Origin of the sequence: Roseovarius sp. D0-M9 (genome assembly GCF_037083805.1) — a bacterium.
In the GTDB taxonomy this organism is placed as follows: Bacteria; Pseudomonadota; Alphaproteobacteria; order Rhodobacterales; family Rhodobacteraceae; genus Roseovarius.
This window is the reverse complement of the sequence record NZ_JBAPKZ010000012.1, coordinates 1-55,595: the sequence shown is the minus strand read 5'-3', so window position 1 is coordinate 55,595 and position 55,595 is coordinate 1. Positions and strand designations below refer to the sequence as shown.

Sequence of the window (55,595 nt, the reverse complement as noted above, 5' to 3'; positions counted from 1 at the left end):
AGCGGACTTGCGTGACACCAGCAGCACCTCGGCCACGATATGACCCGCCTCGGCCACGAGGCCGCGACCCGGCTCGGCCATGATGTAGGGCACCGCACCAAAGCGCTCGGCCACGGCGGCCATCACGGCGGCGGCATAGGTCTGCGCGCCCATGACCTCATCCTCGTAGGTCGCCGGGAAACCGCCGCCAAGGTTCAGCACGCGCAGGTCATGCCCCGCCGCGCGGCCCGCGTCCCACAGCGCCGCGATCTGGTCGAGTACCGGGTTCCACGAGGCCGGATTGCGCGTCTGGCTGCCCACATGAAACGACAGGCCTGCCACGTCGACGCCCTGCTGGCGCGCATAGTCCATCAACGGCAGCATGGCCGAGCGGGCACAGCCGAACTTGCGGCTGAGCGGCCAATCGGCATCCGAGTTCTCGACGATGACGCGCAGATAGACGCGCCCGCCCGGCGCATGCGCCGCCAGCTTGTCGATCTCGGCCTCGCTATCGGCAGCGAACAGCGTCACGCCTTGTGAATGTGCGAAGGCGATGTCGCCGGGCTTCTTGATGGTGTTGCCAAAGGAGATATCCGCGCCGGCCGCACCCTGGCTAAGGCACAGCTCGATCTCGCCCCGGCTGGCGGCGTCAAAGCGCGCGCCCTTCAGCACGAGGGCACGGATGATCTCGGGCGCAGGGTTCGCCTTGACCGCGTAATGAATGCGCGCATCGCCAAGGCCGGCAACCAGCGCGTCATACTGCGCGCTGACGCGGTCGCGGCTGACCACCAGCGTCGGGCGATCAAAGCTGCGCGCGGCAATATAGGCAGCCGCAGGATCGGCGATCTGAGCGGCAGGCACGGCAGAAGTGTCGGCGCGCAGGGCGCCGGGGTACATAGCGGTCATGGTCATCTCCAAAAGGATAGCCCCGAGCTGTGCAGGGGGATCGTCAGTCAGAGACGTTACCGTCGCTACATAAACGCGGGGTCTGCCAAGAGATGGCTGACCGGCCAGAGGCGCGTGCGTTGGCGTCTTGAATTTGCGTTTATAGCAGTCTGGAAATCACGCAAGTGATATTTTTCGTCCGGGCAAAAATAATCCCGGCACGCGGTCTCGCGGCCGGGATACTGCCCCATTGGCGCGGGGCGCCTCAGCTCAGCGCTTGCCGTCCTCGTCCTCGTCGTCGTCACCCTCATCTTCCCCTTCGGGCAGGTTGAAGAGGCTATCGGCATCATACTGCTTGTCGGTGACCTCGGGATCGGCCTCGCCCAGCGTGAAGGTCTCGAGCCCCTCGATGGCGGTCGGCATCTTCTGCTCGTCCTCATCGCCCAGGCTCTGCTCGGTGCTCAGCAGCTTTCGGCGATCCTCGTCACTCAGCGACTGGCCCTCACGGGCCTTCTTGGCGGCGGCCTTCTGCACGGCGGCGTCCAGCTCGGATTGCTTGCACAGGCCCAGCGCCACAGGATCGATCGGCTGGATGTTGGCGATGTTCCAATGGGTGCGCTCGCGGATGGCCTGGATCGTCGGCTTGGTCGTGCCCACCAGCTTCGAGATCTGGCTGTCGGCCAGCTCGGGGTGAAACTTGACCAGCCACAGGATCGACGCAGGCCGGTCCTGACGCTTGCTGAGCGGTGTGTAGCGCGGGCCGCGGCGCTTTTCCTCGCCTTCGGCTGAGGCGTTGTATTTCAGCGTCAGCTTGTGCAGCGGATTCTTTTCCGCCGCGTCAATCTCGTCTTGGGTCAGCTGGTTGTTGGCAACCGGGTCGAACCCTTTCACGCCTGCGGCAACGTCGCCATCGGCGATGCCCTGCACCTCAAGCTCGTGCATCTCGGTAAAATCCGCGATCTGCTTGAAGCTGAGCGTGGTATTGTCCACCAGCCAGACGGCGGTGGCCTTGGCCATGAGAGGTTTCGCCATGTCAAATCTCCTGAATCTGTCCGTCCCGTGCGCATGCCTTCCTCGTCTCCTGTCTCCAGGAGGCTTCGGGTAAGGTCCGAAGCGGGTCGCCATTGTCGGGAAACTTGGGTGCCCGTATAATCGCCTCGTTGCCGTTTGGAAAGACCGAAATATGCGCGCCCTGATGATCCTGCTGCTGGCCAGCGCTCTCACAGCCACCTCCGCACGGGCCGAAGGCGAAAAGGCGGGCGCATTCGACTACTACGTCCTGGCGCTCAGCTGGACGCCGACATGGTGCGCAATCACCGGCGACGCGCGCAGCGCGCCGGAATGCGAGGACAGCGCCAATACCGGCTGGACGCTGCACGGCCTTTGGCCGCAATACCATCGCGGCTGGCCCAGCTTTTGCCCGACGGCGCAGCGCCCGCCCTCGCGCCAGATGACCGAGACAATGAGCGACATCATGGGCAGCGGCGGTCTTGCCTGGTATCAATGGAAGAAACACGGCCGCTGCACCGGCCTCAGTGCATCCGACTACTTCGCCCTGACGCGCGAGGCATGGGGCCGCGTCACCCGCCCGGAAATCTTTACCAAGCTGACCCGCCCCGTCACCCTGCCCGCCCGCGTCGTCGAAGAGGCATTCCTCAAGGAAAACCCCGCGCTAGAGCCCGACATGCTGACGATCACCTGCCGGGACGGCCGCATTCATGAGGCGCGCCTGTGCCTCTCGCGCACGCTTGATCCGGTGCCCTGCGGCCAGGATGTGGTCCGCGATTGCCGTCTCAAGAATGCGCTTCTGGACCCGGTAAGATAGACCGCCGCCAGGCGCAGCGCGCGTTCCAGATTATGTGCCCCGCGCTTCGCCAAAAGCTGTGATACACAGCTTCACGGTATAACGCTTTGATATCAATACAAAATTAGTGGCACCTCGGGATACATCCGCCCCTTTGCATTTCTTCTTGCTCAAAATATCCCCGCCGGAGGCCGGAAAATACCTAGAATTTCCCGATCACGCCGCTTCATGCGCGAGGATCGCGGCCTCAGGCGCGCTCAGACTGCGGCGGGCGAAACCGCCATAGGTGTGCGGCTCGAACTCAAGCGAGGGATACCGGGCCAGAAGGCGCAGACGGTCGGCCTGCCCCAGCGTCGAGAGCGCCGCACTGGCGGGGTGGAAGCTTTCGGTCTCGACGCCGTTTGCCCATAGGATCTGATGGCTTGGCAGAAGCAGATGAATGTATGTCACCTCGCGCAGGGCCAGATCGACGCTGATCGTGTTCGCATTGACCAGATCCTTTGCGGCAATCAGCACCTCGGGCGTGTTGAAGAGCGCGCGCGCCGTATCCCCTTCGATCAGCATGCGATGCTCGGGGGAAACCAGCAGATCCTCGTCCGGGCGCCTCCCGCCATTTGCATGCCCCAAGGCGCCAGCGCGGATGCGAATGGGCCGCAGGCGCGGCATGGCATAAAGGCGTGCGCCCGTCATGTGGCGGCTGCCGATCCATTCGATCTGCTCGGCGCCGTTGTCCTTGGTCTGCACGCGGTCCCCCTCGCGTAGATCCTCGACCAGTCGGGGGCCGTCCGGCGTGTCGATGCGTGTTCCGGGCGTAAAGCAGATGACACCGCCCGTTGCAGGCCCGGTCGAGGCGGTCTGCGCCCCTTCGAGCGTGTGATGCACGACCCACATGTCGGTGTTCTGGGGCGGTAAAATGTCGATGAACATCAGCAGGGGCGGCGCGCCGCCACCCAATTCGATCACGCTGACAGTGTAACTTTGAGCGCCGTTGGTGACGACAAAACTGCTGTCGGGCAGCGTGTCGTCCACCTCTACCGCGCTCAGATCGCGCGTGCCGCCAATGGCCGCGCCCACGAGCCGGCGCACCATGCGCGCCGCGCTCTTGCGATTAACCCCATATCCGTCCGTATTTTCCAGTCGCAACAATTCGGGCGGCCCATCGACGCGCACGGGGTTTCCGTGCCAACGCCATGCTGCGCCGACTGTAATCTGCTCGACCGCGTCCGGCACAAAGCCGTCCACTTCCGTCTGCGACCAGGAAATGACGAACGTGCCACGAAAGCCCGTTCCCATACCCGTATATCCTGCCTCGATCTTCTTTTATTATTAACGGCAGGTTATCAAACGAAGCTCATCCTGGAAAGCGGCGTCAAGACAAAGCTGTCAGAAATTGAAATGTAGTCGCAAGGATCCCACAATCTGGCCCTCGTCCTGCCCCTTGAACTCGCGATCAAGCCAGGTAAGGCCATAGAATGCGCGATGGCCCGAGGGGGCGGCATAGTGAACGCCCGCGCGCACGCGATTGCGCGCATCGCTGAGGCGATAGCCCCTGCTGGAGGGCAGATAGACGCTGTCTTCGACGTAGGCGGTATCGGCGCCAAAGGTGAAGGCATAGCCAGCCAGATCGTTCTGCACCGTGCGATAGCGATGGCCCGTCACGGTCTCGCGCACTCTCATAGTGCCGTCCAGCGCGCCGCCGAACGTCACGTCGGCGCCGACACGCACCAGTGTCTCGTCGCCCGCCCGCGCCTCGGCAAAGGGGCGCAGGTTCAGCGCACCGAATTGGGCGCTCCGGCCCACCTCGATCACGGCCGTCGGGCGTATGTCGTCGCCGATCTGGGTGCGCCGAACGCCGGCGCCGAGGCCCTGACCGCCCAGATTGTCGTGAAACGCCTTTTGAAATCCGTCGAGGCCCGTCTGCGGCCCGACAAAGACCAGATCACCGCCCAGCGAAATTTCACTGCCAAGGGCGGTGTAATGCGTGTGAAGCCCCAGCGCGATCGATCCGGCATAGGGCCGGTCGCCCGGAGTGGGTGCATTCAGATCCTCAGGCGCCAGAATTTGCGCGTTGAAGCGCAGCTCAAGCAGCTGGCCAAAATCATCCGGCAGCGCGCCATCCCAGGCAGGGCCCCAGACGCGGCTGGACGCGACCGATCCGGTGCGCCAGCGGTCATGGCCATCACCGACATAATCGTTGGTCACAAGGCGACCATAACCCAGCTTTGCGCGGCCTTCGGACAAGGCGGGGGCGGCAATACCAAGGACGAGGGCGAATGCCAGACTGGCGGCGGCGATGGGGCGCATCAATAATTCCTGCAATGTTGGCCCCCCGGCCCGTCCAATTAGCCGATCAAATATGGCGCAGACCAGACCGCATAGCGCAATTTCGGTGTCCATGCGCCAGTTTTGACCGGATCGGGGCATTTTGGCATCGGTTGCGGCCTCACGGGCGCCCTTAGAGACGGCGCATCCAGAGTTGCAACTCGTGGTCCGTCTCGCCCGCCTCTGCGATATCCTTCCACGCAAAGCGGGCGATGGCGCCGGGCAGCGGGGCATATCCGCGCGCGCGCCAAAAGGCATCGAGCGGGCGGTAACCCTCTGGGCGCATGGGATGACCCTCGGGCCGCAGGACGCTGCAAAAGGCAGAAGCCTCATAGCCAAGGACGCGCGCATGCTCTTCGCGCGCATCGAAGAACACATGCCCGATTCCGCGCCCACGATAGTCGGGCAAAAGCACGGATTCGGCACAATAGAAGGTCTTGGCGGGGTCCAGAGCCGCGCCCTGACCTGCCAGTGCCGCCGCGAAATCGTCCGCGTGATCCAGCATTGGTGTGCCGGTCGCGGCGCCGATCAGGCGCGCGCCATCATAGGCGCCAACCAGAATGGCGCCCGGACTGTCGCGGTAGGTCTGCAAATAGCTGCGCTCATACGCGGCATCACCATCATAAAGGTAGGGATATGCGCGAAAGACCTCGATCCTCAGCGCCGCCACACCGTCCAGCGCCGCATCCAGTGCGGCGCCCGTCAGCGGCCTGACATCGATCCCCGATGGCGCACCGCCGGTCATCACGAGACCTGATTGCGCCAGTCGGCCAGATTGTAATAGGTCGTGAGGCGCGTGATCAGCCCTCCCTCAAGCGTAAAGAACGAGCCGGCAGGCAGCGTGTAGGTCTGGCCCTCGGCCTCGGGCAGGCCATCGTCGGTTTTCAGGTAGGTGCCGTTGACGATGTATTCGGCGGCAGCGCGCGTGCCGTCCTCGGTGATGAAAAGCGTCATGTCGGTCAGCTCTTCGCGGTAGCATTCCTCCATATGCTCGCAAAAGTCGCGGAACATGTCCTTGCCCCGGCGCACACCGCCCTCGTTGACGTGATGGGTCACATCATCGGACAGGCAGGCCAGCATGCCCTCGGTGTCGCCAATGTTGAACGCGTCGAAATAGCTGCGGATTGTGTCGATCATAATCGGTCTCTCATGCCTCGTTGTTGCGGGGATCGCCCCAGCGTTCGGTCATATGCGCCAGAATCTGGTCGCGCGATTGGCGGTAAGCGGCCAATTTGGCCTCGCGCGTCTCGCCCAGACCGGTGGGGTCCATGATGGGCCAGTACAGCACGTCGAGGTGATAGAGCCGCGTCAAATCCAGCGCCCGGCGCTGGCTGGCCGGGCTGAGCGCGATGATCAGATCGAACGACCCCAGATCGTCACCCCATTCGGCCATCTCGTCGAAACTGCGCGCGCGGTGGCGCGACAACTCGACACCGATCTCTTCGCAAACGGCGATGGAAAAGCCGTCGATGTCCTGATCGCTCTTGACGCCCGCTGACTGTACGTAAGTGCCGGTGCCATAGAGCTTCTTCATGATGCCCTCGGCCATGGGCGAGCGGACGGCATTGTAATCGCAGCAAAAGAGCACCGATTGGGGTAGGTCCGCCTCCATCTGCTAGCTGCCGAAATGCAGCACGCAAATCAGCGTGAAGAGACGCCGTGCCGTGTCACTGTCGATATCGGCCTTGCCCTCCAGCCGCTCTTCAAGGATGCGCGCACCCTCGTTGTGGATGCCGCGCCGCGCCATGTCGATGGTCTCGATCTGGCTGGGGGGCATGTTCTTCACGGCATCGAAGTAGCTCTCGCAGATGGCGTAGTAGTCCTTGACCACCTGCCGAAACGGGCTGAGCGAAAGGTGGAATTCGGCCGCCGGCGCCTCGTCTTCGGAGCGGACGGAAAAAACCAGACGCTTCTCGCGGATCGACAGGCCGACGCGATACGGCCCCTTGGGCACATCACGGCCGTCGCGGGCCGGAAGCGCAAAGCTGTTCTCCTCCATCAGGTCGAACATGGCGACCTTGCGCTCTTGTTCGATCTCTGGCGTGGGGGCAGGCAGGTTGGCGTCGTCGAGGTCGATGTGGCTGATGCGGCTCATGGGCGGTCTTTCGCGCAGGTAAAGTGCGACAGCAGTAGCGCGCGGGCGGCTGCGGGGCAATAGCAGGGCTGGGCGGCGCGCGGCGCTATTCGTTCAGCTTGTCGAGGCGCGCGCGCACCGACAGGCCGTGCGCCTCGAGGCTTTCGGAATGCGCCAGCGTTTCTGCGGCGGGGCCAACCGCGCGCAGGGCGCCGGGTGTCATGCGCGCCAGCGTGGTGCGCTTGAGAAAATCGAGTACACCCAGCCCCGACGAGAACCGCGCCGAGCGCGCGGTGGGCAGCACATGGTTCGGTCCGCCCACGTAATCGCCGATGGCCTCGGGCGTCCACTGCCCAAGGAAAATGGCGCCCGCATGGGTGATCCGCGCGCTGAGCGCATCGACATCCGCAACGCAAAGCTCAAGGTGTTCGGGCGCGATCCGGTTCGAGAGCTGCGCCGCGACATCCAGATCCGGCACGGTAATGATGGCGCCAAAGTCACGCCAGCTTGCCCCCGCGATCGCGCGCCGCTCCAGCGTCTGGAGGCGCGCGTCGATGGCCTGTGCCACCTTGCGGCCAAATTCTGCGTCGGTCGTGATGAGGATGGATTGCGCGCTTTCGTCATGCTCGGCCTGGCTGAGCATGTCGAGCGCGATCCAGTCCGGCTCGTTCTCGGCATCGGCGATGACCAGAATTTCGGACGGCCCGGCAATCATGTCGATCCCGACCTTGCCGAAAACGCGCCGTTTGGCGGCGGCGACATAGGCATTGCCGGGGCCGGTAATCTTGTCGACGGGGGCAACCGTCCGGGTTCCGTAGGCCAGCGCGGCAATGGCCTGCGCGCCGCCAATGCGGTAGATCTCATCGACACCGGCAATCTGCGCAGCGGCCAGAACGGCGGGATTAAGCGCGCCATCAGGCGTCGGCACGACCATGGCGAGGCGCCCGACCCCGGCAACCTTGGCCGGAATCGCATTCATCAGGACCGAGCTGGGATAGGTCGCAATGCCGCCCGGCACATATAGGCCAGCGGCATCCACAGGTGTCCACCGCCAGCCCAGCGTCGCCCCCGCCGCATCGGTCCAGCTGTCGTCCTGGGGCATCTGGCGCTGGTGGTAGGCGCGAATGCGGTCAGCCGCGATTTCGAGCGCGCGGCGTACGTCATGTGTCACCTGCCCAGCCGCATCCGCCACCTCATCGGCGCTCAGGCGCATGGTCTGGGGCGTCAGCGCGATGCGATCAAAGCGCTCGGTCAACTCGATCACCGCCGCATCGCCCCGCGCGCGCACATCGCTGATGATGGCGGCGACGGTATCGTCCACATCCGGGCTGTCCTCGCGCTTGGCATTGAGAAGCGCGGCAAAATCCGTCTCGAAATCGGGGCTGTCGTGGTCGATGAAACGGGGCATGTCTGGTCCTACTCGGCGGCAATCGGGACGGAAGGGCGGGGCTTAGTCCGGGTGGTGCGGCGCCTTGCCCGAAGGGGCAACATAGGGCCGCGTCACATCCTTCAAGGTCACATCCAGTGCCTCGACCTCCAGCCGGATCGCGCCGTCCCCGGCCAGCGTCAAGAGGACATGGCCCGCCGCATCCTCTCCCGGCTCGAAGGTCACCGTGAGCAACGACAGGATCACATCGGGATCCTCGCGGTCGATGCCCTGGCTTGCCACGCCCAGAACGCCGTTGACCACCAGCAGTGACTGGACCCGCTCGGGCACGCGGCGCGTGGCCCCCGCATCCTCCCAGCGAAAACGATTGAGCAGCAGGGCAAAGCGGCGCGCGCCCTTTTGCCACTTCATCTCGGTGATGGGGAATATCGCATCCTGTGCCAGCCCCGAGATGACCTGAAGGTCGTCCAGATCCAGCGCGCCAAGGTTCAGCGCCGCCTCGCGCGCGTCCTCGAATTTGGCGTCCTTGCCCTCGCTCATTGTCCTGTCACCCTTTCGATACGGGCGCCAACGGCGCTCAGTTTGTCCTCGACATGCTCATATCCGCGATCGAGGTGATAGACGCGGTTGACGATCGTCTCGCCCTCCGCCGCCAGCCCGGCCAGGATCAGTGACACCGACGCGCGCAGATCGGTCGCCATGACAGGCGCGCCCTTGAGCCGGCCAACGCCTTTGACCGTTGCCTTGCCCCCAAGCACCTCGATATCCGCGCCCATGCGGATCAATTCGGGCGCATGCATGAAGCGATTTTCGAAAATATTCTCTTCCAGCACCGAGGTGCCGTTGGCGGTGCACATCAGCGCCATGAACTGCGCCTGCAAATCCGTGGGAAAGCCGGGAAAGGGCTCGGTCGCGACATCGACGGCGCGAATGTCGCCCTGCCCGCGTGCGACGGTCAGACCCTCTTTCGTCTCGCTCACGGTCAGACCCGCCGCATCCAGTTTTTCGCAGAAGGCGGCCAGCAGGTCGATCCGCCCGCCAAGGCATGTCACCTCGCCGCCGCAGATGGCGGGGGCCAGCATGTATGTGCCGAGTTCGATCCGGTCGGTCACGACAGGATGCGTCGCCCCGTGCAAACGCTCGACACCCTCGATGGTGATGGTGCTCGTGCCCTCACCCTCGATCTGCGCGCCCATCCGGCGCAGGCAGGTGGCAAGGTCGACGATCTCGGGCTCGCGCGCGGCGTTTTTGAGCACCGTGGTGCCCTTGGCCAGCGTCGCGGCCATCAGCGCGTTTTCCGTCGCGCCGACCGACACGAGGGGAAATTCATAAATGCCGCCCTTCAGACCGCCGGGCGCGGTGGCATGCACATACCCCTCCCTCAGGTCCAGCTGAGCACCCATCGCCTCGAGCGCGCGCAGGTGCAGATCGACGGGCCGCGCCCCGATCGCACAGCCCCCCGGCAACGACACCTCGGCATGCCCAAAACGTGCCAACAGGGGCCCCAGCACCAGAATCGACGCGCGCATCTTGCGCACGATGTCATATTCGGCCCGCTGACTGGTCAGCGCATGGGACGACATGGCGATCACCTGGCCGCCCTGAAGCGTCGAAACCTCAGCCCCGAGCGAGCCCAAAAGCTGCGACATCGTGCGAATATCGCTCAAGCGCGGCGCATTGGTCAGCGTCAGCGGCTCATCGCTGAGCAGCGTCGCGGGCATCAGCGTCAGGCACGCATTCTTGGCCCCTGCGATGGGGATCGTGCCACTCAGGGCGCCATTGCCCGTCACAATAATGCTGTCCATTCGCCTCTAGCCTTCCTGCTCGCTGTCCTTGCCGGACATGCTATCATCATTCTGCGCCGCGCCTGCACCATCTGGCATATCATCGGCCCTGCGCCCACGCGATTGCGCCTTACGCCGCGCCAGATTGGCCTTCAGCGCCTGTTTCAGCCGAGCCTCACGAATTTCGGCCTCGCTGCGCTGCTTTTTGGGGGTATCCTTGCTGCTCATGCGCTGTCTTTACATGAGGTGCCCCGGCGGGTCCAGATTAGGGTTGCAAGGCCCGCGATTAGCGTCTAATCAGCGCCCGATTGCTGTGGTAGCTCAGTGGCAGAGCACACCCTTGGTAAGGGTGAGGTCGAGAGTTCAATCCTCTCTCACAGCACCATCTCCACATTGTTGATGTATGAAGAACCCTTGCATTGTTGATGTATGAAGAACCCTTGCGTTGACAAGGCCAGCCACGCCGCGGCGTGAGACAATCGGGGGCAAACGCGATGGCGCGACGGCGCGCCCTTCCCTATCGGGGCGGAAGGCAAGCCGCACCGCCGATGCCCAATCCAGTTCAGTATCGGAAAATCCGATATCCGAACATCTCATTTTACAGCTTTTCACACTTGGGTCCGTTCACTAGCCTGATCATTACGGCGCGCGTCCTTGGGGCGAGCCGACCATGACGAAAGGCAGAATGATCATGCCGCACTCAGGCGAAATCCGATTTGCAGACACCGTTGAAGACGCGGCCGGCCTGTTGGCTGCTGATCCCGAACTTGTGCCCATGGCTGGGGCAACCTGGGAGATGCGCGCCGACCTGCGCCGCGAGGCCCGGCCCGGGCGTTACCTTGCACTCTCCCGTATAGACGCTCTTGGGCAGATCGCGCTGAGCGACGAGGACATATCCATCGGGGCAATGGCCACGCACGCGCAGATCGCGACCGCATTGACGGGCGAGGCGCAGATGCGCGGCCTGGCCATGGCTGCGGGCTTATCGGCCAATCCGGGCGTGCGGAGGCTTGCCACGCTTGGCGGAAACATCTGCGCGGATGGCTTCGCGGCTGCCGATCTCGTGCCTGCACTGATGGCCCTGGATGCAGAGGTCGAACTGATCCGAGGCGGCCAGACGCAGCGCTTGCCTCTGGCCGAGTTCGTCGCCATGCGCAAGGACACGCCGCGCGCTCTGCTGACACGCGTCATCATCCGCCGCGCGCAGGGCACCGGCGCGCACGCGCGCCTGACAATGCGCGCGGCGGGTGATTATCCCGTGGGCATCGTCAGCGTCTGGATGCCCGATGACGGGCAATCTGCACGGATTGCCATCGGCGCGGTCGAGGCCGCGCCGCGCCGGTGGACCGCGCTCGAGCAGGCTCTGATCCGCGAAATCACCAATGCCCCGCCGGATCCTCTGCGCGCTGAGGAGCTTGCCAAGGCGCATCTGGACGAGATCGCGGCCCGCGACGCCGTGGATGCCAAAGGCGCCTATCGGTTGCGCGTGCTGCCCCATCTGGTGGGCCGCGCGATGGCGGAACTGGCACAGCAGCAAAGGGGAAACGCATGACCATCCGCATGACAATAAATGGCGAAGAGCGCGTCTATCATGGCGACCCGCAGGACAGCTTGCTGACCGCTCTGCGCGCCAGCTATCGTCTGACAGGCGCCAAGGACGTGTGCGGCGAGGGGTTCTGCGGCGCTTGCACCGTTCATGTGAATGGCGAGGCCGTGCCCGCCTGCCTGCGCCCTGTCGGCCTCTTGAACGGGGCCGAGATCCTCACCATCGAGGGCCTTGCGCCGCAAGACACGCCCAGCGCCCTTCAGGCCGCCTTTACCGAGCATGACGTGGTGCAATGCGGCATGTGCTTTCCGGGGATGGTCATGAGCCTGACAGCATTTCTACGCGAAAACCCGGCCCCCAAGAGGGCCGAGGTCAAGACCGCCCTGGTGGGCAATGTTTGCCGCTGCACCGGCTATGAAAGGATCATCGACGCCGTCATGTCGTTGCAGAACACGGAGGGCGCGCAATGACCGAAGAGATGCACAAGGCCGTCATGGATTACCCCCGCCGGGATGCGACCGACAAGTTGCGTGGCCGCACGAAATACACTGTCGACATGGCCGGCCAGGAGGTGCTGCACGCGGTCCTCGTCCGGTCGGACGTGGCGGCCGGCCGGATCGAGCGGCTGGACACAGCCGCCGCCCGCGCCATGCCGGGCGTGCGCGCGATCGCGACGGCGGCGGATGCGCCGGGCCTTCACGGTCTGGGCATTGCTGATCATCCGATCTTTGCGCGCGACGTGGTCCGCTATCATGGTGAGCCTTTGGCGGCAATCGCTGCAGATACGCTCGCCCAGGCGCAGGCGGCTGCAAAGGTGATCGAGGTCGAGATCGCGCCCATTGCCGCCTTGCTGACGATGGCCGATGCATTGGCCCCCGGCGCGCGCGACATCCATGCGGAGTGGCAGGACTACGAGGTGCTGGTGCCCGGCGCCAACCGCGGCGGCAACGTCGCCTGGGAGGCAGGCGTGACGCGCGGCGATACCGCGGCAGAATTTGCCCGCGACGACGTGACCATCGTCGAGGGGTGCTACCGCGTTGGCAGGCAGAACCACGTCTCGTTCGAGCCACGCGCGGTGATCGCCAGCTATGAGGACGGGCGGCACCACATCGTCACATCCACGCAGGCACCATGGACCGTGCGCGCCGTCACGGCCACTGCACTGGGCATCCCTCCCTCGCAGGTCCGGGTGACCGTGCCGCCCGTCGGCGGCGGCTTTGGCCTGAAGTTCGACTGCTCGGTCGAGCCCTACGCCGCAATTCTTGCCCAGAAATCCGGCCAGGTCGTCAGCCTCATACTCAGCCGCGAGGAAGAGATGCTGACGTGCCTTTGCCGCGAAAATGCGGAAATCCACCTGCGCTCGGCCGTCACCAAGGACGGCGAGATCGTCGCGCGCGAGGGCACCGTCCTGATGGATTGCGGTGCCTACGGCGGCGAACAGGTGTTCCTGACCACCATGACGGCGCACACGCTGGGCGGCAACTATCGGCTGGGCACGGCCCGCTTGATGACCAAGGCTGTCTATACGAACACGCCGCCCAACGGCGCCTTTCGCGCCTGCAACGGCGTCTATAACACCTTCGCGCTGGAGCGGCACACGGACGAGATCTGCGCCGCCATCGGCATGGACCCACTGGAATTCCGCAAGCGCCATGTCGTCGGCGACGGCGCGCTGGGGGCGACGGGCCAGATATTCGAGGGTGACGTTTTGCGCCCCATGCTGGAGCGCATGGAGGCAAAGAACACCGAATTGCCACTCGATCAGGCCGAGCCAGAGCGCTTTGCCTATGGCCGCGCAACGACCGTGGGCACGTGGTTCATCTTTGTCGGTCCATCTGCGGCGACGGTCAATCTCAACGCCGATGGCAGTGCGACGCTCGTCACGGCGGGGGTCGAAATCGGGTCCGGCACCATGATGCAATCCCTGCCCCAGATGGCAGCGGCCGAGCTGGGCATTCATCCCGACCAGGTGATCGTCAAGGCGGCCGATACCGATGCGTCGGGCCGCGATCTGGGCGTTGGCGGCGGGCGCACGACCGTCTCGATCGGTGCGGCCAGCGCCGCCGCCTGCGCCGAGGTGCGCAGCAAGCTGCTGGATGTCGCCAGCGAAATGCTGCAAACGCCTGCGGCCAAGCTGGTGCTGGCGAATGGGCGCATCGAGATTGCCGGCCGCCCCGGCACGGGCACGACCATCCAGACCGTCATCGCCGAGGCCGAGCCGCGCCACGGCCCGGTATCGGGCAGCGGCGCGTTTACCGCGCTGGGCACCCCCGCGATGCCCGGCTGCGCCGCCGGGCACTTCATTGATGCAATCGACATTCCCGTCTTTGCTGTTCACAGCTGCGACGTGGCGGTCGACCGGGCCACCGGCCATGTGCATGTGCTGGACTACCGCGTGGTGCAGGACGTCGGGCGCGCAATCAATCCGCGTGCCATTATCAGCCAGGTGCAGGGCGGCGTCGTGCAGGGTCTGGGCTATGCGCTGCATGAAGAGGTCACGATCGGCCCCGAAGGGCGGATCGACCAGAACGGGTTCGAAACCTACAAGATCCCGCTTTCGGGCGACTCGCTTCCAATCACGCTCGACATGTTCGAAGGCGCGCCATCCATCGGCCCCCTTGGCACCAAGGGGGCGGGCGAGGTGCCAATCCTCAATGTCGGCGCGACAATCGCCTGCGCCGTAGCCAATGCCACGGGCAAGCAAGTGAACGAGCTGCCGCTGACCCCGCCGCGCGTACTCGACATCATGGACGCGCAGAGCGCTGCGCTTAGCCTGCCTCATCTGGAGGGATAGACACCTGACATCCGGCCCTGATGTGCGTGTCACGGGCAGGTCGCGCTTTGGCGTGGGAGAATAAATCCCAATCGCGATGCACGAAATCTGTTGTGCAAAAAGACGTCAGCCCGGCGGCGACCACGGCGATGACACCCGATGCACCGATGCTCTGCTCGGCCACGATACAGGCCAGTTACGGCAGCGAAATCGAGATCGAGATCTGTGCCAGTTCGTGCCTGTTGAACAGCGCCATGACCCAGACCGCAACCCGTGCGGCAAGCCATTCCGTGAACGCAACCCCCCGGCAATCAGGACAGGAAAGGATCACCGGGCGCGCGGGGCAATAGTGAAGTTTGCGAATTTTGGGCCGCCGCGTTGCATGACGTTGCAGCAGGTGAAACCGCTCATCCGAGACGTGTATCGACAAAACCGAGCCAATCCGGCGATCTGCCTCGATATGTGTTGACGGCTGCAGACTTTGCCCCCGTTTTGTGGGGGCGCTGACTTTATCGCGCCTTCGGGAACCGGGATGCCGGCTCGCAGCCACAGCGCCTTCGGCTCATCGCCAAAGCCACTCCTGCACCGCGATCACCACCGCCAGAAGAATGAGCAGAAGCGCCAGATAGCGTTGCCTTTTGAGGTAATTCTCGGCGGTGCCCGCCGCCTCGGCGACGGTGCCCAATGCAGAGCGCAAGCCGTCTTCTGCTGCATTCCGGCCCGCGTCCAGCCTTCGCGTGGTCGATGTGGCAAAGTGCGGCAGGTAAGCGCGCGGGCGCACTGCCAAGCGCACGAGCCATGCGGTAAATTGACTGGCTCCGGCCCTGATCGGCGCACCGTAGCGCGCCCAGATCACGGCGGCGACCACACCCGCGATGATCGGCCAACTCGACGACCATATGGATCCGGGTTTGAGCGGATAGCCGGGCTCGAGCCCTGACCAGTCGGGTCCAAGAAGCCAGGGTGCGGCCAGCGCCCCGAGGCCAAGTGCCAGCGTCGGAAGCTCGAGAAACATGTTGGGCCGGCCCTTGCCCGACTTCGCATTGCCCAGTTGCCACAGGAACCACGCCAGAACCAGCGTCGTGGTGATCGCGGTCAGCGTCAGGGCCGTCTCGGCCATGCCCTCCAGCCCGGACTTTGCTGCCAGCTTGGTCAGATTGCCGCCTGTCAGGGGCGCACCCGACACGGACAGCGCCACCAGCGCGACGAGAAGCACCATCGCGCGGCGCCACCCGCCCGCGCAGGCGGCGACAAGACCGACCGAGAGGAAAAGCGCGCCCTTTGCCAGCCCATGGTGGAGCGCATAGAGCGTGACCCGGTCAAAGTCCGGCCCGTCCGAGGCGGATATGGCAGCGGCGATGAGGGCGATCACGAGGCTCATCTGGCTGATCGTGGAATAGGCGAGGATCGCCTTGGGATCGCTTCGGAGAAGACCGAGCAGCGCAGCTCCGAACGCGCCTGCAAAGCCCAGCCACATGAGCCAGTCGGCAAAGTCCATCTTGGCGGGCAGGAACAGCATCAGGCCGATGATCCCCGCCTTGACGATCGCGCCCGACAGCACGGCAGAGGCCGGGGTGGGCGCCGCAGGATGCGCCAGCGGCAGCCAGAAATGCAGCGGCATGAGACCCGCCTTGATGCCAAAGCCCACGATCAGCAGCGCCGCCGCCAGCCCGCCCAGCGGAATATCCCCCAGCGCCATGCGGATATCGCCGATATCGAGGCTATCGGCGGCCTCCATCCCGAGAACGAAGGCTGCCAGCAGGCACACCTCGCCGATGATGACCAGCGCGATATAGACGCGCCCCGCCCGCAGCGCCTCGCGCGTGGCGTCGTGGACGATCAGGACGTAGGAGGCCAGCGACACGGTCGCGAAGGCGACATAGAAGGTCACGACATCCGCCGCGAGGAATACGCCCAGATTGCCCGCGAGTGTAAGGCACCAGAACCCGGTGAAAACCGCAGGTCGCTGCGTCTTGTCCATATAGCTTTGCGCATAGAGCCCTGCGGCGAGCCACAGCGCAGCCGTCATCGCGGTAAAAATCGCAGTGATCGGCGTCACCCGCAACTCGACCCCAAGCAGCAGGAAGGGCACCGAAGTGTCGCCCTGCGCCCCGATCAGCCCCAGCCAGAGCGCCGGCAAAGGCGCAAGGGGCAGCAGCCGGATCGCATGCCGCCGCATGGGCGGCAGGGCCGCGATGCAGCCCAGCACCATCGGCAGGACAAGCGCCAGAAGAGGCAGTGGTGCGCCGATGCTCCACATCATTGCAGATATCCCCGCTCGGCAATCAGGGTGGCCCAGCCCAGCGGGCTGAACTCCGAGCCTGCCATCACGCCCACGGTGAGAAAACTCAGCGCCGCGACGATTGCCGGAGCTGTCAGCATGGGCGATGGCGCGATCCGCCCCGCCGACTCCGGCGCCGGTCGGAACCAGAGACGATAGACCAGCGGCAGAAAGTAGCCCGCGTTCAGCAACGTCGAGGCGATCAGCACCCCGACGGCCCAAGGGGCGCCCGATTGCAAGGCGCCGACGCCGAGGTAGATCTTGGTGACAAAGCCCGCTGTCGGCGGCAGGCCGATCATGCCCAGCGCGCCCAAGGTAAAGCAGGTCGCGGTCCAGGGCATCCGGCCGCCCAGCCCGTCAAGCTGGTCAACGCGGGTGACGCCCGCCCTTTCGTCGAAGGCGCCGGCGCAGAAAAAGAGCGTGATCTTCATCAGGCCCTGATGCACCAGATGGGCCAGCCCGCCGATCACCGCATAAGGCCCGCCCAGCGCGATGCCCATGATGATATACGAGACCTGGCTGACGGTGGAATAGGCCAGACGCTTCTTGATGTTCTCCTGCCCCAGCGCCCGGATCGAGCCCCAGAGGATCGTCGCCGCCGCCAGAACGGCGAGCGGCGTGGCCACGCCAAGGCTGTGCACCCGGTCGAGGCCGAAGACGTCGAAGATCACACGCATGATGCCGAACGCGCCCGCCTTGACCACGGCGACGGCGTGCAAAAGCGCGCTGACCGGTGCGGGCGCCGCCATCGCCAGAGGCAGCCAGCCGTGCAACGGGATCAGCGCCGTCTTGGCGCCAAGCCCGACGATGAAAAGCGCAAAGAGGATCCGCTGGCTGGTGTCGTCCAGCGTCGAAAAATCGACTGTATCGGTGAATTCCACCGGCCCCACGGCGCTTTCCAGCCAGACGATGGCGACAAGCAGAACCGCGCTCGCCGGCATCGCATAAGCAAGATAGGCGCGCCCCGCCGCCAGCGATTTTTCGTCGCGCTTGTGAACGACGAGCGGCCAGGTCGAGAGCGTCAGCAGTTCGAAAAAGATGAAAAACGAAATCAGCGTGCCGGAAAGGGCGATGCCCGTCGTCGCCGCGACGCAAAGGCTGAAAAAGCCGAAAAACCGTGAAAGCTCCGGCTTTTTGCCGAAATACGCGATGGCGTAGATCGTGGTCAGGAACCACAGCGCCGCAGACAGCGTCAGGAACAAGAGCGACAACGCGTCCACACGCAGCAACAGAAAGAGGCCGGGCGCGAATTCGAACTGGCTCTCATAGACCGCGCCGCCCGCCACCTCGTTCAGCATGAAGGTGACAAGACCAAGCTTGAGCACCGCCCCCGTGAGGTTCAAGGCGTTGCGCAAGCGGTGCCGATCATCGGGGATGAAAAAGGTCAGCACCGCAGGCACAAACGATGTCAAGAGGATCAGAATCGGCAGGAGCGCGTTCATTGCAGACCCTCCACCGCCGCTTGGGGAGAGCCGATCTGAAGCAATTCGAAAGGCCCGCTCGATGCGATGCCAAGCATGATTGCCGCGCCCGCCAGCATCAGCGGAACGGCCTGCTGCGCGCGTGACGCCGATGGCGGCGCCTCAGCGGAGTCGGCAAAGAGCATCGCGAGCGGGCGGTAGAGATAGGCCGCCGTCAGAAGCCCGCCCGAAAGCAGGACCACCGCCCAGATCCACTCTCCCGACGCGAGGGCCGATGTCAGCATGAGATATTTTGCGGTGAACCCACCCGACGGCGGCAGCCCCATCAGCGCGATTGCGGCAAGGCCGAAGGCAAAGACGGCCATCGGCGTCGCCCGCGCCTGCCCGCGCAGGCCCTCCAGCCGGTCGTGGCCCAGCGCGGCCATCCAGAGGCCGGCGCACAGAAACATTGCCGCCTTGGCCAGCCCGTGACTCAGCGCGTGAAAGACCGCCCCGGTCCAGGCGCCGGTTGCCCACGGCTGCGCCGCCGAGGCGCCGCCAGCAAGCGGAAAGACCAAGAGCAGATAACCGATCTGCGCAACCGTCGAATAGGCGATAAGAAGTTTCAGCCGATCCTGGCGCAGCGCCATGACCCCGCCGTGCAGGATGGCCGCCGCACCCAGCCCGCCGAGCAGAGCAAGCAGGCCCGGCGTGGCGAGGTCCGGCACCGCCTCCAGCCACAAACGCATGAGGACCACGAAGGCCGCCTTGGGGACCAACGCCGACAGCATCGCGGAGGCGGGCGCAGGCGCGCCGGAATGTGCGGGCGGCAGCCACGAATGGAACGGAAAGAGCGCCATCTTGGCCGCGAGGCCCGCGGTCATCAGGCCCACAGCGAGAAAGTCGGATGGCGCGCTGCGGCGCGCTGCGATAAGGCCGATATCCAGCACCCCATGCGCGGAATAGAGCAAGGCCACGCCCAGCAGGTAAAGCAGCGAGCCCAGAAGCGCGACCAGCATGTAGCGCAAGGCCGCCGCCAGCGTCTCCTGCTTGGCCTCGATGGCCACCAGCGAGACGCCACAGAGCGACATGAGTTCCAGCCCGACGTACAGATTGAAGAGGTCGCGCGACAAGAACACCGCATTGATCGCCGCCCATAGTAGCATGGCAAGCGGCCAGAATGCCCAGGTTCTGCGCGCTTCATGCGGCCCACGTTGAAACTCTGCGCATCCTTGGCTCACCACGCCGGCCATCACCAGCGCCGTCATTGCCAGCAGGCCGCAGGCCAGCCCGTCCGCTTCCAGCGTGATGCCGAGTGGCGAGGACCACCCACCAACCTCGATCACAGCGACGCGCCCCTGCGCCACGATGGCGACAAGCGCGGCAATGGCGGCGCCCACACCGATCAGCGTGCAGGCCGCCAGAGCGCCGCCATGCCGCCCGAAAATCACCGCAAGCATCGCAGCCGCGATCGGCAGCCCGACAATGAGGGCGATCAGCATCGTCATCCCGCCTCGTCGCCTTCGTCTTCGGGCAGGCGGGGGCTGCCGCTGGCGCGCGCGTAGGCCACCAGCAGCGCAAGGCCCAGCGCCGTGGCCGACAGGGCCACGACGATGCCGGTAATGATCAGCGCTTGCGCCACCGGGTCCACCGCCGCGCCCGAGACGCGCCCCCCAGCAGACGCAAGCATGAGAAACACGCCCGATCCCGTGACGTTGAAAGCGATAAGGCGCCGCAAGATATTGGCGTGCAGAACAAAGCCGTAGATCCCGACCCCGATGACCGCAGCGCCGCAAAGGCCATAGACTGTGGCACTGTCGATCATACGCGCTCCCCTCGCCGCTGTTCTTCTCGCGACGGCTCCTCTGGGGGCTGTTCTTCTGGCGGGCCTATGATGGCCAGCGCCAGCGTTGCCGCGATCGACAGGGTCAAAGCCGCCTCGACAAGAAGCGTCAGGGTCTTTGCGATTTCGGCGCTCTGCCCAAGGAAGGTACCCGCGGCGGCACCCGCCAGCCCAATGGCAAGAAAGATCGCAGGCCCCGCGACAAGCGACAACCGCAGCCACCGCGACGCGATGAGCGGAGGCTGCATCGCACCGCCCATCATCGCCACCACCGCCACAGCGGCAAGCAAGGTGCCCGCCTGAAACGCACCGCCCGGCTGCGATGAGCCGGCCCAGAAGATGTAGATGCCGACCACGAGGCCGATAGGAGGCAGCAGGCGAGCGAAGCTGTCCAACACGCCCCCGGATTTGACGTGCTGTCGAAGACCGGGCCGCTCGCCCCATGCGCGGTCCTGCGCGGTCGACCAGATGCCGATCAACGCGGCCAGCAGGACGACGCTTTCGATCAGGGTGTCCCAACCACGGAAATTCAGCAGAACAGCCGTCACCGGGTTTTCGACCCCTGTGGTTTCGAGATTTGCAGCCACCTCTTGCCGCAAGCCTGCCGCGCCCCGGATGGACAGGAACGCCCAGCCCGCGCCCAGCGCGGCGATGCCGCCCGCCCCTGCCGCCATTACATGCCCCGCAAGCCGCGATGGCACCGGCAGGCTCTCCGGCAGGCGCGCATTCGCTCCCAGCAAAAGCAGGCCGGTCAGACCAGCGCCAAGCGCGACCTCGGCCAATGCGACATCCACGGCGCCAAGGCGAAGCCAGCCCAGACCGACAAAGACCCCGTAGACGATAAAGAAAACCACTGCGCCAAACCGGTCGCGCACGGTCACGGCCAGGAGCGCGGTCGTGACGATCATCGCGCATAAAACCAGCTCGAAACCGGTATTGACCAGTGCCATCATGAATTGCGCCGGTGCAGCGCCGTGCGCGCGATCAATTGCGCCGTGGTGCCCGCCGCCAGCAAGGCCAGCCCCCAGATCAGCCCCAGCCGCGCGACCACCCACCAGCTGTCAGCCTGAAAGGCAAGCCCCAGAAGCAGACAGCCCAAGCCGACGTTGTCGGCCTTGGTCAATGCGTGCAGGCGACTGAAGGTGTCGGGAAACCGGATCACGCCCGCTGTTCCAGCCACAAAGAACCCCAGGCCCAGCGCCGTCATGACGTAGGTGACAACGTCAGGCACCGCCCACCTCCTCGTCTTCTTCTTCGGGATCGCCGGCGCTGTCCGCGCTCTTGGCCTTGGCAAAAGCCACGGCCGCAAAAGCTGCGAGCAGCGCCAGCACCACGGCAACGTCGATCATTCCCCAGTCGGTGGCAGCGGCCAACAGAACCACCACGCCCACGCCCCCCGTTCCGATGAGCTGCGCGGCCATCATTCGGTCGGCAGGCTCGGGGCCGCGCCACACCCGCCAGAGGGCACCCCCAAGGCTTATGAGCAGCAAGAGGGCAAGACTGGTGAGCCAGATTGTCATCAGGTTGCCCTCTTCAAGCGCGCTTCTTCCACGCGGACCATGCGCTCCAGATCCTGCCCCTTGTCCAGCACATGAACAAGCAGTTTGTCTTTGCCGGTTCCGGCCGCCAGCGTGCCGGGCATCAGCGACAATTCACCGCCAAGCGCGACCTTGCCGCCGTCCGGCAGATCCACCGCGATCTCGACCCATCCGGGATCCAGCGGCATCCGGGGATCAAGCGCCCGCCGCGCGACATCAAGCCCTCCGAGGAACGAATGCCACAAGAAACCGGGAACCATCGGCAAGAGTGCAGTGATCTTGATCGGGCGCGTCGCAGGAAGGAGCCGGACACTGAGCCAGCTTGCCGCCAGCACGGCGCCGATCCCCGCGACAAGCGCCTCTCCCCCCGTCAAGACGATCCACAGAACGGAAAACAGGACCGCGCGTCTCACATAGGCTACGAGCACTTTCACCAAGGCCTCCCCAGTCGTCCTGCAAGTCATCTTGCCCGGCCAGTGGCGGGCGAAGGCCCACGGCCACCATGGCATGCGGTCAGCGCCCTGCGCACTGCCCATCCTATCCGAGCGGAAGGCTTGGTCAAACAAATCGCCGGAGCTATCGCACACGTCTCAGCGAAACGCACTCCCAGAAAAGACGCCCCAAGCTGCGAAAAGGTTCCCCGGATCAGTGAGTAAATCTGCCAATTTGTCGCGTGACTTGGAACAGAAGCGCACCTCGATCCCCGGCCCGCCATCTTGCGCGGCGAAGGACGGGTCGCCAGTCGATCTGCCAGAGGCTCAGACGGCATGCGGGGCCCACAAGGCCCGACGCGCTCAGTGCGGGCCGAGGCCCGGATCACCCAAGGCGACAAGGCATATCTCCCCGTCCCAAACCGCGCCCAGCCGCTCGGCCGCCTGCCATGACCTGAGGCCCGACCGGCAGCATAGAACCGCGCGCTGGCCAGGTCCGGGCGCAGGGCCGCCAGGCCCGAAGGCGGCGACAGGCAGGCGATGTGCATCTGGATGCACCAAAGGCGCCTCATCCTCGCGCCTCAAGTCGACGAGGAAATCGGTGGCGCGGATGCTGGATGAGGCCAGAAAGCGGGGACAATGCACAGGCTCGGCGGCGCTTTCAAAGCGAAACCCGCCAAAGCGGAAATCATGCCCATCGAAGGTGACGATCTGTCCAAGGGGCGACGGCGCGCCGCCGCCAACCAGGGCCATCGCCATCTGTGCCTGAAGGGCGCCGATCACGCCCACTGCGGGGCCCAGCACACCGTCCTCGGCGCAGGACCCCAGACGCTCGGGCAGGTCAGGAAAAACGGCCCGTAGGCTGGGCCCGCCACCGCAAAACGCGCCTGCATACCCCTCGACCCCGACGACCGAGGCGCTGACCAGCGGCAATCCCGCATCATGGCACACATCAGACAGAATATAGCTGGCGGCAAAGGCGTCTGCGCAATCGAGCACCAGATCGACACCCTCGCAGAGCGCGCCTGCATTTGCCGGATCCAGCGCGGCGATGACAGACGTCACCCGGCAGTCGGGGTTGAGGGCGGTGACGAATGCGGCGGCAACCTCGACCTTGGGCGCGCCGATGTCCGCGCCGCGAAATAGCGTCTGGCGGTGCAGGTTCGATGCATCCACGCGGTCAGGATCGACCAGTGTGATGCGCCCGACCCCGGCCCCGCCCAGATATTGCAGCACCGGCGCGGCAAGCCCGCCCGCCCCCACGACCAGCACCGCCGCCTTGCGTAGACGGGCATGACCATCAGCGCCAAGGGACGGCACGGCGATCTGGCGGGCGTAACGTGTCATCGCGTCGCCTCGATCCATTGGCGCACGCGGGCATCGGGATCACTGCTTAACGTGATATCGGTGACCGCCGCGACTATATCGGCACCTGCCGCAAAGGCGCCCGCCGCGCGCTGGGTGGTCATTCCGCCGATGGCGACCAGAGGCAGATCGCCCACCAGCTGCTTCCACTCGGCCACGCGACCAAGCCCTTGGCTATCCCACTTCATCTTTTTGAGGATGGTCGGATAGACTGGGCCCAGCGCGATGTAATCCGGCCCCAGCGACAGCGCCCGGTCCAGCTCGGCGTTGTCATGGGTGCTGATGCCCAAGCGCACACCCGCGCGGCGAATGGCAGGCAGATCGGCGGCATCCAGATCCTCCTGCCCCAGATGCACCCAGTCACAGCCCGCATCGATGGCGATGCGCCAGTGATCGTTGACCACCAGAACCGCGCCATGCGCGTTGCATAGGGCCTGCGCGCGCGCCACGTCGCGCTGCACATCGGCCTCGCCTGCGTCCTTGATCCGCAGCTGCACCAGCTTGACGCCAAGAGGCAGAACACGCTCCAGCCAGTCGGTGTTGTCGAAAATCGGATAGAAGCGATCAAGTTTCATTCCAGAAACGCCCTTCCGATCACCGGGGTCGATGGCTCGGCCATGTCGCGCGGCTCCATCGGGTCGGCCTCGAAGGCCAGCCTGCCCGCCTCGACCGCGCGGGCAAAGCCTTGGGCCATTGCCGCCGGATCGCCCGCCTTGGCAACCGCAGTGTTCAAAAGCACCGCGTCATAACCCATTTCCATCGCCATCGCCGCATGACTGGGCAGGCCCAGCCCGGCGTCGACCACCATCGGCACGTCCGGAAACTGCCGCCTGAGCGTGCGCAGGCCATAAAGGTTGGTCAGGCCCAGCCCGGTGCCGATCGGCGCACCCCATGGCATCAAGACCTCGCAGCCCGCCTCGAGCAGACGATCCGCCAGCACCACATCCTCGGTCGTGTAGGGAAAGACCTCAAAGCCGTCCTCGACAAGGATGCGCGCCGCCTCGACCAGCCCGAAGGGATCCGGCTGGAGCGTGTCGGCATGGCCTATGACCTCAAGCTTGATCCAGGGCGTCTCGAACAGCTCGCGCGCCATATGGGCCGTCGTCACCGCCTCGCGCACCGAATGGCAGCCCGCCGTGTTGGGCAGCACCCTTACCCCAAGGCCGCGCACCAGATCCCAGAAGGCGGCCCCGGCCTGCTGGCCGCCCGCCTCGCGGCGCACCGACACGGTTGCTATGCCCGCGCCCGAACGCGTGAATGCCTCGGCCAGTATTGCGGGGGATGGATAGAGGGCCGTGCCCAGCATCAGGCGCGAGGCAATATCGCTTTTGTATAGGCGCATCTCAGCCTCCCTGCCGCGGCACGACAATCTCGACGCGGTCGGCGGGCGCAAGGGTGGTGCCAGCGCGCGCGGCTGCGGGAACAAAGCTTTCGTTCACGGCGGTCGCGACCTTTGCGCCGCCATAGCCAAGCTCTTCCAGAGCCATTTCAAGCGTCTGGGCTGCGATGTCGGTCGCGCTGCCGTTAACTATGATCTTCATCGAACAACTCCGGTTTGCTGCCATCGCAGGCTGCCTCCACCGCCATCCGCGCCAGCGCTGGCGCCAGCAGAAAGCCGTGACGGAAAAGGCCGTTCACATACATCGTCTCGCCATGTTTTCGCAGGCGGGGCAGGTTGTCGGGAAAGGCGGGGCGCGCATCCACGCCGATCTCGACCACCTCCGCATCGCCAAAGGCCGGGTGCAGCGCATAGGCCGCCGAAAGCAGCTCGAGAACCGAGCGCACTCGGGGCTTGCGGTCGTCGCTTTCGATCTGGGTGGCGCCCAGCATGAAAACACCATCCCCGCGCGGCACTACATAAAGAGGAAAGCGCGGATGCAGCAGCCGAATGGGGCGCGTCAGGGTGATTTCATCCGTCCGAAGCACGACCATCTCGCCCTTGACCCCGCGCAGGTCAGGCAGGACGTCGCGCGCCGCAAGGCCGCGGCAGTCGAAGGTCAGGCCGTTGGACTGGCCCGCAGTTTGGCCCCACTCGGCCACAAAGGTGACTCCGGCCCCTTCCAGCCGGTCGCGCAGGTGCGTCAATGCACTGCGTGGATCCAGATGTGCCTCGGTCCGAAAATGCAGGGCGCGGCTGAAGCTGCCGGCCAGATCCGGCTCGAGCGCGCCGAGGGCCTCTGCATCCAGCGCCTCGTGCCCGGTCGTGCGCCGCGCATAGCGGTCAAGCTCGCGCCGGTCGCGGGCAAGGGCCAGAACCACGGTCCCGCGGCGCGCGACGTGCACCCCTTGGCGCTGCCACCAGTCGGCGGCCTCATGCCCGAGGCGCACGACCGGCTCTTCCGCAGTCTCGCCCTCACACAAGGGGGCCAGCATTCCGCCAGCCCACCAAGAGCAGCCATGCGGACCCGGACGGGGCGCGGGATCGCACACCGTGACATCCCATCCCCGCGCGACCAGTTCGGTCGCAACGCAAAGCCCGGCAACACCCGCGCCAAAGACCGTCGCCCTTGTCATCGAGGCACCTTGCGACGATGAGGGACCGGCCCGCCGGGATCTTCATTGGAAACCGGCACGACATCAAGCGTGCTCCTAAGGTCTAAAGGCAGGCTGGCGGGAATTCCACGGATCACTGATATGCGTGTTTCTGGCGTCATCTCTTCTTCCTGCGGCATCGGCAAAGAAGAAGAAAAAGCGACGGGCGTCACCCCTGAGGCCAAGTCTGTCTCCGTTCCCTACGCCGGCATTGTCCGGATCAGGTTCGATGGGTCGACTTGCGCCTCTCAGCCCTCAGCGGGCACCCCAACGGAATTGCAGTATATGTAACACCCAGCGCAGGACGCCGCAAGAAGGGCAACGGAAAGCCCGGCCCGAAGTGGGCCGTCGATCAGCTCGCGCCCAACGGCACGCGCTGCATCTACCGCACTAGTCGCCGAGGCCCAGCTTGCGCTTTTGATCCGTTGCCCATTTCAGGATCGTCAGATCGAAGGTCAGCGCCATCAAGGCAACGCAAATGCCCAGCACGAAGTTCTTGCCCATATCGGTGCCCGCCAGTGTGCGCTGCAACTCCTGGCCCAGATCCTGCGTGCCGATGAAGGCCGCGATGATCACCATGAAGAACGCGAACATGATTGCCTGGTTGAAGCCCACGGCCATCGTCGGCAGCGCAAGGGGCAGTTGCACCTTCCACAGCTTTTGCCGCCGTGTCGCGCCCGACATGTCTGCGGCCTCCAGTATTTCCACCGGAACCGTGCGCAGCCCTTCTATCGTGTAGCGCGTCAGCGGCACCATTGCGAAGATCAGGATCGAGAAGATCACCGCCACATCCGTGATGCCAAAGAGCATGATCGCAGGAATGAGATAGACGAAACTGGGAAAGGTCTGCGCCGTATCGCAAGCCAACAGCACCCGGCGCGACCACGTGTCACTACGCGCCGCCGCGATCCCGATGGGCAGGCCGATCAGCATGGCAATCGCCACCGCCGAAAGGACCGAATAGAGCGTGATGACCGACCGGTCCCACCAGCCCGAAAGCGCTATGAGACCAAAGAAGAGCGCTGCGGTCAGCGCCTGCCGCCGCCCGCCCAGCCAAAGCGCAAAGGCAGAGATCAAGAGGATCAGCGCAGGCGTCGGGATACTGAGCAGGAAGTTGCGGAAGGGGATCAGCACCTGAACGTTCAGGAAATAACGGATACCGCCCGTGATCGCATTGACCCAGCCAAGCGCCAGGAAGTTCTTCATCAGGTCGTCGATTTCCTTGCCCTGACTGAAATTCTGCGTGCGCCCGATATTGCTGGCCACCTCGACGAATTGCCCGAGGACGCAGAAAAAGACGAAGGCACCAACGCCGGTCAGCAGCAGGAAATGCTGCTTCCACCAGGGGGTGCCGCGCTCGAAATGCTCTGGCTGCTTGATCGCCCAGGCCTTGGACATCCGATCCAGCATGACGGCGATCAGCACGATCGTGACGCCAATCTCGAAGCTGCGGCCCAGCTTGAAACTGCCCATCATGGCCAGAAGTTTCGCACCAAGGCCCGGCATCCCGATGAAGGCGGTCAGGACGACCATCGCGAGGCTGAGCATGATGACCTGATTGACCCCCACGAGGATCTCGGTCCGGGCCGAGGGCAGATAGACATGACGCAAAAGCTGCCAGCGGGTGCAGCCGCTCATATGGCCCGCCTCGACCACCTCATGCGAGACCTTTTGCAGGCCCAGCGTCGTCATCAGGATCATCGGTGGGATGGCGTAGATCGTCGTCGCCACCGCGCCCGCCGTAGGCCCGACCTTGAAGAAGATGACGGCCGGCAGCAGATAGGTAAAGAATGGCAGCGTCTGAAGCACCGAAAGCACCGGCCTGATCGCCCGGTCCAGCCACGCATAGCGCCATGCCATGATGCCCAGCGTCAGCCCGATGATGAAGGCAAGCGGCGCCGCGACGACCAGCACCGAAACGGTCTGCATCGCGATGGTCCACTGGCCGATGAGGGCCGTCCAGACAAAAACGCCCCCGCCCAGCAGCGCCATGCGCCAGCCGCCAAGGTAATAGCCGGTGACAGCCGCCACAGCGGCGATGGCCGTCCACGGGATCGGCCCCAGATAGGGCCAGCGGCGTTGCCCGAAAAAGAGGTTGGCGGTGGCATCAAGCAGCCATTCCAGCCCCTCGGTCAGAAACCGCGTGAGGGCAAGCAGGCCCATGTCGTCCTTGATGAAGTTGAAGATCGCATCCAGCCACGTGGCAAAAGGCGGTATCATCGCCTCGGGCAGCCGGTGCAGCGCGGCGGGCAGAAGGCCCGAGTATTGCAGCAATGTCAGAACGATGGCCGCAGCGACCAACAGGATCGCGGTGCGCGGACGGGTGAATTGGCGCGCGGGGCTGGTATCTGTTGCCACCACTGCCATCAGGTTGCTCCCACGAGGATTTCAAGCGCATCTGTGCGCCGAAATGCGCCCAATGGCTGGCCATCGCGGACCACGGGGATTGCCTCGCGCGTGTCCTGCACCAGAAGTTGCGCCATCTGGTGAACGGTCGTGCCCGCATCCACAGGCTCCCCGGTGCCGACCAGATCGGGCTTGGCCAGAACGCTGGCACGCACGACACGGGCCTTGTCGATGTCCTCGGTGAACTTGCGCACATATTCGGTCGCCGGGTGCAGCACGATCTGGTCGGGGGTGTCGCATTGCTCGACCGCACCTTCCTTCATGATGGCGATGCGGTCAGCAAGGCGCAGGGCCTCGTCGAAGTCATGGGTGATGAAAACGATGGTCTTGTGCAAGAGCCCCTGAAGGCGCAGGAATTCGTCCTGCATCTCCTTGCGGATCAGCGGATCGAGTGCGCTGAACGGCTCGTCCAGAAACCAGATGTCGGGCTCGATCGCGAGGCTGCGCGCGATACCGACGCGCTGCTGCTGGCCGCCGCTGAGTTCGCGCGGAAAGTAGTCCTCGCGCCCTTCCAGCCCGACCAGCTTGATGACCTCCATCGCCCGTTCGCGGCGCTGGTGCCGGTCCTGCCCGCGCATTTCCAGGGGAAAGGCGATATTCTCCAGCACCGTGCGGTGCGGCAGCAGGCCAAAGGATTGAAAGACCATGCCCATCTTGGAGCGGCGCAGCTCGATCAGCTCGCGCTCGCTCAGCTTCATTACGTCCTGCCCCTCGACGGTAATGGTGCCGCCGGTGATGTCATGCAGGCGCGAAAAGCAGCGCACCAGCGTGGATTTGCCAGAACCCGAGAGCCCCATGACGACCAGCATCTCTCCGCGATGCACCTCGATACTGACATCCTTGACGCCCGCGATATAGCCGTCGGCACGGATCTCTTCGAAACCGCGCCCTGCAGGCATGGTTGCGAGGTAGGTTTTGGGGTCGCTGCCAAACAGCTTCCACACATTGCGGCACGAGATAACGGGTGTTTGCTGGTCCATGGTCCATCCTGAATAGGTCAAATCGGCCCCGCCACACAAAGTGCGGGCGGGACCGGACATTTGGGTGTGCGTCAGGCCCGGATCAGTTGATCCAGCCCTGCCAGACATCAGGATTTTCCTCCAGCCACACGGCTGCCGCCTCTTGTGGCTCCATCTCGTCGATATCGACCAGCTTGGCCATCTCGGCGATCTGCGGGTTGGTGAAAGAGACCTTTTCAAGCGTTGCGTAGGCTGCCGGCCACTTCTCTTCCATGCCTTCCCACGCGGCCTTTTTCAGGTAGCCATCGGCAGGGTTGCCGCAGTCATAGAGCGCGTCGGGGTTCGGCCCGACGGCAGGATCGGTGTCGCAGCCATCCTCCCATTCGGGGAATTCGACAAACTCGCCGGGCCAGACAGCCTCGGCAAAGTTGGGCGTCCAGTTGAACACGACGATGGGTGTCTTGTCAGCCTCGGCAGCGCCGATGGTGGCCCAAAGCGCGGCCGCGCTACCGGCGTTGATGACGGTGAAATCCATGCCCAATGCCTCGACACGCTCCTTGCCATGCTTGAGCCAGTCAACGGGGCCATCGAGGTAGCGGCCCTTGTCGCCCGTCTCGGGGGTGGCGAAGATCTCGGCGCAGTCGTTGAGCGCCTCCCAATCAGGCAGGCCAGGGCAGGCTTCCTTGGTCCACATCGGGTACCACCAATCCTCGCGGGTGACCGCGTTGTGATCACCGACATCGACGATGCCACCCTTTTCCATGGCCGCGCGGAACGAGGCACCAAACGCGCCCTCCCAGACTTCCATTTCCAGCGTGACATCGCCCATACGGATCGACTCGTAGACGGCCTGGCTGTCGGTGGTCACATATTCCACGTAGGCGCCCTGCTGTTCCAGAAGTTGCCCGACGACATTCGACATGACGATCTGCGAGGACCAGTTATGGATCGGAATCACGATGGGGTCGTTGCTGTCCTCGGCCAGCACGGCCATGGGCGCGAATGCGGTCATAGCGGCCAGGATGGCCGTTTGTGTTTTCTTCATTGTAATCTCCCGGTTGTCGCGGCAAAGGATCGCCGCTTTTTATCTCGCACAGACGATGCTGCACATTTTAATGAAATAACGCTGGGCTCTTGGCGGCCCTCTGTCACATGCGTCACACCTTAACCTTCGCTTTACTTTACTCTCGGTCAAGTTTTTTTCTTAAAAATTTGCGGAACGAAAAGGCCATGACCGTGTAATGCCCGATGTTTAGGCCGTTCGTGATTGGAGCGGCCCCGCTTGCACTTTGCGCGCAGGGCCACCGTTGCCGACCGGTGCGACTCAGTTGACCCAGCCTTTCCAGACGTCGCCATTTGCATCCAGCCATTCGCGCGCGGCCTCGTCCGGCTCCAGCTCTTCGACATCGACGAGGCGGGCCATTTCAGCGATCTGCGCATTGGTGAATGACGCCTTGGTCAGCACCTCGTAGGCGGCGGGCCATTTCTCGGGCATGCCATCCCATGCGGCCTTTTTCAGATAGCCATCGGCAGGGTTGCCGCAATCATAGAGCGCGTCGGGGTTGGGTCCGACAGACGGGTCGGTATCACAGCCCGGCACCGCCTCGGGGAAGGCCACGAATTCGCCCGGCCAGACGGCCTCGGCAAAGTTGGGCGTCCAGTTGAAGAGGACGATGGGGCGCTTTTCCGCCTCGGCGGCGCCGATCTCGGCCCAAAGAGCGGCGGCGGAGCCTGCATTGATGACCGTAAAATTCATGCCCAGCGCGGCGACACGCTCGTTCGCATGCTTGTTCCAGTCGGCGGGGCCGTCCAGATAGCGGCCCTTGTCGCCCGTCTCGGGGGTGGCGAAGATCTCGGCGCAGTCGTTGAGCGCCTCCCAATCGGGCAAGCCGGGGCAGGCTTCCTTGGTCCACATCGGGTACCACCAATCTTCGCGCGTGACAGCATCGTGATCGCCCACGTCGATGATTCCGCCTTTGGCCAAGGCAGCCTCGAGCGACAGCTTATGCGTGCCCTCCCAGACCTCCATCTGGAGCGACACGTCGCCCAGACGAATCGACTCATAGACCGCCTGAGCGTCGACGGTGACGTATTCAACGTTGTTGCCCATCGACTCGAATATCTGGCCCATGACGTTCGACATCACGATCTGAGAGGACCAGTTGTTGATGGGGATCACGATCGGATCAGAGCTATCCTCGGCCATGAGGGCAAAAGGGGCAACAGCCGCAAGTGCGGCAAGAATGGCGGTTCGCGTGTTTTGCATATCGAGCATCCCAGATGCCGCGCCACGTCAGAGGCGCGATGTTGAGCCCATATGTGCTCCTGCCGGGTGGTATCCGATATGGTCTGCGCCGCGGTCCTTGCCGCCGGATCCCTTTCATCCTTGCATGGCATTACGTTGCGTCAAGCATTTTTCTTGAAATCGTCGCCTTGGCTGCCCTCTGCGGGGACAGTGCTGAAAATTTACTCTCGCGTCATACATCTTGCCCTGAGAGTGAAAATTGTGCTTCTATCAGGAAACACGGTCGATGCTCGGCCACGGCCTTAGGATACCCCATGACAGTAAAGCAACTAACGCGCTCCGAAGCGGCGCGCCTGACCCAAGACCCCCACCGCCCGCAGCGCGAGGACCGCGAGAATGTGCTGGAGCTGGCCATCGGCCGCGAGCTTCGCGCGCATCGCCGCAAGCAGGAGATCACCGTGGCTGAACTGGCGGCCAAGACGGGCCTCAGCATCGGCATGCTTTCCAAGATCGAGAACGGCAATACATCGCCCTCGCTGACCACGTTGCAAACGCTGGCCAACGCGCTGCGCGTGCCGATCACCGGTTTCTTTCGCCGCTTCGAGGAAAGCCGCGAATACGTGCACACCAAGAGCGGCGAGGGTGTCGAGCTGGAGCGCGCAGGCACCCGCGCCGGGCATCAGTACAACCTCCTGGGGCACATCGGCTCGAACGACTCGGGCGTCATCGTCGAGCCCTATCTGATCACGCTCAGCACCGAAACGGATATCTTCCCGACATTCCAGCACGGCGGGATCGAGACGATCTACATGCTGGAGGGCGCATTGGATTATCGCCACGGCGACGACGTGATCCCGCTCTTGCCCGGCGATACGCTGTTCTTCGACGCCGATGCGCCGCACGGGCCTGAGCGGCTGGTGACGCTGCCCTGCCGCTACCTGTCGATCATCAGCTATCCCCAGAACACCTGAGAGCCTGCCCGCGCCCTATTTTTGCAGCGCGGGCTCTGTATCCAGATCGGGCCAGATCCCCGGCGACGTGGGCAGCCCGTCATCAAACTGCGACAGGTAGTCCAGCATCATGGGCCGATTGGCCGCAAATCCCTTGTAATCGGCCAACTCGTCCGGCAGGTCACGGATGACGCGGTGCAGGCGGCGGCCCCATTTTGGCACGGTCATCAGATCCTGAAACGCGCACAGATAGCAGCGGATCGGAAACACCAGCGCGTTCGAGCGCGGCAGACGGAAAAACGTCTGAAGCTCTACCCGCAAATGCTGTTTGGAGCCGATGTTCTCGGGCGTCAGCGTCGTCTTTTGCACGCCCCATTTGTGGTAATTCTCAGGGCTGGTATCCAGCAGCGGATTGACCGTCATCGTCCAGTTGAGGCGGCGCGCGGGGCTGCCTTGCTGGATGTTCAGCAGGAACTTGAGCGCGCGGACAAAAATACCCTTCTCATGGGCCAGCGGCACCGGCGCGTGCCATTCAAAGAAGTTCATGCCGATGTCGAAATCAAGGCTCCAGTCGGCCTGCGTTGTCACCATTCCGGCATCCATCCAGAGGTTGTCGTCACGCTGGTCCAGCACGGCGAAATCCCCTTGGGTTTGGCGGGTGATATACTCCATCGGCCCATAGGGCAGCGTGGTCTCATCGAGGAACGTAAAGGTGTCGTCGATGCCCAGCGGCTTGTTGATCCAGCGCCACTTGTCCCCATCGCGGTGCAGCTCGAAAAGGTCCGGATAATCCTCGGACTTGGACACCATGATCAGCTCGAGCAGATCCCAACCCGCCAGCGTCATGTGTGGCAGGGACTGGCAGCGCAGCGGATCCTGATCCAGCACCAGTGCCCGGTCGCACATCTCGCTGACGTAGTGCTCATCCACGTCAAACCGATTGTCAAAGACCGATCCCTCGCGCCCGCCTGCATGCGGCTCCATGTTGACGGAGTACATGTAGTCGTCCTTGTCGAACGGGAATGGAAAGCGCTTGATCGCCCAAGCCGAATTGCGGAACGAATAATCGTCGCGGAACGTCTCGTCGTTGAATTGCATCGTCATATCGTGGCTCCCTTGGGGATCTCGGGGGAATTTCTAGCGGTCCAGCACCAGCGTCTTGCCCTCGAACCGGCTGACGCAGGGCATGATCTTCTTGTTCGAGGCATGCTCTTCGGGCTCGAGCCAGTGGTCGCGGTGGACGATCTTGCCGTCGGCCTCGACCACATCCGTCTCGCATTGCCCGCAGGCACCGCCGCGGCACAGATAGGGCGCATCCACCCCTGCCCGCTCGATCGCCTCCAGCAGGCTCTCATGCTCGCCGACCTCGATCACCTTGTTGCTGATGGCCAGCTTCACCTCAAAGGGTTTGCCGGGCTTGGGCGCAAGGAATTCCTCGTAATGCACGGCCTCGCGGGGCCAGCCCAGTTCCTTGGCGGTGGCACGCACCCAGTCGATCATGCCCTTGGGCCCGCAGATATAGATGTGCGTGCCAAGGGGCTGACCATCCAGCAAATGCTCCAGATCGATGGTCTGATCGCGGTCGTTGTAATAGATGTGCACGTCGTTTGGGTGCTCGGTCGTCAGCTCCTTGGCGTAGCTGGCCAGATCCTCGCTGCGCACGGAATAATGCAGCTCCCAATTGCCGTGGCTGCGGTCGAGCTGCTTGATCTGGGCAAGGAAGGGCGTGATGCCGATGCCGCCCGCGATCATCAGGTGCTTTTTCGCGCGCAGATCGAGGCTGAAGAGGTTGACGGGGTTCGATAGAACCATCTCGTCCCCCACCTTGACCTTTTGATGCAGAAAAAGAGAGCCGCCGCGCCCTTCGTCATCGCGGCGCACCGAAATGGTATAGGCGCTGCGATCAGCGGGGTCGGACATCAAGGAGTAAGGGTTCAGCCGCGTGCGGTCTCCATCCTTCATCTCGATGACAGTATGGGCGCCGCCCGAGAAGGTCGGCATATTGCCGCCATCGGTGCGTTCGAACTTGAAGCGGGTGACCAGCTCGTTGAGAGGCACGATTTCGGTCACGCGCACGTTGATCTTGGTGGCTCCGCTCATTCGTATATCCCCTTTTGCTCGGGTATGTTTCCCGGATCCTCGGCGTCGACGCAAACGCCCTGATAGGCGGCCAGACGGCGCGAATAATGGTCACGCACAAAAAGGGTCAGACCGCAGTGCGAGCAGACGAACGGATCGACCTCGACATCCTCGGTGATGCCCTTGCAGTGTACGCATTGCATCCGGCGCGCGACAGATCCGCGATGTTCGGTCTGGATGGCGGTGTGCGGAATACCGGCGCTCACGGCCTCCTGCATCGCCTGGCCCATCAGTCCCTCGGTGCCGGCAAGGTATACCTGTAGCCCCATGTGGGCATCCTGCAAGACACGGCGGATGCGCTGCAAAGAGGCTTCATAGGTGGGCCCCTCATGAAACTGAGCGGGCTTCAGCGCGCGCAGACGCTCGGCGTTATCGGTGCCCTTCGGGATATAGATGATGTGGCTGCGCGCCATCAGATCCGGCACCGCGATGTCCATGATCGCTTCGGCACCCTCGCCATCCGCGATCATCAGGTGATGTTTGCCCGCGCGCGCCTCAAGGCTGCCCCAGACCGGGCGGCTCTTGATCGAGGGGGGAAATTCAAACTTCGACATATACGCCCTGATCTCCTGTTGGTCTCTTCTTTGTCGCGTTTTTTTTGGTGGCCAGCGGCAGAGCGCGCCCCGCCGCTGGCGATTGTCGTGTCAGCCCTTGGCCGTGCGGATCTTCTTGTCCTTGTCGTAGAAGGGCATTTCGGCGGCGACGGCGGGGATCTCCGTGCCATCGCCATTGCGCACGGTCAGCTTGGTGCCGGGCTTGGCCGCGTCCACGGGCATGCGCGCGATGCCGACGTTATGTTTGTTGATGCGCGAATACATTCCATACGTCACAGTGCCGACCTTCTTGCCATCCTGCAAGAGGTCCGCGCCCTCGTCGGCGGGCACTTCGCCCTCCAGCTTGACGCCGTAGATCTTGAACCGCTCGCGCCCTTCGAGGGCATAATGGTTCTCGGCGCCGACAAAGCCGGTCTTGCCGGGCGAGACGACGAATTCGAGGCCCAGCTCCCAAAGGGTATCACCCGCCGGATCGCCGTTCTCATGCGGATAGGTCTCGGAGTTGTCGCCGGGAAAGAAGAGCAGGTATGATTCGGTGCGCAACCGGTCGAGCGTGCTGAACTGCACCGGGCCGATGCCCATGTCCTTGCCTTCCTCCAGGATCTGATCCCAGATCTGGACGACATGCTTTTTCTGGCAAAAGATCTCGTAGCCGCGCTCGCCGGTGTAGCCGGTGCGCGAAATCATGACGGGGCAGCCGAAAATCTTGGTCTGCATGATGCCGAAATACGCCAGATCGCGAATGCCCGGAACGTGCTTTTCCAGAAAGTCGACCGCAACGGGGCCCTGTAGAGAGATGTCGTGCAGATCGTCGTCGAAGGTGATCGCGACGTTCTTGGCCGCAGCCGCAGCCGTCATCGATTCCATGCCCGCGCCGGTGCCGTGGACGACCAGCCAGCTGTTGACCGAAATGCGGTAGATCACGCAGTCGTCGATGAACATGCCGCGGGTGTCCAGCATCGCGGCATAGACCGCGCGGCCCGGCATCAGCTTCTCGACGTTGCGAGTGGTGGTGCGGTCGATGACATGCGCGGCATCAGGGCCGGTCAGGTGGACTTTCTTCAGGCCGGACACATCCATCAGGCCCGCCTTGGTGCGCACACGCTCGTAATCGGCCTGCCCGCGCTCTTCGCTGTGGTCATAGAACCAGGCGGTGCCCATGCCGTTCCAATCCTCCAGCTCGCCGCCGATTTCAGCGTGGCGATGCGCCAGTGCGGAATGTCTCCAGATAATTGCCATGTGATGATCCCCTGATTTGAGTGTCGGTTTTGAGTGTCGGTCCGTTCTCGCCGCTATTCAGCCCCAGCCGGGGATAGAAAGCAAGAATATGATGCAAGACTTTTTCCTGTGAGGCAAATTCCAGCCCGATTGGTGCCGAAAAAATCGTGAGGCTGGTCGCACGAGCGCGGCGGTGCCATCACCCCAGCGCATCCTGCCAGTAAAATTATATTCTTGATATGCTAAGGAATTTGATCATTATCGCACTCCTATGGGTCAAGGCGGATACCTTATCTTGCGCTGATCCCAATAACACGACCGTGCCGCGACCATCGGTGATCGCGGACCAAGGCAGATATTCCAGCCCGACGTGGCCGGAGTCCAACAGTATAAGGAAGGGGAGACCTGATGTCGCTCGATTTAGGGGCCATTTACGCCGAACAAGTCACACTCAATTCGCTGACGCAGAACGTCGTTTATGCGTCTGGAACGGTAGGGGCGATCCTTGTCGTCGTCGGCCTGCTGTTGATTGACGCGGGAACGACCCGCCGCAAGAACCTGTTCAATTCGACGATCGAAAAGAGCCTTGGATTCTTTATCGGATTCGCCACGTATTTCGTGATCGGCTTCGGTTTCTGGGCGGGCCAATACTACATCATGGAAGGTGCAACCATGATGGATTCGATTCGCGACTGGTGGATCGGCGGCGCAATGACCAACGCACTGGCGCACGAGACGGACCCTGGCGTTTTCCCGGGACTGAACACCTTCCAGATCTTCATCTTCTTCCTCGCCGTGTTTGCCGGGATCATCAACGTCCTGTTCCACTTTGCCGTCTCCGAACGAATGAAGGCATCGGCGTATTATATCACCTGTGTCGTGGCCGCCGTTGTGTCGTCAGTGCTCAGCTGGGCCACATGGGGATCCGTGGGGCCGCTCACCAATGCAGGTTTCCATGACTTCTTTGGCGTGGGCTTTGTCTACCTGTTCCCCGCCGGGATGGCGCTGGTCTTTACCCTGATGATGAAGCCGCGGCCCGGCATGATGGCCGAACATCCGCGCGTGACGGCCTATCTGGCCCCCAGCATCGGCCTTTGCGCACCCGGCCTGCTGCTGATCTTCGCGGGCTTGCCGATGGTGATCCTGTCTTGCCTGTTCTACTTTGATCCGGAGGCTCTGGCCGTCAGCGTGACGATGGCGAACACAAGCGTCGGTATCTCGCTGAACAACTACGCGCTTGTCTGGGCTGGCGGAGCGATCGGCGGCCTGATTCTGGCCTATATGTCCGGCAACTACGCCTACACTCTGCTTGGCCCGCTTGCGGGATATGTGGCTGGCGCGTCGGGCCTCGATGTCTATCTGCCCTGGCAGGCCCTGATTCTTGGATTGCTGGCGCCGCTGGCATCATTTGCGATCTACGAATTCACGCTGAAGCGCGGCATCGACGAGCACAAGTTGTTCCCGCTGTTCCTGGGCGCCGGAACCTTCGGGATGCTCTTTCTGGGGATCTTCAAGGCGGGCACCCCGCGCGGTGGCTACCTTGGCTTCGAGGATGGACCCTATGCATTTCAGCACGGTGAAATCTCGTTCATCATGCAGGTTGTCGGCGTCGCGGCATGCATCGGTACAGGCGTCATCACCGCGCTGATCCTGTCGGTCATATTCAAGGCAACGATCGGTATGGAAAACAGCGAAGAAGACCAGATCGCCGGTCTGGACAAGGCCATCTGGGGGCTGGAGCCGGACGTAAGGACGCATGCGGACAACACCTGACGCGCCACCCCGCCAATGAAAACAAATGGTCCCGGCTGATGCCGGGGCCTTTTAATTTTAGGAAAAAAAGTTTCCCTAGGGTTGAGCGCTTGTTTGTTTGGTGCTAGCTTTCGACTCGTCATTCACACACCGCTGGAGGAACCGCGACATGTGCGGGATCGTAGGACTTTTTCTCAAGGACACCTCGCTCGAGCCCAAGCTGGGCCAGATGCTGACGGACATGCTGATTACCATGACCGACCGCGGACCGGATAGCGCCGGAATCGCCATTTACAGCGGCGAAACGCCGGGCAAGGTCAAGCTGACAGTGCAATCGAGCATGCCCGATCGCGACTTTCCGAATCTCGACAAGGACATGCAGCGCGCCCTCGGCGGCGACGTGACCATGCGCATCAAGGATACCCACGCGGTCATCGAGATCGACGCCGCCTGGGCCGCCGCTGCGCGCACCGTGCTGAACGATCTGCGTCCCGATGTGCGCATGATGAGCACCGGAGAGTCGCTTGAAATCTACAAAGAGGTCGGTCTGCCTAAAAATGTGGCAGCACGCTTTGATATTTCGTCGATGACCGGCAGCCATGGCATCGGCCACACCCGCATGGCGACCGAATCGGCCGTGACGACCATGGGGGCGCATCCGTTCAACACCGGGCGCGATCAGTGCCTCGTCCACAATGGCTCGCTCAGCAATCACGCCAGCCTGCGCCGAAAGCTGCGCAAGGCCGGCATGCATATCGAAACCGAGAACGACACCGAGGTCGGCGCCGCCTACCTCACCTGGAAAATGCAGAACGGCGCGTCACTGGGCGAGGCCCTGCAAAGCAGTCTCGACGATCTCGATGGGTTCTTTACCTTCGTGGTCGGCACCAAGGACGGCTTTGGCGTGGTGCGCGACCCGATCGCGTGCAAGCCCGCCGTCATGGCCGAGACAGATCAATATGTCGCCTTTGGCTCGGAATATCGCGCGCTGGTCAACCTGCCCGGCATCGAGCACGCCCGCGTGTGGGAGCCCGAGCCCTCGACCGTCTATTTCTGGAGCCATAACGCTGCACCCACCGCAACCGAGAAGGCCGCGTAAATGCAAACTTTCGACCTTGAAGCGCAAGGTTTGCGCAATCTGAACGCGGCGCTTCAGGCGCAGAGCAAAGACACCAATCAGACCGCTTGGGAAATCGTCAACGCCAAGGGCAGCCACGCAATCGCCGTGGGCCTCGACGCCCCCATCGAAGTCGTCGTCAAAGGCTCGACCGGTTACTACTGCGCGGGCATGAACAAGCAGGCGACGATCCGCGTGCACGGCTCGGCCGGCCCCGGCGTCGCCGAAAACATGATGTCGGGCACCGTCATCGTCGATGGCGACGCCAGCCAGTATGCGGGCGCCACCGGGCGCGGCGGCACTTTGGTCATCAAGGGCAATGCCAGCTCGCGCTGCGGCATCTCGATGAAGGGCATCGACATCATCGTGCATGGCAATATCGGCCATATGAGCGCGTTCATGGGCCAGTCCGGCAACATGGTGGTCTGCGGCGATGCAGGCGACGCGCTGGGCGACAGCCTTTACGAGGCGCGTCTGTTCGTGCGCGGCTCGGTCAAGAGCCTCGGCGCCGATTGCATCGAAAAAGAGATGCGCCCCGAGCACCTCGAGATCCTTGCCGACCTTCTGGAGCGGGGCGAATGCGACGCCAAGCCCGAAGAGTTCAAGCGCTATGGCTCGGCCCGCAAGCTCTATAATTTCAACATCGACAACGCGTATTGAGGGGCCGACATGAAAGACGATCACAAAGGCGCACCGCGCACCGTGCCGATCCAGTCGGCGACCTTCTCGAACCCGACGAACGCCGAGATTCGCCGCGCTGCTGCCACTGGCATCTATGACATTCGCGGCGGCGGCTCCAAGCGCAAGCTGCCGCATTTCGACGACCTGCTGTTTCTGGGCGCATCCATCTCGCGTTATCCGCTCGAAGGATACCGCGAAAAATGTGACACCAAGGTGACGCTGGGCACCCGTTTTGCGAAAAAACCGATCGAGCTGGATATTCCGGTGACGATCGCGGGCATGTCCTTTGGCGCCCTTTCAGGCCCCGCCAAGGAGGCGCTGGGACGCGGCGCGACCATGGCCGGAACTTCGACCACCACCGGCGACGGCGGCATGACCGAAGAAGAGCGCGGGCATTCGTCCAAGCTGGTCTATCAGTACCTGCCCTCGCGCTACGGCATGAACCCCGATGATCTGCGCCGCTGCGACGCCATCGAGATCGTCGTCGGCCAGGGCGCCAAGCCCGGCGGCGGCGGTATGCTGCTGGGCCAGAAGATCAGCGACCGTGTCGCGCAGATGCGCAACCTGCCCAAGGGTATCGACCAGCGCAGCGCCTGCCGCCACCCGGATTGGACCGGCCCCGACGATCTGGAGATCAAGATCCTCGAGTTGCGCGAGATTACAGCGTGGGAAAAGCCGATCTATATCAAGATCGGCGGCGCCCGCCCCTATTTCGACACCACCCTCGCGGTCAAGGCGGGCGCGGATGTCGTCGTTCTGGACGGGATGCAGGGCGGCACGGCGGCGACACAGGATGTCTTTATCGAACATGTCGGCCAGCCCATCCTTGCCTGCATCGGCGAGGCGGTGCGCGCACTTCAGGACATGGACATGCACCGCGAAGTGCAACTGGTCGTCTCGGGCGGGATCCGCGGCGGCGCGGACACGGCCAAGGCGCTCGCCTTGGGCGCCGATGCGGTCGCCATCGGCACCGCCGCGCTGATCGCACTGGGCGACAACGATCCGCGCTGGGAGGACGAGTATAACGCGCTCGGCACCACCGCGGGCGCCTATGACGACTGGCACGAGGGCCGCGATCCGGCGGGTATCACCACGCAGGATCCCGAGCTGATGAAGCGGTTCGATCCCATCGAAGGCGGCCGCCGCCTGAACAACTACCTCAAGGTCATGACCCTCGAGGCACAGACCATCGCGCGCGCCTGCGGCAAGAACCATCTGCACAATCTCGAACCCGAAGATCTGTGCGCGCTGACGATGGAAGCCGCAGCCATGGCCAAGATCCCCTTGGCGGGAACCAACTGGTATCCCGGCAAGCCGGGCAGCAGCTACTGAGGCGAATTGAAAAATGGGCGTGGCGCTGATTGTGCTGCGCCCTTTTTGCTCCTAGCCTCCCAGAAAAACGAACCAAGAGGGACACAACCAAAATGACCACCGATCTGGCCAAGTTCGCCAAGGACAATGGCGTCAAGTATTTCATGATCTCCTTCACCGACCTCTTTGGCGCCCAGCGGGCCAAGCTGGTCCCCGCCAGCGCCATTGCGGGAATGCAGGAGGACGGCGCCGGTTTTGCAGGCTTTGCCACCTATCTTGATCTGACGCCCGCGCATCCCGACATGCTGGCCGTGCCGGACCCTGAGTCCGTGATCCAGCTGCCGTGGAAGCCAGAGATCGCATGGGTCGCGTCGAACTGCGTAATGGAAGGCGAAGATGTGGCGCAGGCGCCGCGCAACGTGCTGCGCCGCCTCATTGCCGAGGCCGCCGACGAGGGCATGCACGTCAAGACCGGCATCGAGGCCGAATTCTTCCTGCTGTCGCCCGAGGGCACGCAGATCAACGACCCGCTCGATAAGGCGGCCAAGCCCTGCTACGATCAGCAGACGATGATGCGCAGCTACGAGGTGATCCGCGAGATCAGCGACTACATGCTGGAGCTGGGCTGGGGCCCCTACCAGTCCGACCACGAGGACGCCAATGGCCAGTGGGAGATGAACTGGGACTTCGACGATGCCCTCAAGACGGCGGACAAGCACAGCTTCTTCAAGTTCATGACCAAGACGGTCGCGGAAAAGCACGGCATGCGCGCCACCTTCATGCCCAAGCCCATTCCCGGCCTCACGGGCAATGGCTGCCACGCGCATATCTCGGTCTGGGACGCGCCCGGCGACAAGTCCAAGACCAACGTCTTTGCCGCAGAAAAGACCGATAGCCCCACCGGTGAGCTGGGCCTGTCGGAAAGTGGCAAGCACTTCCTGGGCGGGATCATGAAGCACGCCAGTGCCTTGGCCGCGATCACGAACCCCACGGTCAACAGCTACAAGCGTATCAACGCGCCGCGCACCACTTCGGGGGCCACATGGGCGCCCAACTCGGTCACATGGACGGGCAACAACCGCACCCATATGGTGCGCGTGCCCGGCCCCGGCCGGTTCGAGCTGCGCCTGCCCGATGGCGCGGTCAATCCCTACCTTTTGCAGGCGGTCATCATTGCGGCGGGCCTGTCCGGCGTGCGCTCCAAAGCCGAGCCGGGCAAGCGTCACGACATCGACATGTATGCCGAAGGCCACAAGGTAAAGGGCGCGCCCAAGCTGCCGCTGAACATGCTGGACGCCCTGCGCGCCTATGACAACGACAAGGCGCTCAAATCCGCGATGGGCGACGATTTCTCGGCCGCCTTCCTCAAGATGAAGCGCGAGGAATGGACCCAGTTCGTCTCGCATTTCTCCAGCTGGGAGCGTGAGAACACAATCGACATCTAAGCCAGATGCCGACACGATTTTAGGGAAAAGGGCGCGCCGCACAAGCGCGCCCTTTTTTGCTGCACAGCCGGGTTCAGTCGTCCTTTGTCATCGTCTTGGGCGCGCCCGTGGCCATATCGGTGCCGATATACTCCAGCCCCGCATCCTTCCACGCAGCCATGCCGCCCTCCAGGTGCGCGATGGGGGTAATCCCGGCGGCAAGGCATTGCTGCGCCGCCTTGCCCGAGCGCACGCCAGATCCGCAATGTAGAACCAGTCGCTTGCCCTCCTGCCCCGGCAGGCACGCGGGCCGAAACTCCTGTAGCGCCATCAGCATCGCGCCACTGATCCGCTCGAGAGCGTGTTCCTGCGGTGTGCGCACGTCGACCAGCACGATGTCATCCCGCGCCGCGGCGACCTCCTCGGGTGTCCATAGCTCGACCGGGCCGCTTTCAGTATCTTCGGTTTTCATGTCATTCTCCTTTTTCCACGCCATACTTGCTGCAAATATGCGTTTGTGTGCATCCCGCTTGGTGTAAGCTGGGGACGACAGAGCCGAAAGGAAACCCCATGTCGCTGGCGCAGCAGATCATAGGCTTTACCGCCCAGACCCAGATGAGCGCGACGGTGCAGACCGTGGTCGACACGCTGTATGGGCGCATCCGCAGCGGCGAATACGCGGTGGACGAGCGCCTGCCCTCCGAGCGAATGCTCTCGTCTGACCTTGGCGTTGCGCGCAATACCGTCCGCGAGGCGCTGGAAGTGCTGGAGAGCCACGGCCTGATCCGGCGCCGCGCGGGCAGCGGCAGCTACGTCAATCCACCGACCGGCGACGCGCCCGCCGCTTCGCATAGCGAAATCGCCGCCTCCTCCAGCCCGCTCGATCTGCAAGTGATCCGCGGCATCCTCGAGCCGGACATGGTGCGCCTGGCCGTGGTGAACATGCCGCCCCGCGATATCGAAGCGCTGGGAGAGATCCTGAGCGATATCGAAGCGGTCCATACCGATCCCGGCGCGTTCGTTCGCCACGAAGAGGCGTTTTATCGCAAGATTGCGGCAGGCACCGGAAACCCCTTGATTGCGGGCTGCTATGATCTGGTGATCGACGCCTGTCGGCAAAGCTTCCGCTCGGCACAACTGCGCCGCCACCTCACGCCCGCGCGCATCGAGGCCTATCAGAAACGCTACAACAGCCTCTTCAATGCCATCGCCGCGCGTGACACCGATGCCGCTGTCGAATTCATCAAGTTGCACCTGATCGAAGAGCAGCGGCATCTGCTGCAAGAAGCTTAGGAAACACCTGTAAAATCAGCACATTTGGGGCTTAAATTCTTGACTCAAAGGATGCAGGCGGTTCAATTGGTCCATACCAAATAAACCACGCAGTAAACCGGTTTGTACCAACAGGAGATTTACATGAAAAAACGTATCGCGATCCTCGGCGCTGGCCCTTCGGGCCTTGCACAGCTGCGCGCCTTTCAGTCCGCGCAAGAAAAAGGCGAGGAGATCCCCGAGATCGTCTGCTTTGAGAAGCAGGACAATTGGGGCGGGCTGTGGAATTACACATGGCGCACCGGCGTGGACCAATATGGCGAGCCTGTCCATGGCTCCATGTATCGCTACCTGTGGTCGAACGGCCCCAAGGAAGGGCTGGAATTCGCCGACTATTCGTTCGAGGAACACTTCGGCAAGCAGATCGCCAGCTATCCGCCTCGCGCCGTCCTGATGGACTATATCGAGGGCCGTGTGAACAAGGCAGGCGTACGCGACTCGATCCGCTTCGAAACCGCCGTGCGCCGCGTCGAGAAGGCCGGCGACAAATTCCGGGTCACTGTCTGCCATCTGCCCAAGGATGACGAATACACCGAGGAATTCGATCATGTCATTTGCGCGACGGGCCATTTCAGCACCCCTAACGTGCCGGAATTCAAGGGCTTTGACAAATTCAAGGGCCGCATCCTGCATGCCCATGACTTTCGCGACGCGCTGGAGTTCAAGGGACAGGATCTGCTGATCATTGGCACCTCCTATTCGGCCGAGGATATCGGCAGCCAGTGCTGGAAGTATGGCGCCAACTCGATCACCGTCAGCCACCGGACCGCGCCGATGGGCTACAAATGGCCCGACAACTGGCAGGAGGTGCCGCTGCTGACCCATGTCGATGGCAATACCGCGTATTTCAAGGACGGCACCAGCAAGGACGTGGACGCCATCCTGCTCTGCACCGGCTACCAGCACCATTTCCCCTTCATGGAGGACGCGCTGCGCCTGCGCACGGCCAACCGGCTGGCGACGGCCGACCTCTACAAGGGTGTCGCATGGGTGCATGACCCCGATATGTTCTACCTCGGGATGCAGGACCAGTGGTTCACCTTCAACATGTTCGACGCGCAAGCCTGGTGGGTGCGCGACGCGATCATGGGCAAGATCCAGATCCCCGGCAAAGCCGAAATGGAAGCCGATGTGGCAGACCGCGTTGCACGCGAGGACGCGAATGAGGATGATTATGACTGCATCTGGTATCAGGGCGACTACATCAAGGAGCTGATCGCCGAGACGGATTACCCCAGCTTCGACGTCGAAGGGGCGTGCAAGGCGTTCAAGGAGTGGAAAGGTCACAAGAAAGAAGACATCATGACCTTCCGCAACAACAGCTATACGTCGGTCATGACGGGCACCAAGGCGCCCAAGCACCACACCCCCTGGAAGGACGCGATGGATGACAGTCTCGAAGTTTATCTTCAGAACTGACGCCGCCCAAGAACAACGATCAGGGCGCCCATGCGCGTCCTGATCTTTCAGCATACGGCGGGCGAGCATCCGGCATCCTTCACCGATCACATCGCGGCGGCAGGCGATAGCGCGCATGTCGTGCATCTATACAAGGGCGAGGCCATTCCTGACCTCGCCCTTTTTGACGCGGCGATCGTTATGGGCGGCCCGATGGACGTGTGGGAGGAAGAGGCGCACCCTTGGCTGCGCCCCGAAAAGCGCGCCATCGCGGCATGGGTGGAGAGCGGGCGCGCCTATCTGGGCGTCTGTCTGGGCCATCAGTTGCTGGTCGAGGCGATGGGCGGCAGCTGTGCCAAGATGGCCGTGCCAGAGGTGGGCGTGATGCCCATGATGCTAACCGAAGCGGGCTGCGCCGATGCGGTCCTGTCGCGCCTGCCGGGGGCGAATGTTGGCCCCGTCCGCGTCATGCAGTGGCACGGCGTCGAGGCGATAACCCTGCCCGAGGGGACCACCCTTCTGGCCGAGAACGAGAATTGCCCTGTGCAGGCCATCCGCGTCGGCGCGCGGGCATGGGGCGTGCAGTTTCACCCAGAAATCACCGACGACCTCTGTGCCTACTGGATGACCGATCCGGGCAACCGCGCCGCCGCGATCGAATGGCTGGGCAGCGCCGTGGCGGCGGATCAATTTGCCGCCGATAGCGCCGCGCATGTGCCCACCGCGCTGCAAAATTCCGCCGCGCTCTATGCCGGTCTGCGCGCCGCCGCGCTAGAGGGCTGAGCGCCGCGCGCTCTCTTCTCCGACCACATTGCCATCATTGACGAGGGCCAGCGCAACGCGCCGCAACGTGGCGCGCATCCGCTCGACATGCGCCCCGCTATGGCCCAGGTCCGCCAATGCGCGGTCCATCAACGTCAGCCAATCCTCGGCATCCTGCGCCACGATCGGGATATGTTCGTGAATGAGCCTCACGTTCATATGCCCATGACGTTCCTTGTAATACTGGCGCCCACCCAGAAAGCCACACAGGAAATCGAACTGCTCGGCGCGCGTTGCCGCCACGCCGTGCCCATCCATATGCAGCCGCACGATTTGCGCGCCCTCGGGGCGCGCCTCGACCAGATCATAGAAATGCTCGACAAGACGCCTCAACGCAGGCTCCCCGCCGAGCCTGTCCAGCACGGCCTCGCTCATGAGCGCGGGCGCTCCTTCTTGGGATCGTAGGCCGCGAAGGGGACGACCGTCGCTGGCAGCCGCTTTTGATGCCCATCGAGCTTGCCGACCTCCACCTCGGTGCCAAACTCGGCATGGGTCACGTCGACCCGCGCCAAGGCGATGTTCTTGCCCAACAGTGGCGAGATCATGGATGACGTCACCTCGCCGATCTGCGCGCGTCCGATGTGGATGCAATCGCCATGGGCCACCTGCACCTTGCTGTCGATCTCGAGGCCGACCATCTTGCGCACCGGATGCTCCTTGCGCCGGATCAGCGCATCGCGCCCGATGAAATCATCCTCCTTGGATTTCAGCGGCACGGTAAACCCGATACCCGCCTCAAAGGGGTCGGTCTGATCCGAGAAATCATAGCCGGCAAAGATCAGCCCCGCCTCGATCCGCACCATATCCAGCGCCTCAAGGCCCATCGGTTTCAGCCCGAATTCCTGCCCCGCCTCCCAGATCGCCTTGAAAATCTCATCACAATCCTTGGGGTGGCACATCACCTCATACCCCAACTCGCCGGTATAGCCGGTGCGGCTGACGACAAAGGCTGTCCCGGTCTCGTTATTGAGGCGCGCCGGCGTAAAGCGGAACCAGCCCAGTTGATCGAACTCGGGGTTATGCGGCGCGGTCCAGACCAGCTTGCGCAGCAAATCGCGGCTTTTCGGCCCTTGGACAGCCACGTTCTGCAACTGGTCGGTGGACGAGCGCACAAGGACTTTCAGACCCAGCTTTTCTGCCTGCTCGCGGATCCACTCGCCGCCGTAATCCGTACCGCCAATCCAACGGAAATTGTCCTGCCCAAGGCGGAACACCGTGCCATCGTCGATCATGCCGCCATGCTCGTAGCACATCGCGGTATAGACGACGCCGCCCACGGCCAGCGTCTTCATGTTGCGGGTAAAGACATACTGGCAGAGCGTTTCGGCATCCGGGCCGGTGATCTCGAACTTGCGCAAGGGGCTCAGATCCATGATCGCCACATCCTTGCGGCAGGCCCAGTATTCTTCGATCGGGCCCGACTCGGCAAAGCAATTGGCCAGCCAATAGCCGTTGTATTCGATGAAATTACGCGTCAGCTTGGCGAAATTATCGTGAAATCCGGTTTCTTTTGTCATCTTCGCCTCTGAATCGGGTGTAGGGCGGTAGGCCACCGACCGTGTGAATTTCTCGGTGCCGCTATAGGTGCGGATATGAATGTCGGTCGGGTTCCAGCCGTTGGCAGCGGTCGTATCATCCGGGCAGGCCGAGCTGACGCAAACCAGATCGGTCAGCGCGCGCAAGAGCACGTAATCGCCGGGGCGCGACCACGGCTCGTCCGTATACATGACGCCATGATCGTCGATGCTGGTGTTGAAGAAGAAGTTGATCGCCATCCAGCCGCGACGCCCGCCGACGTTGTAGCGCGCCAGCGCGCGGTTGAAGTTGTCCGAGCAGTTCACATGACCCGGATAGCCGATGTCATCGTAATACTTGGCCGAGCAGGCCAGCGCGAAGGCATCATGCCGACCGCAAGTGTCCTGAACCACCTCGACCAGCGGCAGCATTTCCTGATCGTAGTATTTCGCATGCAGGCCGGGCATTGGATAGGCGTGCCCCATCAGTGTGCGGGTGGTGGTCACATCCAGCGCGTGCTCGATCCCCTTGTCCAGCTTGGACGCGGAAAAGCATTCGAAATCCGTGCATTGACGGCCATCCACATCCTGGATCTGGATATAGTCCCCTGCCTTGACGAAATAGGCCTCGGCGGTGGCGTTATGCACCCGGATGCTCTGCAACGGATCGGCCAGCGGATCGGGCAGCTCGAACTTTGCCAGCCGCTTGATGACGGCGCGCGTGACCATCACGGTCAGAGGCGTCAGGGTATCCTGCGCCTCCAGATCCATGGCCCCGCCCGGCGCCGCGACAATCAGCACGCCGTCCCGCTCAACTGCGAATTCCTGCACCGCTTTGGCTGCCGTGCCGCCATCCCAGAAACGATGCGCGCGGGCTTGGGCCAGATCCAGCCCCCGCGCCTCCAGCCCCATGCGCAGCCCGCGCAGCGACTGGTCACTGCCGCTCAGCAACGCCTTGAGGCCGGCCGCATCACTATTCGGCGCGCCACCGATGATACCGGGATCAATACGACCCGAGGCATCTGCGGCAACCACCTCGCAAGGCTGGCCGCCCTCGTCATTGGTGATGCTGAAGCGATCACCAGCCTCGATGCGAATCAGGATGGCGCCACCACCCGGCACCACGTAACGCTCGGTTCCCGGTGGCATCGAAAACACGCTGGGTTCGATTATTTTACTGGGGCGCGGCGGGCCAGGTTGGACCCTTGCGTAGATATCGTCGAGCATCGCGCCACCTCCATGATGATACAAAGATTGCATCTGTGGAATAAATATTTAACCTCCAGAATATGCCGGAAGTCGTTTCCAATCAACAAGAGCCTGCACCAATATGACCGACCATCAAATCAATTTCCTGGGATGGGTTCTCTTTGTGATCTCGTCCATCGGCTTTTGTATCGCCAGCATTGGGCACTTCTGGGCAATGTTCGGCTCTGCCTTTTTTCTGGTCGCGTGCCTCGTCTTCATGCTTCCATTCTTTCGGCCGCTGCGCTGATGGCATCGCTGGTCTTCGGTCTCGTTGCGGCGCTCTGCTGGGGCATCCATGACATCTGCGTGCGCTACGTCTCGCAGCGGGGCGGGATCCTGCCGGCGCTGACCACGGTGCTGCTCATCGGCACGATCGTGATGACGCCCGCCGCCTTCCTTGCAGGGGACTGGAGCGTGATGACCGGGCGCGCCATCGGCCTCGCAGCGGCCAGCGGCATCGCCTTCACACTCGCGTATCTTGGGCTCTACAAGGCATTCGAGATCGGCCCGGTTCGCCTCGTCGCCCCCATCATCGGGGCCTACCCGGTGCTTTCGGTAGGCTGGGCTGCCGCTTCGGGGCAGGCGGTGAGCGCCGATCAATGGCTCGCCGTCGGCGCGGTCATCGCAGGTGTCGCCATTGTGGGCATGTTGACCGATGAGGCCGCCAGCAGTGGCAACAAGCGCGCGGCAATCCTTTGGGCTATTCTGGGCGGCATGGCCTTTGCCGCCACCTTTGCGCTCGGCCAGGCCGCCGCCCATGCGGGCAGCGAGGTGCCTGCGATCCTTGTCACGCGGCTGATCGCAGTGGCGCTCGTGCTGGTTCTGCTGGCGGCGTCAGGCGGGATCCGCTGGCCTGCGCGAGGCGCGCTTCCGCTTCTTGGCCTCATGGGGGTGCTGGACTGCATCGCGCTTGGCATCGTGATCGCGGCTGCGAATATGGCGCGGCCCGAATTTGCCTCGGTTGCGGCCTCGACCTTCGGCATGATCACCGTGATCCTCGCCTGGGCCATCCTGCGCGAGCGTATGACACCGGGCCAATGGGGCGGTGTCCTGCTGACCTTCTCGGCCATCGGCTACCTGGCGCTCTAGGTGTTTGCTCCCACGGCTTGATGGTGCGATCCATTCTTTTGAATGGAAGGAAGCATTACGGGAGAAGTTCGTTACGGGAGTGCCACCCCCCTACTCGCGAAAGGCGCGTTCCTTGACGCGCACGATAGGCTGGGTCAGATACTCCAGCACAGTCTTCTTTCCTGACAGAATATCGATCTGTGCCACCATTCCGGGAATGATTTCAACGGGACTACCATCTGCGTCCAGAAGATTGGAAGTGGTTCGCACCTGAATGACAAACGCTTCCTCATCCCGGTCTGGGCGAGTGACGGCACCGGCGCCGATGCGCACGATTTCCCCCTCCAACCCGCCATATCGGGAGAAGTCATAGGCCGTGATCTTTACGTTGACCGGCTGGCCTGCATAGATGAAGGCGACATCCGCCGGTTTCAGATAGGCCTCAACCAGCAAACTGTCGTCCAGCGGTATGATTTCAACAAGCTCCTGTCCAGTTTGTGCGACGCCGCCGATGGTGGTCAGGTTCAGTTTGTTCACAATACCCCGCACGGGAGCGCGCAATTCAGATCGGGTGACGCGCTGCTGCAATGCAGGCAAAAGTGTTTCCAGTTCGGCAAGCTCTGCCGTGGCTCCCGCGAGTTCCGCCAAGGCCGTTGACTGAAACTCCGTTTGCGTCGATTCCACTTGGTCGTCGATCTCCGACAAAGCGGCTTCAAGACGCACCAATGCGGCATTGGCCCTTGTCTCGCGCCCACGCCATTCGGCCTGCGACCTGCGCAGCGCCAGCATCGTCGTTTCAGGCTCCATCCGTTCTGCGACCAATGGCGCCATGATCGCAGATTCCTCCATGATCAGTTGGAGCGTTTCCTCGGCTGTGGCGACATCCACCAGACCCTCCTGGTACTCCTGCATGCGTTGCAACCGCCGGCTTTCAAGAACCTTGATCTGCGCATCGCGTTCTTGTGTTCGGGCATGGAATAGCGCGGTTTCAGACACGATGACCTTGGGCGTTCCCAGCCGCAATCGTTCCTCGAAGACCAGTTCTGCTCCAGATACCGATGCTTCCAGGCGCGCAATCTGCGCCATCAGCGCGAAGGCACGCTGCTGCTCCTGACCAAGCTGACCATCCAGCAAGGTCCGGTCCAGCTCAACGATGACTTGCCCGGCCTCGACTACGTCGCCCTCTTCAACAAAGATGGCCTTGAGGATTCCTGCCTCACTTGCCTGAACGATTTGCAGTTGTTGGCTTGGCACGATCGTCCCATCGGCGCGCGTGATATCGTCCAGTTCCGCATTTGCGGCCCAAATGACCGCCACGACCAGAAATGTGAGGACCAGAAACAGCAAGGTGGAACTTCTTACTGGCGACGCGCCGCGCATTTCCCGCGCCAGCCGCTCAAGATCATTATTGGATGACATCGCCCACCTTCCGCACCGCAACATTCGATGGCCGCGACAGGATGCTTTTGGGGCCGTCCGCCACGACGCGGCCGTCGTCGATCACGATGACCCGATCGACCAGTTCCAGCAGGCTTGTGCGGTGGGTGACCATGACCACTGTGCGATCTGCAAGATGGGTTTTCAACTTTGCCAGAACCGCCTGTTCGCTCTGCACATCCATTGAACTCGTCGGCTCATCCATCAAAAGAATGGGAGGAGCCCCAAGAAGGGCGCGGGCCAGAGTGATGGCCTGTTTCTGGCCCCCCGACAAGCCTTCGCCACGCTCTGCCAGAACCATGTCGTAGCCCTGCGGATGTTTGCGAACGAACTCGTCCACTCCGGCCAGTCGCGCAACCTCAAGTATGTCTTCGTCCCGCGGGCGCATGGCGCCGACGGCGATGTTGTCCCTGACCGTGCCCGAAAACAGCCAGATGTCCTGCAGCACTGACCCGACATTGCGGCGCAGGTCACCGGGGTCGATTTGACGGATATCGGTACCGTCAATCAACACTGTCCCGCTCTTTGGGGTGTAGAGACCCAAAATGAGCCGCGCCACCGTACTCTTGCCTGACCCGATCCTACCAAGGATGGACACCTTTTCACCTGGCTCGATGGTAAAGGACACATCGTTCAGCGCATTTACCTGCTGATCCGGATAGGCAAAGGCGACGTTTTCGAACTTGATCTGGCCGTCAAGTGTCGGCCGGCTCAGCCACCTTCGGTCAGCCGGGTATTCGCTGTCCGTCAACATGATCTGATCCAGAGACCGGAATGACGTGCGCGCGCCGTTCAGCCGCACCAGCGTCTGCGCCAGTTGCGCCAGTGGCCCGAGTGCCCTGCCGGTCAGCAATGATGCGGCGATCAGCGCGCCCATGCTGATCGTACCTTCCGCAATCAGGAACACCCCGTAGAATATGATCAGTATCTGCGCCGTCTGCTGGGTGAAGGCAGTTGCATTCAAAGCGAACTGACTTATCGCACGGGTTTTCATGCCATGTTCGGACTGCTTTGAAATGGCTTCTTCCCAGCGGGCGCGCATGATGCGTCCTGCCCCGACGGCCTTGATCGTCTCAAGCCCGGAAACCGTTTCGACAAGAACGCTCTGCTTGGATTGCCCGTCGCTGAAGTTCTGGTCGGCCAGCTTCGCGAGCAGCGGTTGCACTCCGATCGGCTTTGTTGCACAAATCGGCTCTGTTGAGGATTCCCTGTGTGAATCCAGCGTGGTAGCTGGGGTCTATGAGCAGTTGGTCCCCTACGACGTACAAGACCCGGAACTGGGCAGAGTATAACCTTTCCCTAAAGCAGCGAGGATCGCTGTCGATCTGGTTTGACCCTGGGATGGCGTGGGAGGCTGTGCCTTCTGGCCGACGAGGCCGCCAGCCGACCTATAGCGACGCAGCGATACAGGCATGTCTAACGCTCAAGGTCTTGTTCGGGTTGCCGTTGAGGCAGACGACTGGATTTGTGGCCAGCTTGCTGGAACTTGTCGGGCTGCATTGGTCGGTGCCGGACTTCAGCACTTTGTGCCGCCGTCAGAGAACATTGTCTGTTGCCATACCGTACAAGGGATCAGCAGGGCCACTGCACCTACTGATAGACAGCACCGGCATCAAGGCTGAAGGTGAAGGCGAGTGGAACGCCCGCAAACATGGAGGCCCAAAGCGCCGCTTGTGGCGCAAGATCCACATAGGGATTGATGAGGAAACGCTGGAGATACGCGCGATCGAGGTCACGAGCAGCAGCATTGGCGATGCGCCGATGCTTCCCGACCTGCTCAGTCAGATCGCTCCGGATCAAGAGCTTGGCAGCGTGACTGCGGACGGTGCCTACGATACGTGCAAATGCCACGATGCGATTGCAGGCCGAAATGCCCATGCCGTCATACCGCCGCGCAAGAATGCCAAGCTCTGGAAGCCTGACACGCCAGGTGCCAGAGCACGCAACGAAGCCGTCCGATCGTCAAAGTATCTCGGACGGGCGTTGTGGCGAAACCTGACCGGCTACCACCGCCGTAGCCGCGTCGAGACCAAGATGCATTGTGTGAAACTGCTTGGTCAGCGCCTTTCCGCGCGGGACTTCGATCGGCAAGTTGCGGAGATACAAATCCGCGCCGCAATCCTAAACGGCTTCACAGCGCTTGGCATACCACGTACCGAAGCTATAGGCTAAATCCGTCCGGGGTAAGGGGAAGCTCGACCTCAGACCGATTTGTGCAACAAAGCCGTCGTGATCTGCTCGCTGACCGGGGTCTCTCCAGCCAGCGTTTGCAGCGCCGTGACCTGACCGGTCAACGTGGCCAGGTTGCCGCTCAGCGTGCTCAGCGAGGTTGTCAGATCATCGACCGATATGTCGGTGCTCTCGCTCAGCGCATTGATGTTGCTTTGCAGCGTGGCGACCTCTGTCGACAGGTCGCTTGCCAGCGTGTCGATGCGCGCGCCCAGGGCCGCATCCGCCGCCGCCAGCGTCACCGTCAGCGCATCGATGGCCGTCGTGATCTGCTCGCTGACCGGCGTCTCTCCAACCAGCGTTTGCAGCGCCGTGACCTGACCGGTCAACGTGGCCAGGTTGCCGCTCAGCGTGCCCAGCGAGGCTGTCAGGTCATCGACCGAAAGGTCGGTGCTCTCGCTCAGCGCATTGATGTTGCCTTGCAGCGTGGTGACCTCTGTCGACAGGTCGCTTGCCAGCGTGTCGATGCGCGCGCCCAGGGCCGCATCCGCCGCCGCCAGCGTCACTGTCAGCGCATCGATGGCCGTCGTGATCTGCTCGCTGACCGGGGTGTCCCCAACCAGCGTTTGCAGCGCCGTGACCTGACCGGTCAACGTCGTCACGTTGCCACTCAGCGTGCCCAGAAAGGCTGTCAGGTCATCGACCGAAAGGTCGGTGCTCTCGCTCAGTGTACTGATCTGCAATTGCAGGTCATTGATCAACGCGTCGATTTCGGGGATCGATGGAAATGTGATTGCGTCGATTGAGGCAGCAAGCGCTACGTCGGAAACAGGCGCGCCATCCACTTCGACGGTGACATCCGCACCGATCAGAATGAGCGAACCGGAATCTGCAAGGAAAGCTTTCAGCCCGGCAAGCTGGTCCGCGTTTTCCAGCGCAACCGTGATTTCCCCATGCCCGGTTACACTGGTGATCGAGGCAGTTTCCATGAACTGCTCCAGTGACAGAACCAGACCGGAGTTCACGATGAAAACCGTGTCGGCAGGCAGGTTTACACCGAGAACGTTCAGGGTCCCGGCCTTGACCTCGATTTCGTTGAAACCCGACAGATTACTATCCGGCGCCAGCGTCACCACGTCATCGGCATCACCACCGACCCCAGAGAAATCAAACACAAGCCGGTGCGGGCCTTCGTTTGATACCAGCTCATCCGTCACGAGAGTGAGCGTGCGGTTGTCACTAGGGATATCGTTTATCGTGAGGGACACGATGTCGGTCCCATCCGAAAGATCACCGCTCAGTTCGATCCTATCGGCGTTTGGCGCGGAAATTGTGAATGACTTTTCACCACCGCTTCCATCCAGACGGGCCCGAAATGACGTTTCGGACGTGTTATAGGTTTCGCCATCCACAAGATCGACGGGCTGAACTTCTGGGGTCAGAGGCGCCGCAGCTCCGTCGGAGGATCCACCACCTGCTGCTACGGCTGCCAGGGCCGCCAATCCCGCACCTGCGCCAAGCACCACGCCCGCACCCGCGGCACCTTCGGCTGCAAGAAGCGCCTCGGCTACACCAGACGAGATGAGGATGTTTCCGTCATCCAGAATCCGCACGTCCGAGGCCGCCACGACAACAGTCTTGCCATCAGCAAGCGTTAGGCGCAGCGAGCCATCGTCAAGAACAACAAAACTGGTCACTCCGGGCATATCGTCCACGACAACGAAGCCATCAGGTGCAGCCTCAAGGGCGCTGGCGGCCGCCGGCGTCAGTGCGAGGGTCGTCAACACACCGGCAACAATCTTGGCTTCTTCGCGGTTTGTGTGGGTGTGCGGGTCTCCGGTCAGTTCACGACCACACCAGATGTTGTGTCGTAGGGTGACGCGGGCAGGTGCTTGAGCCGACCGGCG

At 63.0% G+C, this 55,595-nt stretch carries 56 protein-coding genes, 1 tRNA gene, 1 pseudogene and 1 riboswitch (1 of these 59 running past the window's edge); of the genes and pseudogenes, 17 read left to right on the top strand and 41 right to left on the bottom strand.

Annotated elements, in window-relative coordinates; genetic code table 11:
* Both V8352_RS09920 and V8352_RS09915 read right to left on the bottom strand, forming a co-directional pair.
* Positions 1 to 891: the 5' portion of a type III PLP-dependent enzyme gene (locus tag V8352_RS09920; protein WP_442971007.1), read on the bottom strand. Its footprint begins 303 nt before the window's first position; only the first 891 of its 1,194 coding nucleotides appear in the window; it begins with the start codon at positions 889 to 891; its stop codon lies off the left edge, out of view.
* 243 nt (positions 892 to 1,134) lie between these two features.
* Positions 1,135 to 1,896, bottom strand: coding sequence for a DUF1013 domain-containing protein (locus V8352_RS09915; protein ID WP_336424127.1), 762 nt, complete (start codon positions 1,894 to 1,896; stop codon positions 1,135 to 1,137).
* A gap of 151 nt (positions 1,897 to 2,047) precedes the next feature.
* Between V8352_RS09915 and V8352_RS09910 the strand changes: the two genes are divergently transcribed.
* On the top strand, positions 2,048 to 2,689 hold the full coding sequence (locus tag V8352_RS09910) for a ribonuclease T2 (protein ID WP_336424126.1): 642 nt from the start codon (positions 2,048 to 2,050) through the stop codon (positions 2,687 to 2,689).
* A gap of 195 nt (positions 2,690 to 2,884) precedes the next feature.
* Here the strand turns inward: V8352_RS09910 and V8352_RS09905 are convergent, their stop codons facing one another.
* The 10 genes from V8352_RS09905 to V8352_RS09860 form a co-directional block, all read right to left on the bottom strand.
* Positions 2,885 to 3,961 carry a Hint domain-containing protein gene (locus V8352_RS09905; protein WP_336424125.1) on the bottom strand — a complete coding sequence of 359 codons (1,077 nt, stop codon included), beginning with the start codon at positions 3,959 to 3,961 and terminating at the stop codon, positions 2,885 to 2,887.
* 90 nt (positions 3,962 to 4,051) lie between these two features.
* Positions 4,052 to 4,972, bottom strand: coding sequence for a lipid A-modifier LpxR family protein (locus V8352_RS09900; RefSeq protein ID WP_336424124.1), 921 nt, complete (start codon positions 4,970 to 4,972; stop codon positions 4,052 to 4,054).
* A gap of 151 nt (positions 4,973 to 5,123) precedes the next feature.
* A complete protein-coding gene (locus tag V8352_RS09895) occupies positions 5,124 to 5,735 on the bottom strand; it encodes a GNAT family N-acetyltransferase (RefSeq protein ID WP_336424123.1) in 612 nt (203 codons plus the stop codon).
* Positions 5,735 to 6,127, bottom strand: coding sequence for a ketosteroid isomerase-related protein (locus V8352_RS09890; RefSeq protein WP_336424122.1), 393 nt, complete (start codon positions 6,125 to 6,127; stop codon positions 5,735 to 5,737). Before V8352_RS09890 ends, V8352_RS09895 begins: the two co-directional genes overlap by 1 nt.
* Positions 6,128 to 6,137: 10 nt before the next feature.
* A complete protein-coding gene (locus V8352_RS09885; protein WP_336424121.1) occupies positions 6,138 to 6,602 on the bottom strand; it encodes an arsenate-mycothiol transferase ArsC in 465 nt (154 codons plus the stop codon).
* Between the two features lie 3 nt (positions 6,603 to 6,605).
* Positions 6,606 to 7,085, bottom strand: a complete 480-nt coding sequence (locus tag V8352_RS09880) for a UPF0262 family protein (RefSeq protein WP_336424120.1) — start codon at positions 7,083 to 7,085, stop codon at positions 6,606 to 6,608.
* 85 nt (positions 7,086 to 7,170) lie between these two features.
* On the bottom strand, positions 7,171 to 8,472 hold the full coding sequence (gene hisD, locus V8352_RS09875) for a histidinol dehydrogenase (protein ID WP_336424119.1): 1,302 nt from the start codon (positions 8,470 to 8,472) through the stop codon (positions 7,171 to 7,173).
* Between the two features lie 42 nt (positions 8,473 to 8,514).
* Entirely contained in the window at positions 8,515 to 8,991 is a 477-nt protein-coding gene (locus V8352_RS09870; protein ID WP_336424118.1) for a DUF2948 family protein, read from the bottom strand.
* The gene (gene murA / locus V8352_RS09865; protein ID WP_336424117.1) at positions 8,988 to 10,256 is read right to left on the bottom strand and encodes a UDP-N-acetylglucosamine 1-carboxyvinyltransferase; all 1,269 of its coding nucleotides are present in this window, start codon (positions 10,254 to 10,256) and stop codon (positions 8,988 to 8,990) included. The genes V8352_RS09870 and murA overlap by 4 nt, the downstream gene beginning before the upstream one ends.
* A gap of 6 nt (positions 10,257 to 10,262) precedes the next feature.
* Positions 10,263 to 10,463, bottom strand: a complete 201-nt coding sequence (locus V8352_RS09860; protein ID WP_336424116.1) for a hypothetical protein — start codon at positions 10,461 to 10,463, stop codon at positions 10,263 to 10,265.
* An 82-nt stretch (positions 10,464 to 10,545) separates the two neighbouring features.
* Here V8352_RS09860 and V8352_RS09855 point away from each other — a divergent pair.
* From V8352_RS09855 to V8352_RS09840, 4 genes are all read left to right on the top strand, one after another.
* Positions 10,546 to 10,620: transfer RNA gene (locus V8352_RS09855), tRNA-Thr, on the top strand.
* 285 nt (positions 10,621 to 10,905) lie between these two features.
* Positions 10,906 to 11,787: an FAD binding domain-containing protein gene (locus tag V8352_RS09850; protein WP_336424115.1), complete on the top strand. Its 882-nt coding sequence runs from the start codon at positions 10,906 to 10,908 to the stop codon at positions 11,785 to 11,787.
* Positions 11,784 to 12,251 (top strand): (2Fe-2S)-binding protein, encoded by a 468-nt coding sequence (locus V8352_RS09845; RefSeq protein ID WP_336424114.1) that lies wholly within the window; start codon positions 11,784 to 11,786, stop codon positions 12,249 to 12,251. The genes V8352_RS09850 and V8352_RS09845 overlap by 4 nt, the downstream gene beginning before the upstream one ends.
* Complete coding sequence (locus V8352_RS09840; RefSeq protein WP_336424113.1) at positions 12,248 to 14,575, top strand: xanthine dehydrogenase family protein molybdopterin-binding subunit; 2,328 nt, start codon at positions 12,248 to 12,250, stop codon at positions 14,573 to 14,575. Before V8352_RS09845 ends, V8352_RS09840 begins: the two co-directional genes overlap by 4 nt.
* 103 nt (positions 14,576 to 14,678) lie before the next feature.
* Here the strand turns inward: V8352_RS09840 and V8352_RS09835 are convergent.
* The 19 genes and pseudogenes from V8352_RS09835 to V8352_RS09745 all read right to left on the bottom strand — a co-directional run.
* Positions 14,679 to 14,878 (bottom strand): annotated as a pseudogene (locus tag V8352_RS09835) (hypothetical protein); the annotation flags it as partial.
* 238 nt (positions 14,879 to 15,116) lie between these two features.
* Positions 15,117 to 16,817 carry a complex I subunit 5 family protein gene (locus V8352_RS09830; protein ID WP_336424112.1) on the bottom strand — a complete coding sequence of 567 codons (1,701 nt, stop codon included), beginning with the start codon at positions 16,815 to 16,817 and terminating at the stop codon, positions 15,117 to 15,119.
* On the bottom strand, positions 16,814 to 18,277 hold the full coding sequence (locus tag V8352_RS09825; protein WP_336424111.1) for a complex I subunit 5 family protein: 1,464 nt from the start codon (positions 18,275 to 18,277) through the stop codon (positions 16,814 to 16,816). The genes V8352_RS09830 and V8352_RS09825 overlap by 4 nt, the downstream gene beginning before the upstream one ends.
* Positions 18,274 to 19,737, bottom strand: coding sequence for a complex I subunit 5 family protein (locus tag V8352_RS09820; RefSeq protein ID WP_336424110.1), 1,464 nt, complete (start codon positions 19,735 to 19,737; stop codon positions 18,274 to 18,276). The genes V8352_RS09825 and V8352_RS09820 overlap by 4 nt, the downstream gene beginning before the upstream one ends.
* A gap of 2 nt (positions 19,738 to 19,739) precedes the next feature.
* Positions 19,740 to 20,060: an NADH-quinone oxidoreductase subunit K gene (locus tag V8352_RS09815; protein ID WP_336424109.1), complete on the bottom strand. Its 321-nt coding sequence runs from the start codon at positions 20,058 to 20,060 to the stop codon at positions 19,740 to 19,742.
* Positions 20,057 to 21,031 carry a hydrogenase subunit MbhD domain-containing protein gene (locus V8352_RS09810; RefSeq protein ID WP_336424108.1) on the bottom strand — a complete coding sequence of 325 codons (975 nt, stop codon included), beginning with the start codon at positions 21,029 to 21,031 and terminating at the stop codon, positions 20,057 to 20,059. The genes V8352_RS09815 and V8352_RS09810 overlap by 4 nt, the downstream gene beginning before the upstream one ends.
* Complete coding sequence (locus V8352_RS09805) at positions 21,028 to 21,309, bottom strand: cation:proton antiporter (protein ID WP_336424107.1); 282 nt, start codon at positions 21,307 to 21,309, stop codon at positions 21,028 to 21,030. The genes V8352_RS09810 and V8352_RS09805 overlap by 4 nt, the downstream gene beginning before the upstream one ends.
* Positions 21,302 to 21,598, bottom strand: coding sequence for a monovalent cation/H+ antiporter complex subunit F (locus V8352_RS09800; RefSeq protein WP_336424106.1), 297 nt, complete (start codon positions 21,596 to 21,598; stop codon positions 21,302 to 21,304). Before V8352_RS09800 ends, V8352_RS09805 begins: the two co-directional genes overlap by 8 nt.
* Positions 21,598 to 22,050, bottom strand: coding sequence for a Na+/H+ antiporter subunit E (locus tag V8352_RS09795; protein WP_336424105.1), 453 nt, complete (start codon positions 22,048 to 22,050; stop codon positions 21,598 to 21,600). The genes V8352_RS09800 and V8352_RS09795 overlap by 1 nt, the downstream gene beginning before the upstream one ends.
* 360 nt (positions 22,051 to 22,410) lie before the next feature.
* Positions 22,411 to 23,394, bottom strand: coding sequence for a HesA/MoeB/ThiF family protein (locus tag V8352_RS09790; protein WP_336424104.1), 984 nt, complete (start codon positions 23,392 to 23,394; stop codon positions 22,411 to 22,413).
* Positions 23,391 to 23,987, bottom strand: coding sequence for a thiamine phosphate synthase (locus V8352_RS09785; protein ID WP_336424103.1), 597 nt, complete (start codon positions 23,985 to 23,987; stop codon positions 23,391 to 23,393). The genes V8352_RS09790 and V8352_RS09785 overlap by 4 nt, the downstream gene beginning before the upstream one ends.
* Complete coding sequence (locus tag V8352_RS09780; protein ID WP_336424102.1) at positions 23,984 to 24,754, bottom strand: thiazole synthase; 771 nt, start codon at positions 24,752 to 24,754, stop codon at positions 23,984 to 23,986. The genes V8352_RS09785 and V8352_RS09780 overlap by 4 nt, the downstream gene beginning before the upstream one ends.
* A 1-nt stretch (position 24,755) precedes the next feature.
* Positions 24,756 to 24,953: a sulfur carrier protein ThiS gene (thiS, locus tag V8352_RS09775; protein ID WP_336424101.1), complete on the bottom strand. Its 198-nt coding sequence runs from the start codon at positions 24,951 to 24,953 to the stop codon at positions 24,756 to 24,758.
* On the bottom strand, positions 24,937 to 25,926 hold the full coding sequence (locus V8352_RS09770) for an FAD-dependent oxidoreductase (protein ID WP_336424100.1): 990 nt from the start codon (positions 25,924 to 25,926) through the stop codon (positions 24,937 to 24,939). The genes thiS and V8352_RS09770 overlap by 17 nt, the downstream gene beginning before the upstream one ends.
* Positions 25,923 to 26,117, bottom strand: a complete 195-nt coding sequence (locus V8352_RS09765) for a hypothetical protein (protein ID WP_336424099.1) — start codon at positions 26,115 to 26,117, stop codon at positions 25,923 to 25,925. Before V8352_RS09765 ends, V8352_RS09770 begins: the two co-directional genes overlap by 4 nt.
* 7 nt (positions 26,118 to 26,124) lie before the next feature.
* A riboswitch (TPP riboswitch) is annotated at positions 26,125 to 26,224 on the bottom strand.
* A gap of 110 nt (positions 26,225 to 26,334) precedes the next feature.
* Positions 26,335 to 28,311: an ABC transporter permease gene (locus V8352_RS09760; RefSeq protein ID WP_336424098.1), complete on the bottom strand. Its 1,977-nt coding sequence runs from the start codon at positions 28,309 to 28,311 to the stop codon at positions 26,335 to 26,337.
* Positions 28,311 to 29,330: a quaternary amine ABC transporter ATP-binding protein gene (locus tag V8352_RS09755; RefSeq protein ID WP_336424097.1), complete on the bottom strand. Its 1,020-nt coding sequence runs from the start codon at positions 29,328 to 29,330 to the stop codon at positions 28,311 to 28,313. The genes V8352_RS09760 and V8352_RS09755 overlap by 1 nt, the downstream gene beginning before the upstream one ends.
* An 82-nt stretch (positions 29,331 to 29,412) precedes the next feature.
* Positions 29,413 to 30,354, bottom strand: a complete 942-nt coding sequence (locus tag V8352_RS09750) for an ABC transporter substrate-binding protein (protein WP_336424096.1) — start codon at positions 30,352 to 30,354, stop codon at positions 29,413 to 29,415.
* Positions 30,355 to 30,633: 279 nt separating this feature from the next.
* Positions 30,634 to 31,575 carry an ABC transporter substrate-binding protein gene (locus V8352_RS09745; protein ID WP_336424095.1) on the bottom strand — a complete coding sequence of 314 codons (942 nt, stop codon included), beginning with the start codon at positions 31,573 to 31,575 and terminating at the stop codon, positions 30,634 to 30,636.
* 293 nt (positions 31,576 to 31,868) lie between these two features.
* Between V8352_RS09745 and V8352_RS09740 the strand changes: the two genes are divergently transcribed.
* Complete coding sequence (locus tag V8352_RS09740) at positions 31,869 to 32,525, top strand: helix-turn-helix domain-containing protein (RefSeq protein ID WP_336424094.1); 657 nt, start codon at positions 31,869 to 31,871, stop codon at positions 32,523 to 32,525.
* Positions 32,526 to 32,540: 15 nt separating this feature from the next.
* Here V8352_RS09740 and V8352_RS09735 read toward each other — a convergent pair whose 3' ends face one another.
* From V8352_RS09735 to V8352_RS09720, 4 genes are all read right to left on the bottom strand, one after another.
* On the bottom strand, positions 32,541 to 33,608 hold the full coding sequence (locus tag V8352_RS09735; RefSeq protein WP_336424093.1) for a heme-dependent oxidative N-demethylase family protein: 1,068 nt from the start codon (positions 33,606 to 33,608) through the stop codon (positions 32,541 to 32,543).
* A 33-nt stretch (positions 33,609 to 33,641) separates the two neighbouring features.
* Entirely contained in the window at positions 33,642 to 34,604 is a 963-nt protein-coding gene (locus tag V8352_RS09730; RefSeq protein ID WP_336424092.1) for a PDR/VanB family oxidoreductase, read from the bottom strand.
* Positions 34,601 to 35,197: a dimethylamine monooxygenase subunit DmmA family protein gene (locus V8352_RS09725; RefSeq protein WP_336424091.1), complete on the bottom strand. Its 597-nt coding sequence runs from the start codon at positions 35,195 to 35,197 to the stop codon at positions 34,601 to 34,603. The genes V8352_RS09730 and V8352_RS09725 overlap by 4 nt, the downstream gene beginning before the upstream one ends.
* A 90-nt stretch (positions 35,198 to 35,287) precedes the next feature.
* Positions 35,288 to 36,436 (bottom strand): aminomethyltransferase family protein, encoded by a 1,149-nt coding sequence (locus V8352_RS09720; RefSeq protein WP_336424090.1) that lies wholly within the window; start codon positions 36,434 to 36,436, stop codon positions 35,288 to 35,290.
* 387 nt (positions 36,437 to 36,823) lie between these two features.
* Here V8352_RS09720 and V8352_RS09715 point away from each other — a divergent pair, with 387 nt between their 5' ends.
* From V8352_RS09715 to glnT, 5 genes are all read left to right on the top strand, one after another.
* On the top strand, positions 36,824 to 38,188 hold the full coding sequence (locus V8352_RS09715) for an ammonium transporter (RefSeq protein ID WP_336424089.1): 1,365 nt from the start codon (positions 36,824 to 36,826) through the stop codon (positions 38,186 to 38,188).
* A 148-nt stretch (positions 38,189 to 38,336) separates the two neighbouring features.
* The gene (locus V8352_RS09710) at positions 38,337 to 39,266 is read left to right on the top strand and encodes a class II glutamine amidotransferase (RefSeq protein ID WP_336424088.1); all 930 of its coding nucleotides are present in this window, start codon (positions 38,337 to 38,339) and stop codon (positions 39,264 to 39,266) included.
* Positions 39,267 to 39,944 carry a GXGXG domain-containing protein gene (locus V8352_RS09705; protein WP_336424087.1) on the top strand — a complete coding sequence of 226 codons (678 nt, stop codon included), beginning with the start codon at positions 39,267 to 39,269 and terminating at the stop codon, positions 39,942 to 39,944.
* 9 nt (positions 39,945 to 39,953) lie between these two features.
* Positions 39,954 to 41,297 carry an FMN-binding glutamate synthase family protein gene (locus V8352_RS09700; protein ID WP_336424086.1) on the top strand — a complete coding sequence of 448 codons (1,344 nt, stop codon included), beginning with the start codon at positions 39,954 to 39,956 and terminating at the stop codon, positions 41,295 to 41,297.
* Positions 41,298 to 41,389: 92 nt separating this feature from the next.
* The gene (gene glnT, locus V8352_RS09695) at positions 41,390 to 42,721 is read left to right on the top strand and encodes a type III glutamate--ammonia ligase (protein WP_336424085.1); all 1,332 of its coding nucleotides are present in this window, start codon (positions 41,390 to 41,392) and stop codon (positions 42,719 to 42,721) included.
* Between the two features lie 73 nt (positions 42,722 to 42,794).
* On the opposite strand, the gene V8352_RS09690 is transcribed toward glnT, so the two are convergent.
* Positions 42,795 to 43,172: a rhodanese-like domain-containing protein gene (locus tag V8352_RS09690; protein ID WP_336424084.1), complete on the bottom strand. Its 378-nt coding sequence runs from the start codon at positions 43,170 to 43,172 to the stop codon at positions 42,795 to 42,797.
* Positions 43,173 to 43,270: 98 nt separating this feature from the next.
* On the opposite strand from V8352_RS09690, the gene V8352_RS09685 reads away from it, so the two are divergent.
* From V8352_RS09685 to V8352_RS09675, 3 genes are all read left to right on the top strand, one after another.
* Positions 43,271 to 43,993, top strand: coding sequence for a FadR/GntR family transcriptional regulator (locus tag V8352_RS09685; RefSeq protein ID WP_336424083.1), 723 nt, complete (start codon positions 43,271 to 43,273; stop codon positions 43,991 to 43,993).
* 123 nt (positions 43,994 to 44,116) lie between these two features.
* On the top strand, positions 44,117 to 45,451 hold the full coding sequence (locus V8352_RS09680) for an NAD(P)/FAD-dependent oxidoreductase (protein WP_336424082.1): 1,335 nt from the start codon (positions 44,117 to 44,119) through the stop codon (positions 45,449 to 45,451).
* Positions 45,452 to 45,481: 30 nt separating this feature from the next.
* Positions 45,482 to 46,213 (top strand): type 1 glutamine amidotransferase, encoded by a 732-nt coding sequence (locus V8352_RS09675; RefSeq protein ID WP_336424081.1) that lies wholly within the window; start codon positions 45,482 to 45,484, stop codon positions 46,211 to 46,213.
* On the opposite strand, the gene V8352_RS09670 is transcribed toward V8352_RS09675, so the two are convergent.
* Positions 46,202 to 46,627, bottom strand: coding sequence for a group II truncated hemoglobin (locus tag V8352_RS09670; RefSeq protein WP_336424080.1), 426 nt, complete (start codon positions 46,625 to 46,627; stop codon positions 46,202 to 46,204). The two genes, V8352_RS09675 and V8352_RS09670, sit on opposite strands and share 12 nt — an antisense overlap.
* A complete protein-coding gene (locus V8352_RS09665; RefSeq protein ID WP_336424079.1) occupies positions 46,624 to 48,993 on the bottom strand; it encodes a DUF1989 domain-containing protein in 2,370 nt (789 codons plus the stop codon). Before V8352_RS09665 ends, V8352_RS09670 begins: the two co-directional genes overlap by 4 nt.
* A gap of 103 nt (positions 48,994 to 49,096) precedes the next feature.
* On the opposite strand from V8352_RS09665, the gene V8352_RS09660 reads away from it, so the two are divergent.
* Both V8352_RS09660 and V8352_RS09655 read left to right on the top strand, forming a co-directional pair.
* Positions 49,097 to 49,261 carry a cytochrome oxidase subunit III gene (locus tag V8352_RS09660; RefSeq protein WP_336424078.1) on the top strand — a complete coding sequence of 55 codons (165 nt, stop codon included), beginning with the start codon at positions 49,097 to 49,099 and terminating at the stop codon, positions 49,259 to 49,261.
* Positions 49,261 to 50,103: a DMT family transporter gene (locus V8352_RS09655; protein WP_336424077.1), complete on the top strand. Its 843-nt coding sequence runs from the start codon at positions 49,261 to 49,263 to the stop codon at positions 50,101 to 50,103. The genes V8352_RS09660 and V8352_RS09655 overlap by 1 nt, the downstream gene beginning before the upstream one ends.
* Positions 50,104 to 50,193: 90 nt before the next feature.
* Here V8352_RS09655 and V8352_RS09650 read toward each other — a convergent pair whose 3' ends face one another.
* On the bottom strand, positions 50,194 to 51,462 hold the full coding sequence (locus V8352_RS09650; protein WP_336424076.1) for an HlyD family type I secretion periplasmic adaptor subunit: 1,269 nt from the start codon (positions 51,460 to 51,462) through the stop codon (positions 50,194 to 50,196).
* 25 nt (positions 51,463 to 51,487) lie between these two features.
* Complete coding sequence (locus tag V8352_RS09645; protein ID WP_336424075.1) at positions 51,488 to 52,684, bottom strand: ATP-binding cassette domain-containing protein; 1,197 nt, start codon at positions 52,682 to 52,684, stop codon at positions 51,488 to 51,490.
* Between the two features lie 74 nt (positions 52,685 to 52,758).
* Between V8352_RS09645 and V8352_RS09640 the strand changes: the two genes are divergently transcribed.
* The gene (locus V8352_RS09640; RefSeq protein ID WP_336424074.1) at positions 52,759 to 53,691 is read left to right on the top strand and encodes an IS5 family transposase; all 933 of its coding nucleotides are present in this window, start codon (positions 52,759 to 52,761) and stop codon (positions 53,689 to 53,691) included.
* Positions 53,692 to 53,720: 29 nt separating this feature from the next.
* On the opposite strand, the gene V8352_RS09635 is transcribed toward V8352_RS09640, so the two are convergent.
* Positions 53,721 to 55,595 (bottom strand): hypothetical protein (locus V8352_RS09635; RefSeq protein WP_336424073.1); only part of this gene is annotated, 1,875 nt, incomplete at its 5' end.

Excerpts from the sequence above, each read along its gene's own strand:
- V8352_RS09710 (WP_336424088.1), top strand. The coding sequence starts at position 38,337 with ATGTGCGGGATCGTAGGACTTTTTCTCAAGGACACCTCGCTCGAGCCC.
- V8352_RS09800 (WP_336424106.1), bottom strand. The coding sequence starts at position 21,598 with ATGACAATCTGGCTCACCAGTCTTGCCCTCTTGCTGCTCATAAGCCTT.
- V8352_RS09720 (WP_336424090.1), bottom strand. The coding sequence starts at position 36,436 with ATGGCAATTATCTGGAGACATTCCGCACTGGCGCATCGCCACGCTGAA.
- V8352_RS09770 (WP_336424100.1), bottom strand. The coding sequence starts at position 25,926 with ATGACAAGGGCGACGGTCTTTGGCGCGGGTGTTGCCGGGCTTTGCGTT.
- V8352_RS09640 (WP_336424074.1), top strand. The coding sequence starts at position 52,759 with ATGAGCAGTTGGTCCCCTACGACGTACAAGACCCGGAACTGGGCAGAG.
- V8352_RS09735 (WP_336424093.1), bottom strand. The coding sequence starts at position 33,608 with ATGACGATGCAATTCAACGACGAGACGTTCCGCGACGATTATTCGTTC.
- V8352_RS09840 (WP_336424113.1), top strand. The coding sequence starts at position 12,248 with ATGACCGAAGAGATGCACAAGGCCGTCATGGATTACCCCCGCCGGGAT.
- hisD (WP_336424119.1), bottom strand. The coding sequence starts at position 8,472 with ATGCCCCGTTTCATCGACCACGACAGCCCCGATTTCGAGACGGATTTT.
- V8352_RS09885 (WP_336424121.1), bottom strand. The coding sequence starts at position 6,602 with ATGGAGGCGGACCTACCCCAATCGGTGCTCTTTTGCTGCGATTACAAT.
- V8352_RS09655 (WP_336424077.1), top strand. The coding sequence starts at position 49,261 with ATGGCATCGCTGGTCTTCGGTCTCGTTGCGGCGCTCTGCTGGGGCATC.
- V8352_RS09675 (WP_336424081.1), top strand. The coding sequence starts at position 45,482 with ATGCGCGTCCTGATCTTTCAGCATACGGCGGGCGAGCATCCGGCATCC.
- thiS (WP_336424101.1), bottom strand. The coding sequence starts at position 24,953 with ATGAAGATCATAGTTAACGGCAGCGCGACCGACATCGCAGCCCAGACG.
- V8352_RS09890 (WP_336424122.1), bottom strand. The coding sequence starts at position 6,127 with ATGATCGACACAATCCGCAGCTATTTCGACGCGTTCAACATTGGCGAC.
- V8352_RS09670 (WP_336424080.1), bottom strand. The coding sequence starts at position 46,627 with ATGAGCGAGGCCGTGCTGGACAGGCTCGGCGGGGAGCCTGCGTTGAGG.
- V8352_RS09810 (WP_336424108.1), bottom strand. The coding sequence starts at position 21,031 with ATGATGGCACTGGTCAATACCGGTTTCGAGCTGGTTTTATGCGCGATG.
- V8352_RS09900 (WP_336424124.1), bottom strand. The coding sequence starts at position 4,972 with ATGCGCCCCATCGCCGCCGCCAGTCTGGCATTCGCCCTCGTCCTTGGT.
- V8352_RS09905 (WP_336424125.1), bottom strand. The coding sequence starts at position 3,961 with ATGGGAACGGGCTTTCGTGGCACGTTCGTCATTTCCTGGTCGCAGACG.
- V8352_RS09750 (WP_336424096.1), bottom strand. The coding sequence starts at position 30,354 with ATGAAGAAAACACAAACGGCCATCCTGGCCGCTATGACCGCATTCGCG.
- V8352_RS09910 (WP_336424126.1), top strand. The coding sequence starts at position 2,048 with ATGCGCGCCCTGATGATCCTGCTGCTGGCCAGCGCTCTCACAGCCACC.
- V8352_RS09850 (WP_336424115.1), top strand. The coding sequence starts at position 10,906 with ATGACGAAAGGCAGAATGATCATGCCGCACTCAGGCGAAATCCGATTT.
- V8352_RS09830 (WP_336424112.1), bottom strand. The coding sequence starts at position 16,817 with ATGATGTGGAGCATCGGCGCACCACTGCCTCTTCTGGCGCTTGTCCTG.
- V8352_RS09660 (WP_336424078.1), top strand. The coding sequence starts at position 49,097 with ATGACCGACCATCAAATCAATTTCCTGGGATGGGTTCTCTTTGTGATC.
- V8352_RS09880 (WP_336424120.1), bottom strand. The coding sequence starts at position 7,085 with ATGAGCCGCATCAGCCACATCGACCTCGACGACGCCAACCTGCCTGCC.
- V8352_RS09705 (WP_336424087.1), top strand. The coding sequence starts at position 39,267 with ATGCAAACTTTCGACCTTGAAGCGCAAGGTTTGCGCAATCTGAACGCG.
- V8352_RS09785 (WP_336424103.1), bottom strand. The coding sequence starts at position 23,987 with ATGAAACTTGATCGCTTCTATCCGATTTTCGACAACACCGACTGGCTG.
- V8352_RS09870 (WP_336424118.1), bottom strand. The coding sequence starts at position 8,991 with ATGAGCGAGGGCAAGGACGCCAAATTCGAGGACGCGCGCGAGGCGGCG.
- V8352_RS09725 (WP_336424091.1), bottom strand. The coding sequence starts at position 35,197 with ATGTCGAAGTTTGAATTTCCCCCCTCGATCAAGAGCCGCCCGGTCTGG.
- V8352_RS09780 (WP_336424102.1), bottom strand. The coding sequence starts at position 24,754 with ATGCGCCTATACAAAAGCGATATTGCCTCGCGCCTGATGCTGGGCACG.
- V8352_RS09680 (WP_336424082.1), top strand. The coding sequence starts at position 44,117 with ATGAAAAAACGTATCGCGATCCTCGGCGCTGGCCCTTCGGGCCTTGCA.
- V8352_RS09895 (WP_336424123.1), bottom strand. The coding sequence starts at position 5,735 with ATGACCGGCGGTGCGCCATCGGGGATCGATGTCAGGCCGCTGACGGGC.
- V8352_RS09820 (WP_336424110.1), bottom strand. The coding sequence starts at position 19,737 with ATGCTGATCGCCCTCATTGTCGGGCTGCCGATCGCGGCTGCGATGCTT.
- V8352_RS09755 (WP_336424097.1), bottom strand. The coding sequence starts at position 29,330 with ATGGACCAGCAAACACCCGTTATCTCGTGCCGCAATGTGTGGAAGCTG.
- murA (WP_336424117.1), bottom strand. The coding sequence starts at position 10,256 with ATGGACAGCATTATTGTGACGGGCAATGGCGCCCTGAGTGGCACGATC.
- V8352_RS09730 (WP_336424092.1), bottom strand. The coding sequence starts at position 34,604 with ATGAGCGGAGCCACCAAGATCAACGTGCGCGTGACCGAAATCGTGCCT.
- V8352_RS09915 (WP_336424127.1), bottom strand. The coding sequence starts at position 1,896 with ATGGCGAAACCTCTCATGGCCAAGGCCACCGCCGTCTGGCTGGTGGAC.
- V8352_RS09845 (WP_336424114.1), top strand. The coding sequence starts at position 11,784 with ATGACCATCCGCATGACAATAAATGGCGAAGAGCGCGTCTATCATGGC.
- V8352_RS09665 (WP_336424079.1), bottom strand. The coding sequence starts at position 48,993 with ATGCTCGACGATATCTACGCAAGGGTCCAACCTGGCCCGCCGCGCCCC.
- V8352_RS09860 (WP_336424116.1), bottom strand. The coding sequence starts at position 10,463 with ATGAGCAGCAAGGATACCCCCAAAAAGCAGCGCAGCGAGGCCGAAATT.
- V8352_RS09740 (WP_336424094.1), top strand. The coding sequence starts at position 31,869 with ATGACAGTAAAGCAACTAACGCGCTCCGAAGCGGCGCGCCTGACCCAA.
- glnT (WP_336424085.1), top strand. The coding sequence starts at position 41,390 with ATGACCACCGATCTGGCCAAGTTCGCCAAGGACAATGGCGTCAAGTAT.
- V8352_RS09700 (WP_336424086.1), top strand. The coding sequence starts at position 39,954 with ATGAAAGACGATCACAAAGGCGCACCGCGCACCGTGCCGATCCAGTCG.
- V8352_RS09690 (WP_336424084.1), bottom strand. The coding sequence starts at position 43,172 with ATGAAAACCGAAGATACTGAAAGCGGCCCGGTCGAGCTATGGACACCC.
- V8352_RS09760 (WP_336424098.1), bottom strand. The coding sequence starts at position 28,311 with ATGGCAGTGGTGGCAACAGATACCAGCCCCGCGCGCCAATTCACCCGT.
- V8352_RS09825 (WP_336424111.1), bottom strand. The coding sequence starts at position 18,277 with ATGAACGCGCTCCTGCCGATTCTGATCCTCTTGACATCGTTTGTGCCT.
- V8352_RS09715 (WP_336424089.1), top strand. The coding sequence starts at position 36,824 with ATGTCGCTCGATTTAGGGGCCATTTACGCCGAACAAGTCACACTCAAT.
- V8352_RS09790 (WP_336424104.1), bottom strand. The coding sequence starts at position 23,394 with ATGACACGTTACGCCCGCCAGATCGCCGTGCCGTCCCTTGGCGCTGAT.
- V8352_RS09745 (WP_336424095.1), bottom strand. The coding sequence starts at position 31,575 with ATGCAAAACACGCGAACCGCCATTCTTGCCGCACTTGCGGCTGTTGCC.
- V8352_RS09650 (WP_336424076.1), bottom strand. The coding sequence starts at position 51,462 with ATGCGCGGCGCGTCGCCAGTAAGAAGTTCCACCTTGCTGTTTCTGGTC.
- V8352_RS09815 (WP_336424109.1), bottom strand. The coding sequence starts at position 20,060 with ATGATCGACAGTGCCACAGTCTATGGCCTTTGCGGCGCTGCGGTCATC.
- V8352_RS09685 (WP_336424083.1), top strand. The coding sequence starts at position 43,271 with ATGTCGCTGGCGCAGCAGATCATAGGCTTTACCGCCCAGACCCAGATG.